Source organism: Luteibacter sp. HAY1-4A (assembly GCF_056755355.1).
In genome coordinates this window covers 1-44,384 of the sequence record NZ_JBNDHZ010000038.1, presented here as the reverse complement: position 1 = coordinate 44,384, position 44,384 = coordinate 1, and the positions used below count along the sequence as shown (strand labels likewise).

At 66.9% G+C, this 44,384-nt stretch carries 48 protein-coding genes; 29 read left to right on the top strand and 19 right to left on the bottom strand.

Features of this window, described 5'->3' with window-relative positions:
* Positions 1-47: 47 nt before the first annotated feature.
* Together ACPYOD_RS13695 and ACPYOD_RS13690 are read right to left on the bottom strand one after the other, a co-directional pair.
* Entirely contained in the window at positions 48-518 is a 471-nt protein-coding gene (locus ACPYOD_RS13695) for an organic hydroperoxide resistance protein (RefSeq protein WP_481302283.1), read from the bottom strand.
* A gap of 29 nt (positions 519-547) precedes the next feature.
* Positions 548-1,120, bottom strand: a complete 573-nt coding sequence (locus ACPYOD_RS13690; RefSeq protein ID WP_481302282.1) for a C40 family peptidase — start codon at positions 1,118-1,120, stop codon at positions 548-550.
* A 114-nt stretch (positions 1,121-1,234) separates the two neighbouring features.
* On the opposite strand from ACPYOD_RS13690, the gene ACPYOD_RS13685 reads away from it, so the two are divergent.
* The 3 genes from ACPYOD_RS13685 to hutG are packed head-to-tail and all read left to right on the top strand — an operon-like array spanning position 1,235 to position 4,721.
* Positions 1,235-2,494 carry an NAD(P)/FAD-dependent oxidoreductase gene (locus tag ACPYOD_RS13685; RefSeq protein ID WP_481302281.1) on the top strand — a complete coding sequence of 420 codons (1,260 nt, stop codon included), beginning with the start codon at positions 1,235-1,237 and terminating at the stop codon, positions 2,492-2,494.
* A 60-nt stretch (positions 2,495-2,554) separates the two neighbouring features.
* Entirely contained in the window at positions 2,555-3,916 is a 1,362-nt protein-coding gene (gene gorA / locus ACPYOD_RS13680) for a glutathione-disulfide reductase (protein WP_481302280.1), read from the top strand.
* 16 nt (positions 3,917-3,932) lie between these two features.
* Positions 3,933-4,721 carry an N-formylglutamate deformylase gene (gene hutG, locus ACPYOD_RS13675; RefSeq protein ID WP_481302279.1) on the top strand — a complete coding sequence of 263 codons (789 nt, stop codon included), beginning with the start codon at positions 3,933-3,935 and terminating at the stop codon, positions 4,719-4,721.
* A 93-nt stretch (positions 4,722-4,814) separates the two neighbouring features.
* On the opposite strand, the gene ACPYOD_RS13670 is transcribed toward hutG, so the two are convergent.
* From ACPYOD_RS13670 to asnS, 6 genes are read right to left on the bottom strand one after another with little or no spacing between them, the layout of a single operon-like run.
* On the bottom strand, positions 4,815-5,234 hold the full coding sequence (locus ACPYOD_RS13670; RefSeq protein WP_481302278.1) for a RidA family protein: 420 nt from the start codon (positions 5,232-5,234) through the stop codon (positions 4,815-4,817).
* Positions 5,224-6,675 (bottom strand): aldehyde dehydrogenase, encoded by a 1,452-nt coding sequence (locus ACPYOD_RS13665; protein WP_481302277.1) that lies wholly within the window; start codon positions 6,673-6,675, stop codon positions 5,224-5,226. The genes ACPYOD_RS13670 and ACPYOD_RS13665 overlap by 11 nt, the downstream gene beginning before the upstream one ends.
* A gap of 7 nt (positions 6,676-6,682) precedes the next feature.
* Positions 6,683-7,471: an SDR family oxidoreductase gene (locus ACPYOD_RS13660; RefSeq protein WP_481302276.1), complete on the bottom strand. Its 789-nt coding sequence runs from the start codon at positions 7,469-7,471 to the stop codon at positions 6,683-6,685.
* Between the two features lie 26 nt (positions 7,472-7,497).
* Entirely contained in the window at positions 7,498-7,830 is a 333-nt protein-coding gene (locus ACPYOD_RS13655; protein ID WP_481302275.1) for a hypothetical protein, read from the bottom strand.
* A gap of 6 nt (positions 7,831-7,836) precedes the next feature.
* The gene (locus tag ACPYOD_RS13650) at positions 7,837-8,661 is read right to left on the bottom strand and encodes a MalM family protein (RefSeq protein WP_481302274.1); all 825 of its coding nucleotides are present in this window, start codon (positions 8,659-8,661) and stop codon (positions 7,837-7,839) included.
* Between the two features lie 12 nt (positions 8,662-8,673).
* Positions 8,674-10,077 (bottom strand): asparagine--tRNA ligase, encoded by a 1,404-nt coding sequence (gene asnS, locus ACPYOD_RS13645; RefSeq protein WP_481302273.1) that lies wholly within the window; start codon positions 10,075-10,077, stop codon positions 8,674-8,676.
* Between the two features lie 121 nt (positions 10,078-10,198).
* Here asnS and ACPYOD_RS13640 point away from each other — a divergent pair, with 121 nt between their 5' ends.
* From ACPYOD_RS13640 to radA, 10 genes are all read left to right on the top strand, one after another.
* Positions 10,199-10,522, top strand: coding sequence for a HesB/IscA family protein (locus ACPYOD_RS13640; protein ID WP_481302272.1), 324 nt, complete (start codon positions 10,199-10,201; stop codon positions 10,520-10,522).
* A 245-nt stretch (positions 10,523-10,767) separates the two neighbouring features.
* Positions 10,768-11,190: a 30S ribosomal protein S6 gene (rpsF, locus tag ACPYOD_RS13635; RefSeq protein WP_481302271.1), complete on the top strand. Its 423-nt coding sequence runs from the start codon at positions 10,768-10,770 to the stop codon at positions 11,188-11,190.
* A gap of 15 nt (positions 11,191-11,205) precedes the next feature.
* On the top strand, positions 11,206-11,436 hold the full coding sequence (gene rpsR / locus ACPYOD_RS13630; protein ID WP_029214018.1) for a 30S ribosomal protein S18: 231 nt from the start codon (positions 11,206-11,208) through the stop codon (positions 11,434-11,436).
* A gap of 107 nt (positions 11,437-11,543) precedes the next feature.
* Positions 11,544-11,990 (top strand): 50S ribosomal protein L9, encoded by a 447-nt coding sequence (gene rplI, locus ACPYOD_RS13625; RefSeq protein ID WP_481302270.1) that lies wholly within the window; start codon positions 11,544-11,546, stop codon positions 11,988-11,990.
* A gap of 169 nt (positions 11,991-12,159) precedes the next feature.
* A complete protein-coding gene (locus ACPYOD_RS13620) occupies positions 12,160-13,566 on the top strand; it encodes a replicative DNA helicase (RefSeq protein ID WP_481302269.1) in 1,407 nt (468 codons plus the stop codon).
* A 54-nt stretch (positions 13,567-13,620) separates the two neighbouring features.
* Positions 13,621-15,063, top strand: a complete 1,443-nt coding sequence (locus tag ACPYOD_RS13615; RefSeq protein ID WP_481302268.1) for a flavin-containing monooxygenase — start codon at positions 13,621-13,623, stop codon at positions 15,061-15,063.
* 58 nt (positions 15,064-15,121) lie between these two features.
* Complete coding sequence (locus ACPYOD_RS13610) at positions 15,122-15,880, top strand: SGNH/GDSL hydrolase family protein (RefSeq protein ID WP_481302267.1); 759 nt, start codon at positions 15,122-15,124, stop codon at positions 15,878-15,880.
* Positions 15,881-16,036: 156 nt separating this feature from the next.
* Positions 16,037-17,005, top strand: coding sequence for a CsgG/HfaB family protein (locus ACPYOD_RS13605; RefSeq protein WP_481302266.1), 969 nt, complete (start codon positions 16,037-16,039; stop codon positions 17,003-17,005).
* A gap of 108 nt (positions 17,006-17,113) precedes the next feature.
* Positions 17,114-18,202: an alanine racemase gene (gene alr / locus ACPYOD_RS13600; protein WP_481302265.1), complete on the top strand. Its 1,089-nt coding sequence runs from the start codon at positions 17,114-17,116 to the stop codon at positions 18,200-18,202.
* 82 nt (positions 18,203-18,284) lie between these two features.
* A complete protein-coding gene (radA, locus tag ACPYOD_RS13595; RefSeq protein ID WP_481302264.1) occupies positions 18,285-19,673 on the top strand; it encodes a DNA repair protein RadA in 1,389 nt (462 codons plus the stop codon).
* Positions 19,674-19,683: 10 nt separating this feature from the next.
* On the opposite strand, the gene ACPYOD_RS13590 is transcribed toward radA, so the two are convergent.
* The 3 genes from ACPYOD_RS13590 to ACPYOD_RS13580 form a co-directional block, all read right to left on the bottom strand.
* Positions 19,684-21,156: a PhoPQ-activated protein PqaA family protein gene (locus ACPYOD_RS13590; protein ID WP_481302263.1), complete on the bottom strand. Its 1,473-nt coding sequence runs from the start codon at positions 21,154-21,156 to the stop codon at positions 19,684-19,686.
* Positions 21,157-21,407: 251 nt separating this feature from the next.
* Entirely contained in the window at positions 21,408-21,692 is a 285-nt protein-coding gene (locus ACPYOD_RS13585; protein WP_481302262.1) for an EF-hand domain-containing protein, read from the bottom strand.
* A gap of 53 nt (positions 21,693-21,745) precedes the next feature.
* Positions 21,746-22,282: a hypothetical protein gene (locus ACPYOD_RS13580; protein WP_481302261.1), complete on the bottom strand. Its 537-nt coding sequence runs from the start codon at positions 22,280-22,282 to the stop codon at positions 21,746-21,748.
* 182 nt (positions 22,283-22,464) lie between these two features.
* Here ACPYOD_RS13580 and ompR point away from each other — a divergent pair, with 182 nt between their 5' ends.
* Positions 22,465-23,184 carry an osmolarity response regulator transcription factor OmpR gene (gene ompR, locus ACPYOD_RS13575; protein WP_481302260.1) on the top strand — a complete coding sequence of 240 codons (720 nt, stop codon included), beginning with the start codon at positions 22,465-22,467 and terminating at the stop codon, positions 23,182-23,184.
* The gene (locus ACPYOD_RS13570; protein WP_481302259.1) at positions 23,181-24,446 is read left to right on the top strand and encodes an ATP-binding protein; all 1,266 of its coding nucleotides are present in this window, start codon (positions 23,181-23,183) and stop codon (positions 24,444-24,446) included. The genes ompR and ACPYOD_RS13570 overlap by 4 nt, the downstream gene beginning before the upstream one ends.
* 125 nt (positions 24,447-24,571) lie before the next feature.
* On the opposite strand, the gene ACPYOD_RS13565 is transcribed toward ACPYOD_RS13570, so the two are convergent.
* Positions 24,572-25,369 (bottom strand): cytochrome C assembly family protein, encoded by a 798-nt coding sequence (locus ACPYOD_RS13565; protein ID WP_481302258.1) that lies wholly within the window; start codon positions 25,367-25,369, stop codon positions 24,572-24,574.
* 98 nt (positions 25,370-25,467) lie between these two features.
* Between ACPYOD_RS13565 and ffh the strand changes: the two genes are divergently transcribed.
* The 5 genes from ffh to rplS all read left to right on the top strand — a co-directional run bounded on the left by ffh (position 25,468) and on the right by rplS (position 28,913).
* Positions 25,468-26,838, top strand: coding sequence for a signal recognition particle protein (gene ffh / locus ACPYOD_RS13560; RefSeq protein ID WP_481302257.1), 1,371 nt, complete (start codon positions 25,468-25,470; stop codon positions 26,836-26,838).
* Positions 26,839-26,964: 126 nt separating this feature from the next.
* Complete coding sequence (gene rpsP, locus ACPYOD_RS13555; RefSeq protein WP_166699047.1) at positions 26,965-27,216, top strand: 30S ribosomal protein S16; 252 nt, start codon at positions 26,965-26,967, stop codon at positions 27,214-27,216.
* Positions 27,216-27,731: a ribosome maturation factor RimM gene (gene rimM / locus ACPYOD_RS13550; RefSeq protein WP_481302256.1), complete on the top strand. Its 516-nt coding sequence runs from the start codon at positions 27,216-27,218 to the stop codon at positions 27,729-27,731. The genes rpsP and rimM overlap by 1 nt, the downstream gene beginning before the upstream one ends.
* Positions 27,732-27,750: 19 nt before the next feature.
* The gene (gene trmD / locus ACPYOD_RS13545) at positions 27,751-28,521 is read left to right on the top strand and encodes a tRNA (guanosine(37)-N1)-methyltransferase TrmD (RefSeq protein WP_481302255.1); all 771 of its coding nucleotides are present in this window, start codon (positions 27,751-27,753) and stop codon (positions 28,519-28,521) included.
* Positions 28,518-28,913, top strand: a complete 396-nt coding sequence (rplS, locus tag ACPYOD_RS13540) for a 50S ribosomal protein L19 (protein ID WP_029213713.1) — start codon at positions 28,518-28,520, stop codon at positions 28,911-28,913. The genes trmD and rplS overlap by 4 nt, the downstream gene beginning before the upstream one ends.
* Positions 28,914-29,063: 150 nt before the next feature.
* Here the strand turns inward: rplS and ACPYOD_RS13535 are convergent, their stop codons facing one another.
* Both ACPYOD_RS13535 and epmB read right to left on the bottom strand, forming a co-directional pair.
* On the bottom strand, positions 29,064-31,127 hold the full coding sequence (locus ACPYOD_RS13535) for an EAL domain-containing response regulator (protein WP_481302254.1): 2,064 nt from the start codon (positions 31,125-31,127) through the stop codon (positions 29,064-29,066).
* A gap of 101 nt (positions 31,128-31,228) precedes the next feature.
* Positions 31,229-32,254: an EF-P beta-lysylation protein EpmB gene (gene epmB, locus ACPYOD_RS13530; RefSeq protein WP_481302284.1), complete on the bottom strand. Its 1,026-nt coding sequence runs from the start codon at positions 32,252-32,254 to the stop codon at positions 31,229-31,231.
* A 65-nt stretch (positions 32,255-32,319) separates the two neighbouring features.
* On the opposite strand from epmB, the gene efp reads away from it, so the two are divergent.
* The 7 genes from efp (at position 32,320) to folE2 (ending at position 37,863) form a co-directional block, all read left to right on the top strand.
* Positions 32,320-32,898: an elongation factor P gene (gene efp / locus ACPYOD_RS13525; RefSeq protein ID WP_481302253.1), complete on the top strand. Its 579-nt coding sequence runs from the start codon at positions 32,320-32,322 to the stop codon at positions 32,896-32,898.
* A 98-nt stretch (positions 32,899-32,996) separates the two neighbouring features.
* The gene (locus tag ACPYOD_RS13520) at positions 32,997-34,334 is read left to right on the top strand and encodes a TRZ/ATZ family hydrolase (protein ID WP_481302252.1); all 1,338 of its coding nucleotides are present in this window, start codon (positions 32,997-32,999) and stop codon (positions 34,332-34,334) included.
* Positions 34,331-34,615 (top strand): YciI family protein, encoded by a 285-nt coding sequence (locus tag ACPYOD_RS13515; protein ID WP_481302251.1) that lies wholly within the window; start codon positions 34,331-34,333, stop codon positions 34,613-34,615. Before ACPYOD_RS13520 ends, ACPYOD_RS13515 begins: the two co-directional genes overlap by 4 nt.
* A 5-nt stretch (positions 34,616-34,620) precedes the next feature.
* A complete protein-coding gene (gene ubiG, locus ACPYOD_RS13510) occupies positions 34,621-35,328 on the top strand; it encodes a bifunctional 2-polyprenyl-6-hydroxyphenol methylase/3-demethylubiquinol 3-O-methyltransferase UbiG (RefSeq protein ID WP_481302250.1) in 708 nt (235 codons plus the stop codon).
* Positions 35,325-36,005: an HAD family hydrolase gene (locus tag ACPYOD_RS13505; protein ID WP_481302249.1), complete on the top strand. Its 681-nt coding sequence runs from the start codon at positions 35,325-35,327 to the stop codon at positions 36,003-36,005. The genes ubiG and ACPYOD_RS13505 overlap by 4 nt, the downstream gene beginning before the upstream one ends.
* Positions 36,002-36,838 (top strand): squalene/phytoene synthase family protein, encoded by an 837-nt coding sequence (locus ACPYOD_RS13500; RefSeq protein ID WP_481302248.1) that lies wholly within the window; start codon positions 36,002-36,004, stop codon positions 36,836-36,838. The genes ACPYOD_RS13505 and ACPYOD_RS13500 overlap by 4 nt, the downstream gene beginning before the upstream one ends.
* A gap of 101 nt (positions 36,839-36,939) precedes the next feature.
* The gene (folE2, locus tag ACPYOD_RS13495) at positions 36,940-37,863 is read left to right on the top strand and encodes a GTP cyclohydrolase FolE2 (protein ID WP_481302247.1); all 924 of its coding nucleotides are present in this window, start codon (positions 36,940-36,942) and stop codon (positions 37,861-37,863) included.
* 102 nt (positions 37,864-37,965) lie between these two features.
* On the opposite strand, the gene ACPYOD_RS13490 is transcribed toward folE2, so the two are convergent.
* The 3 genes from ACPYOD_RS13490 to yidD are packed head-to-tail and all read right to left on the bottom strand — an operon-like array spanning position 37,966 to position 40,293.
* A complete protein-coding gene (locus ACPYOD_RS13490; protein ID WP_481302246.1) occupies positions 37,966-38,757 on the bottom strand; it encodes a M23 family metallopeptidase in 792 nt (263 codons plus the stop codon).
* Positions 38,754-40,094 carry a dihydroorotase gene (locus tag ACPYOD_RS13485; protein ID WP_481302245.1) on the bottom strand — a complete coding sequence of 447 codons (1,341 nt, stop codon included), beginning with the start codon at positions 40,092-40,094 and terminating at the stop codon, positions 38,754-38,756. Before ACPYOD_RS13485 ends, ACPYOD_RS13490 begins: the two co-directional genes overlap by 4 nt.
* Positions 40,087-40,293 (bottom strand): membrane protein insertion efficiency factor YidD, encoded by a 207-nt coding sequence (gene yidD / locus ACPYOD_RS13480; RefSeq protein ID WP_413626715.1) that lies wholly within the window; start codon positions 40,291-40,293, stop codon positions 40,087-40,089. Before yidD ends, ACPYOD_RS13485 begins: the two co-directional genes overlap by 8 nt.
* Positions 40,294-40,496: 203 nt before the next feature.
* Between yidD and dksA the strand changes: the two genes are divergently transcribed.
* Positions 40,497-41,567 carry an RNA polymerase-binding protein DksA gene (gene dksA / locus ACPYOD_RS13475; RefSeq protein ID WP_481302244.1) on the top strand — a complete coding sequence of 357 codons (1,071 nt, stop codon included), beginning with the start codon at positions 40,497-40,499 and terminating at the stop codon, positions 41,565-41,567.
* A 167-nt stretch (positions 41,568-41,734) separates the two neighbouring features.
* On the opposite strand, the gene ACPYOD_RS13470 is transcribed toward dksA, so the two are convergent.
* Together ACPYOD_RS13470 and cysS are read right to left on the bottom strand one after the other, a co-directional pair.
* Complete coding sequence (locus ACPYOD_RS13470; RefSeq protein WP_481302243.1) at positions 41,735-42,172, bottom strand: SufE family protein; 438 nt, start codon at positions 42,170-42,172, stop codon at positions 41,735-41,737.
* Entirely contained in the window at positions 42,169-43,548 is a 1,380-nt protein-coding gene (gene cysS, locus ACPYOD_RS13465; protein WP_481302242.1) for a cysteine--tRNA ligase, read from the bottom strand. The genes ACPYOD_RS13470 and cysS overlap by 4 nt, the downstream gene beginning before the upstream one ends.
* A gap of 207 nt (positions 43,549-43,755) precedes the next feature.
* Between cysS and ACPYOD_RS13460 the strand changes: the two genes are divergently transcribed.
* Complete coding sequence (locus ACPYOD_RS13460) at positions 43,756-44,301, top strand: glycine zipper 2TM domain-containing protein (RefSeq protein WP_481302241.1); 546 nt, start codon at positions 43,756-43,758, stop codon at positions 44,299-44,301.
* Positions 44,302-44,384 lie beyond the last annotated feature (83 nt).

The window sequence follows — 44,384 nt, the reverse complement described above, 5'->3', positions numbered from 1 at the left end:
CCCCCCCCCCCCCCCCCCCCCCCCCGCTTCCCACATAGGTTCGGCGGTCAGACGACCGATTCGCCGTTCACCGAGATCTCGACGTCGATGTTGCCGCGGGTGGCGTGCGAGTAAGGGCAGACATCCTCATGCGCGGTCTTGACGATGGCCTTTGCCGTTTCGTTGTCCACGTTCGGCAAGGAAACCTCCAGCTTCGCCCGGATCGCGAAGCCCGAACCCTCACGGGGGCCGATGCTGACACTGCTGTCGACGTGAGCGCCCTTTACATCAGCCTTCTTTTGGCCAGCTACGAAACGCACAGCGCCCTCAAAGCAGGCGGCGTAACCGACCGCAAAGAGCTGTTCGGGATTGGAGCCACCGCCCTGGCCACCCATCTCCTTCGGAAGATGCAGTTGGAGGTCGATCGTCCCGTCGGGCTGTTTGTTGCTGTCCGTGCTCTGGCCGTGACCCTCGCGGCCGCCTTCGACGTGACCATGAGCCGTGTAGAGAACCTTCTGAATCTTCGAGATGTTGCTCATTTCGGATGTCCTTGGATCAGGGGAGGGAATCAGTTCAGAACGCGCCGGCCATAGGCGAAGTTCTCTTTCCAGTAGGCACCTTCGAGATCGTCCAAGCGTACCGTGCCGCCCGAGTTGGGTGCATGCACGAAACGACCCTTGCCGACGTAAACGCCTACGTGCGTGATATGGCCGTGTCCGAAGAACACAAGGTCGCCGCTGGCCAGTTCGTCTTCCCCCACCTTTGGCTTGTCGAGGGCAGCCATCTCGGCGGACGTGCGCGGAAGGCGCAGGCCGGTCGAGGTCATGTAGATGTAGTTGATGAGGCCGCTGCAATCGAAGCCGCCCTGTGGCGTGTTCCCACCCCAGCGATACGGCGTGCCGACGAGACCGATGGCCCGGAAGAGCACGTCGTTCGCGGCGTCGGCGGGCGGCGCGGCCGCCGGCGCCATCGACCAGCCCAGGTTCTTTGCGATGGGTACCGCCGACGCCGGATTGCGGCGCTGCGACGACGAAGGCTTGTGCGGAGCCCCACCGCAGGCGACCAGCATCATGGCCATGGCCGTGGCGACCAGCGGGCCGGCGACGGTCCGGAGGCGGAAGCGGTACGTGGCTGGAATCATTGGGTCGGTCCTGTCCATCTCAGGCGAAACGAGAGTATCAAATCAACAGGTTGCAAGGAATACCTGCCAAAACGCACGAATTCATCCGGCGTACGGCGGCGCTAGAATGGGCGGATGGAACGATCCCGAAGTGACGTGCTGATCCTCGGTGGAGGCGTGATAGGGCTCGCTTGCGCCCTTTACCTCCTCAAGCGAGGGGCGAGCGTTCGCGTCCTGGAACAGGGCCTCCCCGGAAGTGGCAGTTCGCACGGCAACTGCGGCACCGTCACGCCGAGCCACGCGGCGCCGCTGACCATGCCCGGCATGGTGGGCGTCGCCTTGCGCTCGCTGCTGCGCCGGGACGCGCCGCTCTACGTGAATCCCCGGCCGGATGCGGCGAGGGCCCGCTGGCTGCTGGGCTTCGCGCTGCGCTGCACCTGGCGGGACTTCGAGCGCGCCGGCCAGGCGCGCGGGGCGATCCTCGCGCGGTCGCGTGCCTTGCTCGACGACTTCGTCGCCCGTGAAGGGTTGGAGTGCGAGTTCGAGTCGACGGGCGAGCTTTACGTCTATCGCCAGGCACGCACGTTGCGCGCGGATCGTCCGCACGTCGATCTGCTGCGCAGGCTCGGCATGGAGGTCAGCGAGCTCGACGGCGACGCGGCCCTCGCCCTCGAACCGGCGCTGCGCAAAGGCGTGGCCGGTGCCTTGCTGCATCCCGGCGATGCGCGGCTGCGGCCCGACCGCTTCGTGGCCGAACTGGCGCGACGTGTCCGTGAGCTTGGTGGGGCGATCGAGACGGGCGCGCGGATCGACGAATTCGTGTTCGACGGCGCGCGGATTTCGCATGTGCGCACCACGGGCGGTGTCTTCAGCGGGGACCGCGTCGTGATGGCGCTCGGCGCATGGTCGCCCCTGGTGAGCCGCCTGCTCGACATTCGCCTGCCCATGCAACCCGGCAAGGGCTATTCGTTGACATGGGAGCGGCCGCCGCTGCGTGCGCCCCATCATTCACTGGTGCTGCGCGAGGCGGCGGTATGCGTCACGCCATGGCAGTCGGGCTATCGGCTTGGCAGCACGATGGAATTCTCGGGCTTCGACGAAGGCCTCAACGACATACGCATCGATGCCCTGCGCCGCGGTGCCGCCGCGTACCTGCACGAACCGGAGGGGCGCGGCGACGTCGTTCCATGGTGGGGCTGGCGGCCGATGAGCGTGGACGAGGTGCCGATCATCGGGCCGAGCACGCGCTGGACGAACCTCGCCTATGCGACGGCGCACGGCATGCTCGGCATCAGCATGTCCGCGGCCACGGGCGAGTTGCTGGCGGATCTGCTCTCAGGGTCGACACCGGTGCTCGATCCGCTGCCTTTCTCGCCGGCCCGCTTCACACTTTGACGCTCCTGCGGGCATCGCGCCTTCTGCTAGGGTTGCGGTTTTCACTCAAAGGAACCACGCATGACCGCGGAAACCTTCGACCTCATCGTGATCGGCGGCGGATCGGGCGGGCTGGCCGCCGCGATCAGGGCGTCGAAGCACGGTGCGAAGGTCGCGTTGCTGGAACCGAACGAACTCGGCGGCACCTGCGTCAACGTCGGCTGCGTGCCGAAGAAAGCGATGTGGTACGCGGCGCAGATGGCGGAGGCCCAGTACATCGCCGTCGACTACGGTTTCCACGACAAGCCGGGTAGCCTCGACTGGCCGCGCTTCATCGAACGCCGCGACGAGTACATCCAGCGCATCCGCGGAAAATATGCGCAAACCCTGGACACGGGCCACATCACGCTCATTCGCGAGTACGGCCGCTTCCTCGCGCCCGGCCGCGTCCAGGCCGGCGCGCGCGAACTCACCGCGCCGCACATCGTCATCGCCACCGGTTCCTCCCCACGCCGACTCGACAAACCCGGGTTCGAACTCGGCATCACCTCGGACGAGTTCTTCGATCTGCGCGCGTGTCCGCGGCGCGCGGCGATCATCGGCGGAGGCTACATCGCCGTCGAACTCGCCGGCGTGCTGCGGGCGCTCGGTTGCGACGTGGACATGTACGTGCGCGGCCGCCTGATGGGTGGCTTCGACGAGGAGATGGCCTTCGTCCTAGGCGAAGAGATGCGCAAGCACGGCATCGAGATTCACTACGGCTGCCAGATCGAGGCTGCGCACGAGAAGGACGGCGTGCTCCTGCTCGACTGCGACAGCGGCTCGCGGCCGGGACCGTACGACGTGCTCATCTTCGCGGTCGGGCGCGATTCGAACACGGCCTCGCTGGACGTCGAGCGCATCGGCCTGCGCACCGGCGAGCACGGCCACGTGGAGATCGACGACTTCCAGAACACCAACGTGCCGGGCGTGTACGCCGTGGGCGACGTGACGCCGCGCATGCAACTCACCCCCGTGGCGGTGGCGGCGGGGCGGAAGCTGGCCGACCGGCTCTTCGGCGGCAAGCCCGATGCAAAGCTCGACTACGAGAACGTTCCCAGCGTGGTGTTCTCGCATCCGCCGCTGGGCACCATCGGCATGTCGGAGCAGCAGGCGCGCGAGCGCTACGGGGCCGACGTGCACCTGTACAAGCAGTCGTTCATTCCCATGCAGCTGGCGCTCGCCCACCGACCCATGACGACGGTGTTCAAGCTCATCTGCGTGGGGGACGACTCCCGCATCGTCGGCATGCAGATGCTCGGGCCGGGGGTGGACGAAATACTCCAGGGCTTCGCCGTGGCGATCAAGATGGGCGCCACCAAGGCCGACCTGGACGCCACGCTCGCCATCCATCCCACGGTGTCGGAAGAGATGGTGCTGATGGGCGATCGGGTGCCCGGTTGAGCGCTACACTGCCGCCATGACCCCGTATACCTTGCATCGCGGCACGGCGCCGCTCCTGATCAGCCTTCCGCACAACGGCAGCGCCATTCCCGACGAACTGGCCGCCCGCATGAAGCGACCGGCGCGCCGGTCGCCGGATACCGACTGGCACGTGGCGGAGCTTTACGACTTCGCGCGCGACATGGGCGCCAGCGTCATCAAGCCCTTCGCCTCGCGCTATGTGGTGGACCTGAACCGGCCCGCCGACGGCCACGCGCTGTATCCCGGCAGGAGCGAAACCGGGCTGGTACCGACTATCCTGTTCAGCGGCGAGTCCATCTACCGGCCGGGCGCGGAGCCCGATGCCGACGAGATCGCCGATCGTGTGAAACGATGGTGGAAGCCGTACCACCGCGCCCTCGCCGACGAACTGAACCGGCTGCGCAAGGCGTTCGGGCGCGTGGTGCTCTGGGAAGGCCATTCCATCCGCAGCCACGTTCCCATGCTCTTCGAAGGGCGGTTGCCGGACTTCAACATCGGCACGGCCGACGGCGCCAGTTGCTCGCCGGCCCTGCAGGCGAAGCTGACCGCACTGCTGGAAGCCCAGACCGACTACACGCACGCGGTGAACGGCCGCTTCAAGGGTGGCTACATCACACGGAACTACGGCAGCCCGGAGCAGGGCGTCGACGCCGTGCAACTGGAGCTGTCGCAGCTCAACTACATGGACGAGGATTCGTTCGAATACCTGCCGGCGAAGGCGGCCCATGTGCAGTTGTTGATCGGCGAGATGTTGAAAGCCTGCCTGGAGCACGCGCGGTCCTAGCGCCTGTGTGGGAGCCGCTTCAGCGGCGATGGCTTCTCGCGGCAAGCTTGCCCGCTGAAGCGGGATCGCCGCTGAAGCGGCTCCCACAGTTTTTCAGGCGAAAGCCGCGACGCACTTCAGCTCGATGGCGATCGGTGTGGGAAGGGCATTCACTTCCACCGTCGTCCGGCATGCGTCGACGCCCTTGAACGCTTCCGCATAAAGGCGGTTGTACGTCGCGAAGTCATGGGCCATGTCGGTGAGGTAGACGGTGACGTCGACCAGGTCCGCGAAGCGCGCGCCGCTGGCCTCCAGCACCGTCCGCACGTTGGCGAAAACCTGTCGGCACTGGGCTTCGATGTCGTATGACAGCAGGTTGCCTTCGGCGTCCATGACGTTGCCGGGAATGGCGTTCGTGGCGGGCTCGCGCGGGCCGATACCGGAAAGGAACAGCAGCTGGCCCACACGCCGCGCATGGGGGTACGCCCCTACCGGGGCAGGCGCGCCTTCGACGCGGATGATGTCATTGGCCATGGTCGATGCAGATGTTCCTGGCTTCGGTGAAGAAACGCATGGCTTCGAAACCGCCTTCGCGGCCTACGCCGGATTGCTTCGTACCGCCGAACGGCGTGCGCAGGTCACGCAGCATCCAGCAGTTGACCCAGACGATGCCGAAGTCGAGCTTCGCCGCGAAGCGATGCGCGCGGGAGACGTCGCGCGTCCATACGGAGGCGGCCAGACCGTAGGGCGTGCCGTTGGCGATCGCCAGCGCCTCGTCTTCGTCGTCGAAGGGGATGAGGGTGACGACGGGGCCGAAGATTTCTTCCTGGTTGGTGGCGGTGTCGGCCCCCAGCCCCTCGATGACGGTGGGTTCGATGAACCATCCGTCCGCGCACCGGCCGCCGACATCCACCCGGCTACCGCCGGTGAGGATCGTGCCACCTTCGGCACGTGCCCGTTCGATGCAGCCGCTTACTTTTTCGAAATGTGCCTTGGAGACGAGGGCGCCGAGCTGGTTGGCGGTGTCCCGTGGATCGCCCACGCGCAGGGCGCGCACGCGCTCCAGGTATGCGTCGCGGAAGCGCTCGTAGATGGATCGCTGCACGAGCAACCGGGAGCCGCACAGGCAGATCTCGCCCTGGTTGGCGAAGCCCGAGCGCACGATGGTCGCCATGGACGACTCGGTGAAATCGAAATCGTCGAACACGATGGCGGGATTCTTGCCGCCGAGTTCCAGCGACACTTTCTTGAGGCGTGGCGCTGCGGCGGAGGCGATGGCCATGCCGGTGCGCGTGCTGCCGGTGAAGGAAATGGCCTTGACAGCCTCGTGCGTGACGATGGCTTCGCCGACGGCGGGACCCGTGCCGTGCACGATGTTCAGCACGCCCGGAGGAAAGCCTGCTTCCTCCGCCAGCGTGCCTAGGAGCCACGCCGTATAGGGAGTGATTTCCGACGGCTTGGCCACGACCGCGTTGCCGGCGGCGAGCGCCGGCGCGACCTTCCAGGTGAACAGGTAGAGCGGTAGGTTCCAGGGGCTGATACAGCCCACCACGCCGAGCGGAAGGCGCAGCGTGTAGTTGATGGCGCCGAACTCCATCGCGTGCGACTCACCGCTCCATTGGCTGGCAGCGGCGGCGAAGAAGCGCAGGTTGGCGATGGCGCGCGGTATGTCGAGCGAGCGGGCCAGGGCAAGCGGCTTGCCGCTGTCCTGGGATTCGGCCTCGGCGAACGACTCCAGGCGAACCTCGATGCCGTCTGCCAGCCGTTGCAGGCAACGGGCGCGTGCTTCGGACGGAAGCCGCGACCAGGCGGGCGCGGCGCGGCTGGCAGCGGCGACGGCCGCGGCCACGTCGTCCGCACTGGAATCGGGGCATTGCGCGAACGCCTGGCCTGTCGCCGGGTCGACGACATCAAGGTGCTTACCGTCCAGTGCTGCGCATTGCCGTCCATCGATGAGGTTGGAAAGGACGAGCATGGCCGCCTCAGTTCAGGGCGCGTGTGCGGCCGCCGTCGACGGCGATGCTGGTGCCGTTTACGTATCCGGCCGCGGGACTGGCGAGGAACGCCACCATGGCGGCCACTTCCGCCGGCTCGGCGAAGCGGGCGGCCGGCACGCTCGCGAGCAGACCCTTCTCCACCTCTTCCCGCGTGCGGCCGGCCTTCACGCTGGCTTCCACCAGCGCTTCCAGGCGAGGCGTGCGCGTGTACCCGGGAAGGACATTGTTCACGGTGATGCCGTCGGCCGCGACTTCGCTGGCGAGCGTCTTCGCCCATCCCGCCATGGCGGCACGCGTGGTGTTGGACACGCCGAGGTTCGGGATCGGCTCCTTCACCGAGGTGGACACGATGTTCACGATGCGCCCGTAGCGCGCCTCGCGCATGCCCGGCAGGCAGGCGTGGGCGAGCACCTGGGCAGCGACGACGTGCTGGCGATACGCGGTAAGGAAGGCCTCGGGCTCGGCATTCCACACCGGCCCGGGCGGCGGTCCGCCGCTGTTGTTCACCAGCACGTGCACGGCGTGGTCGCCGACGATCTCGGCCACGGTGGCGGCAAGGGCCGCGGTGTCGAGCATGTCCACGGCCACGTGGCGATGTTTCTGCCCGGCCTGGCTGGCCGGCAGCTCGGCGGCCAGCGCGGCCAGCGCGTCGGCGGAGCGGGAGAGCAGGGTGACGCTGGCGCCGAGTTCGGCCAGTTCGAAGGCCGTGGCGCGGCCCAGCCCTTGCGAGGCGCCGCAGACCAGCGCGTGGCGACCGGTAAGACGAAGATCCATGCAGCGCTCCCTCGAGGGTGGCGGGCTCAGCCCTGTTTCATCGCCCACCACTGTATCGCCATTGCGACGAACCAGCACGGCCAGGCGAGCCACGGCGTGAGGCGCCACACCCGCTGCCACCGGTTCAGGTCGTCGTCGTCGAACAGCGCCGGCGCGTCCGAGCGGAGCACGCGGCGCACGCGCAGCCAGTTCGCCATGCCGTTAGGCCGGCCGGTGTCGGCCTCGACGATGGTTTTCCACTGATCGGGATAGCGCTTTCGCAGCAGCGCGGTAAAACGCCACTGGGCCACGAAGTGCAGCAGGAAAAAGGCGACCGCCCCGAGGAGGAGCAGAAGGTAGAGGTAGACGGCCGTCTGCATGAAGGATCAGCTGCCCTTTTCTTTGTCTTTGCTCTTGCCGCTCTTCTCGGGATCGTTGCCGAGGAGGTCGGTGGTGACCACGCTGCGAATGGTCGAGATGACCCCTTCGCCCTGCTGGGCCTTGGAGCAGACCGCGTTGTTGATGGCTTTCTTGTAGGTGTCGTTCTGCATGCCGACGAACAGCACGCCATCCGGACCGTGGGAAATCTTGAAGCTGCCGGCGGGATTCATCTTCACCGGTGCCTCGGCCGAGAACGTGGTCGGCGATTGTTCCCAGTAGGTCTGGCCCTTCTGCTGTTGCGCGGACGAATACACCACGAGGTAGCGGGCCTTGTCGTCCACCACCTTGAACTTGCCGAAGGCGCCGGTCGTCTCGCTCGTCCAGCCGATGTATTCGCACAGTTGGATGTCTTGCGAATGCAGCGGCTGGAAGGCGTCGTCGAGCAGCACCACCGTGGGCGCGAACAGGTAGCTCGAACTCAGCCAGCGTCCGTTGAGTTCCGACTTCATCGCGATGGTGTACGGGAGTTGCGCACCCTGCGGCAGGCGGAACGCGAGGAAGTAGCTGCGGTCGCCGTTGAGGTTGGCGACCGGGCTGTCCTTGTTCAGCTCGAACCGTTGAGGCTGCCACGGCAGCATGTCCTGGTAGGACAGGTCGGCGAAGCTACCGCAGCAGGGGGTGGCCCCCTCCAGCGTTTTCCGCGCGATGTCGATCGTGTTCGTCGGATTCTCCGGCGGACGGAGGTTCGGCGGCACGATGGCACGGCAGGCGCCCAGCGCCACGATGGCGAGGACGATGAGCAGCGGACGGAGCAGGGAAGGGGGCATCATGATTTTTCGTTACTAGAACTCGGCACTCCCTGCCGCGCGGGGGTAGGGGATGGCGTCGCGGATGTTCGACAGGCCGCACACGTAGACCAGCAGGCGCTCGAAGCCCAGGCCGAAGCCGGCATGCGGCACCGTGCCGTAACGGCGCAGGTCGCGGTACCAGTCGTAGGTGGCCTTGTCGAGGTGGAACTGGTCCATGCGGCGGTCGAGGTAATCCAGGCGCTCTTCGCGCTGGGCACCGCCGATGATTTCGCCGATGCCGGGCGCGAGGACGTCCATGGCGGCGACCGTTTTTCCGTCGTCGTTGAGGCGCATGTAGAACGCCTTGATCTGTTCGGGATAGTTCATGACGACCACGGGGCGCCCGATATGTTCCTCGGCGAGATAGCGCTCGTGCTCGGTCTGCAGGTCGACGCCCCAGGCCACGGCGTGCTCGAATTTCTTGCCGGACTTCTGCAGGATCGACACGGCCTCCGTGTAGTCGATGCGCTCGAACGGCTTGGCGATGAACGCCTCCAGGCGCGAGATGGCGTCCGGCTGCACGCGCTCGGCGAAGAACGCCATGTCGTCGGGGCGCTCGTCCAGCACGGCCTTGAAGATGCCCTTGAGGAACAGTTCTGCCAGGTCGGCGTTGTCGTTCAGGTCGGCGAAGGCCACCTCGGGCTCCACCATCCAGAATTCGGCGAGGTGCCGCGTGGTGTTGGAGTTCTCGGCACGGAACGTCGGGCCGAAGGTGTACACCTTGCTCATCGCCAGGGCGTAGCCCTCGACGTTGAGCTGGCCGGACACGGTGAGGAAGGCCTCGCGCCCGAAGAAGTCCTTGCGGAAGTCGATGCCGCCCTTGTCGTCGCGGGGGAGGTTGGCCAGGTCGAGCGTGGACAGGCGGAACATGTCGCCCGCGCCTTCGGCGTCGGACGTGGTGATGATGGGCGTGTTGATCCAGAAGAAGCCCTGTTCGGTCAGGATCCGGTGGATCGCCGTCATCATCGTGTGGCGCACGCGTGTCACCGCACCGAACAGGTTGGTGCGCGGACGCAGGTGGGCCACCTCGCGCAGGAACTCCATCGAGTGCTGCTTGGGCTGGATGGGATAGGTGAGCGGGTTCTCGACGAAGCCGGTGACCTCGATCCGCGTGGCCTGGATCTCGTACGCCTGGCCCTTGCCCTGCGACGGCACGAGCTTGCCGGTGGCGATGACGGCGGCGCCGGCGGACAGGCGCTTCACGTCCGTCTCATAATTGGCGAGATCGGAGGTGGCCACCACCTGGATGGGGGCGAAGCAGGAGCCGTCGCTCACGTTCACGAACGAGAGCCCACCCTTGGACTCGCGCAGGGTGCGAACCCAGCCGCGGACCGTGACCTCGTGTTCGCCTGCGGCCGTGCCGCCGGCGAGGGCCTGCTTGACGCTTACCACCGTCATCGATTGAAACTCCGGAAAGGGCGCCGCATGTCAGCGCGTAAGAAGCACGACCCTGCATGATAATGTAAGGTCCGCGTGAACGGCACCGTTCATCGGTATACCACGGCCAGAAAACGTTTTCATGATACAGATCACTCCTGCTGCATCCGACCGCATGCGCGCCTTCCTGGCCCGTTCTCCCGAGGCCGCGGGCGTCCGTTTCGCCGTGAAGCGCATGGGCTGCTCGGGCTTCGGCTACGTGGTGGACCTGGCCGGCGAGATCGCCGCCGACGACCGCGTGCTCGACATCGACGGCATCCGCGTGGTGGTGGACCCCAAGAGCCTGCCCCTGGTGGACGGCACGCTCATCGACTTCCAGCGCCAGGGGCTGAACGCCTCCTTCGTCTTCCACAACCCCAACGCCACGGGCGAATGCGGTTGCGGCGAGAGCTTTACCGTCTCTTAGCAGGTGTGTGGGGCCAGCTTTGTGTGGGAGCCGCTTCAGCGGCGATGGGTGCTCGCGATGAGCTCGCCCGCTGCCGCGGGATCGCCGGCATAGCCGGCTCCCACAGGACGCCCGCCTATTGCCCTAACCCCCGGTTTCTCCTTACAATGCACGGCTGGCCCTTCCAAAGGAGGGTCTTCTTGCCTCACCGCCCAAGCGCGGGAGGCTGCCATCCCCGTCAAGGGGTGCATCCACAAGGAGCCACCATGCGTCATTATGAAGTCGTGTTCCTGGTCCATCCGGACCAGAGCGAACAGGTGCCCGCCATGATCGAACGTTACAAGACGCTGATCGAAGGCGACAACGGCAAGATCCACCGCCTCGAAGACTGGGGCCGCCGCCAGCTGGCCTACCCGATCGAGAACCTCGCCAAGGCTCACTACGTGATGCTGAACATCGAGGTTTCGCAGAACGCCCTGAACGAGCTCGAGACGGGCTTCCGTTTCAACGACGCCGTCCTGCGCCACCTCGTGATCCGTCGCGACGAAGCCGATACCGAGCAGTCCTTCATCCTGAAGAGCAAGGAAAAGGACGAGCAGAAGGGTTCGCGTCGCCGTGACGACGACGGCGACGGCGACGACCGCCGTGGCGGTCGCGACAACGACAACGATCGCGACAGCGACGACTAATCGGGGATCACAGCCATGTCCAAATTTTTCCGCCGCCGCAAGTTCTGCCGCTTCACCGCCGAAGGCGTGAAGGAGATCGATTACAAGGATCTCAACACCCTCCGCCAGTACGTCACGGAGAACGGCAAGATCGTCCCGAGCCGCATCACCGGCACGAAGGCCCGCTACCAGCGCCAGCTGGCGACCGCGATCAAGCGCGCTCGCTTCCTCTCGCTGCTGCCGTACACCGACAACCACGACGTCTGATCGTCGCGCGCCCTTCCCGTTCGCGGGCGGGGCGCCCGGTGAAAGACACTCGGACAACCAGATTTGGCTGCGCGGGGCCCATCCCGTGCTAACGAAAGGAACATCCCATGGAACTCATCCTCCTCGAGAAGGTGAAGAACCTCGGCAATCTCGGCGACAAGGTCAACGTCAAGCCGGGCTACGGCCGTAACTTCCTCCTCCCGACCGGCAAGGCCGCTCGTGCCACCGCCGACAACATCGCCGCGTTCGAAGCGCGCCGCGCCGACTACGAAGCCAAGGCCAAGGAGCAGCTCTCCGGTGCCGAAGGCCGTGCGGCCAAGCTCGAAGGCGCCGAGGTCACGATCGAAGTGAACGCTTCGCCGGAAGGCAAGCTGTTCGGTTCGGTCACGCCGCGCGACGTCGCCGAAGCCCTGACCGCCAAGGGTCTGGAAGTCGACAAGAGCGAAGTGATCCAGGCCGAAGGCCCGTTCCGCAACACCGGCGAGTACGAGGTCGTCATCGTCCTCCACGCCGACGTGCAGCAGACGGTCAAGGTCAAGGTCGTCGGCGCGTAAGCTCCGCACCACCTGCAATACCGGACGGGCGCCGCAAGGCGCCCGTCTTCGTTTCTACGCACAACTTATCCACAGACTTATCCTCTCAACGGGTGAGACTTGGCCGCGTATGATCACCCTTACGACCTGCCGTCCTGGTCCGGGTGCCGTCCGCAACACGAGGTAGTCCATGTCCTTCAATCCCGAGCGAGGCGAGCGCAAGCGCCGGCGCGAGCCTTCCGCCATCGACGCGCTGCGCATTCCGCCGCATTCCATCGAGGCCGAGCAGGCCGTGCTGGGCGGCCTCATGCTTTCGCCGGATTCATTGGACAAGGTGGCCGACAAGCTCACCGATGACGACTTCTATCGCCGCGACCACCGCCTCATCTGGCGCGCCATCAACGAACTGGCGAACAAGGGCATGCCTTGCGACGCCATCACTCTCGGCGACTGGTTCATCGCCAACGAGATGGCCGAGATGGTCGGTGGCGCCACGTACCTGATGGAGCTGGCGAATTCCACGCCCAGCGCCGCGAACATCGCGGCGTATGGCGACATCGTTCGCGAGAAGTCGGTGATGCGTCAGCTGATCGACGCGGGTACCTCCATCACGGAGGACGGCTTCCGCCCCGAAGGCAAGAGCGTGCAGGAGGTGATGGAACTCGCCGAGCAGCGGGTGTTCCGCATCGCGGAGTCCGGCGCGCGCGGCAAGAAGGACATCGTGTCGGTGCGCGAGGCCACCGCCGAAGCGTTCCGCATGCTGACCGAGCGCTACGAGAAGCGCGGCCAGCTCACCGGTCTCTCCACCGGCTTCACCGACCTGGACGAACTCACGTCCGGCCTGCAGCCCTCCGACCTGATCATCGTCGCCGCGCGTCCGTCGATGGGCAAGACGGCGTTTGCCCTCAATCTCGCCGAGGCCGCCGCCATGCGCGGCAAGAAGGCCGTGGCGGTGTTCTCCATGGAAATGTCGGCGTCGCAGCTGGCCTTCCGACTCATTTCCTCCCTTGGCCGGGTGCATGCGCAGCACCTGCGCAACGGCGATCTCGCGGAAGAGGACTGGCCGCGCGTCACCTCCGCCATCACCATGCTTTCCGACGCGAAGATCTTCATCGACGACACGCCTGCGATGTCGCCCGTGGAAATGCGCTCGCGTGCGCGACGCCTGCAGCGCGAGCATGGCCTGGGCATGATCGTGATCGACTACCTGCAGCTCATGCAGGTGCCGGGCAACTCGGAAAACCGCGCCACGGAAATCTCGGAGATTTCCCGCGGCCTGAAGGCGCTGGCGAAGGAACTCAACGTGCCGGTCATCGCGCTGTCGCAGCTGAACCGCTCGCTGGAGCAGCGCGCCGACAAGCGGCCGATGATGTCCGACCTGCGCGAATCCGGCGCTATCGAGCAGGACGCGGACGTAATCATGTTCATCTACCGCGATGAGTACTACAACAAGGAATCGGCGGACAAAGGCCTCGCCGAGATCATCATCGGCAAGCAGCGTAACGGCCCCACGGACACCGTGAAGCTGGCCTTCCTCGGCCACTACACGAAGTTCGAGAACTGGGCGCCCGATTCATACGTTGGCAGCTTCGACTAAAGCTCCTTGTGGGAGCCGCTTCAGCGGCGATAAGCCTCGAGACGGAGGTGCACCATGGACGACCACTACGACGTGCTCATCATCGGTGCCGGCCTGTCCGGCATCGGCATGGCATGCCGCCTCGCGTTGGCCTGTCCCAAGAAGCGCGTAGGTATCGTCGAGCGGCGCAAGGCCATCGGCGGTACGTGGGACCTGTTCCGCTATCCAGGCGTGCGCTCGGACTCCGACATGTTCACCTTCGGCTTCGGGTTCCGCCCCTGGAACGAGCTGAAGGTATTGGCCGACGGCCCCTCCATCCGCCAATACGTCGTCGACACCGCCCGCGAATTCCACATCGAGGACAAGATCCTCTTCGGACTGCGTGTGCTCGGTGCCAGCTGGTCATCCGCCGAGCGCCGCTGGACCCTTCGCGCGCGCCACGACGACGGCTCGGATCGCGTCTTCACCTGCACCTTCCTCGTCGGCGCCACCGGTTACTACGATTACGACCGCGGTCATGTGCCCGACTTTCCCGGCCTTGCCGATTTCACCGGCCGCTTCCTGCATCCGCAGCATTGGCCGGCCGACCTCGACTGGCGCGGCAAGCGCGTGGTGGTGATCGGTAGCGGCGCGACGGCGATCACCCTCGTGCCTGCATTGGCCGAAACGGCCGCGCATGTGACGATGCTGCAACGTTCACCCGGCTACGTCTTCTCGGTGCCGTCGCGCGACGCCATATCGGCCGCGCTCCTGCGGCTGCTTCCCGCCAGGCTCGTCTATGCGCTCGCACGGCGACGAAACATCTTCCTGCAACGAACGCTGTACAAGGCCGCGATGCGTTGGCCCGGCCGCGTGCGTGCCATCCTGCTCGGGGCCGTACGGCGGCAGCTGGGCAACGCGCCGATCGACGATTTCACGCCGTCGTACGCGCCATGGGCTCAACGTCTCTGCATCGTGCCCGACGCCGACCTGTTCAAGACGCTGCGCGCGGGCAGGGCATCCGTGGTGACGGACGAAGTGGCTGGGTTCGAGGGAGGGAGCATCCGCCTGGCATCGGGACGGTCGCTGGAAGCCGACATCGTCATCAGTGCGACGGGCTTCAACCTCCAGGCCCTCGGTGGCATGCGTATCGAGGTGGACGGGGTGCCGCGCGAGCCTGGCACCGTGCTGACCTACAAGGGCGTGCTCCTCGACGGCATCCCGAACCTGGCCGTGTTGTTCGGCTACATCAATGCGTCCTGGACCTTGAAGGTGGATCTCGCCGCGCAGTACGTGTGCCGCCTGCTGCTGCATATGGATGCCCGCGGCGCCACCGTGGCGACCCCTCACGCACCCGCGAACGAAGCCATGGAGGTCTGCATCCTCGACGCCATGCGCGCGGGCTATGTGGCGCGTGGCGAAGCGACCATGCCGAGGCAGGGGAAGAGCGGACCGTGGCGGGTGAGCCATCGCTACGAGTGGGATCGTCGGGTCCTCCTCGAGGAACCTGTCGGCGACGACACGCTGGAGCTGTCGTAGCGGAGCGTCTCTTCCCGCCTTGCTATGCTCGGGGCTCGTCCCAGTGAGGAGAGTGCCGATGTTCCGTTCCCACCTTGTCCTGGCCGCAGGCCTTCTTGCGACAACCGCGGTCATGGCGGCGCCACAGATCACGGTGCCCGAACATCCCACGGCGGATCAGCGCGCCGACATCGAACACCAGCTCAACGACTGGCCGAACCTCGCCCGCTACGCGAAGGACAATGCCGCACTCGGTGCCCCCAAGGCGGGCCAGCCGCGAGTGGTTTTCATGGGCGATTCCATCACGGATGCCTGGGGCCGTTCGCTGGGCACGTTCTTTCCCGGTCACGATTACATCAATCGCGGCATCAGCGGTCAGACCACGCCGCAGATGCTCGTGAGGTTCCGGGCCGACGTCGTGGCGCTCAAGCCGGCAGCGGTGGTCATCCTGGCGGGTACGAACGACATCGCGGGCAACACGGGTCCCGTCACGCTCGAGTCGATCGAGGACAACCTCGCATCCATGGCCGACCTGGCGAGGGCGCACGGCATACGCGTGGTCATCGCATCAGTCATGCCGGTGAGCGACTACGTGTCGAAGGACCAGACCGTGCGGCGTCCTCCGGAGAAGATCCGCGCGCTCAACGACTGGATCAAGGCGTACACGGCGCGCGAGCATCTCGGCTTCCTCGATTACTACACGGCCATGGTCGACGCGAGTGGCCAGTTGAAGCGGGAACTCAGCTACGACGGGCTGCACCCCAATGCCGCCGGCTATGCGGTGATGGCACCGTTGGCGGAGAAGGCCATCGCGCAGGCGCTGCGCGACCCTCGCTGACGCGACGGCGCAGCCTCCGGGAAGGGATTTCCCGACGACATCCTAAAGACGGTTCGGTTGATGGTCACTAGCATCACGCCCCCGTGATGCCTTCGCGTGGGTGCGCCCGACCGCGTGCAAGGCGGACCACCGGGCGCATCAAGGACCGAATCGATCATGGAAACCACTCAGAGGCGCGCCGCCACGGCGTCGCTCGCGCTCGCCTGCGCCATCACCGTGTCGGGCTGCACCGCAGGCAATCCGCTCGTTACCCGCTCGCAGAAGGAGCACGAGGCGAAGGTATCCGCCATTCCCAAGTGTTCGCGAAAGCTCGGCACGCTCTCCGTCATCGAGCCCGAGGGCGGCGTGCACTGGTGGACCCAGCAACAACTCCCCTCGCCGACGAAGCTCATCAAGGTCTTCGTCAGCAAGTCCGGCTGCTTCACGCTGCTCGATCGTGGCATGGGCATGGGTGCGGCGATGCGCGAGCGCGAATTGGCCGCGGGCGGCGAACTGCGCGGGGGCGCCAATGTCGGCAAGGGCCAGGTGAAGGCGGCCGATTACGTACTCGTGCCCGATCTCGTCTCCCGCAACAGCGATGCCGGTGGTGGCTCGCTCAGCGCGCTGGCCGGCGGCCTCATCGGCGGTGGCGCCGGGAAGCTGGTCAGTGCCATCAACATCCATTCCAAGACCGCGGATGTCACGCTCACCGTCACCGACGTCCGCTCGTCGGAGCAGGTCGCCCTGGCGGAAGGACATGGCGAGAAGAACGATATCGGCCTCGGTGCGCGAGGTGTGTTCAACGGATCGCAAGGCGGCCTCGGCGGCGGTGTCGGCGGCTACGCGAACACCACCATCGGGCAGGTCATCACCATGGCCTACCTCGACGCCTACACCAAGCTGGTGGGTGAGATGGGTGGCATGCCGGGCAACGCCTCCGCGGCCAATACCCGGCAGTCGGGCACGATCCGCGTCGCCACGCGCATGTTCGAGAACGCGACCATGAAGGGCAAGGTGGTACGCCTGCTCGATGTCGGCATGACGGTTTATCCCACCGGCGAGAAGGCGGGGCTCAATTGGCAGGTGGAAGACGAGCACGGCAATCGTGGCTGGGTGTCCTCCGTGAACTTCGATCTCGCCAGATAGCCCTGCCGGCGGCGGGAGATCCTCCCGCCGCCACATCCGCGCCCGACGGTCGCCAGCCCGGTGCGGCTAGACTGGGCGGTCTTTCGCCGCCGCGTCGCCTTCGAAGCCATGAGCCGTACCACCGTCGCCACCATCCACCTCGGCGCCCTGCGCCACAACCTCGCCCGTGTCCGCGCCCTGGCCGGCCCGGCAAAGGTCATGGCGGTGGTCAAGGCCGATGCCTATGGCCATGGGCTGGAACGCGTGGCGCGGGCGCTGGACGGCAACGCCGAAGCTTTCGCCGTTGCCTCCATCGCCGACGGGCTGCGGCTCCGTGCCGCCGGCCACAAGCAGCGAATCGTCGTATTGTCGGGGCCCGACACACCATCGGACCTCGTGGAAATGCAGCGCCTGCGGCTGGACGCGCTGATCCATCACGATGCGCAGCTGCCCTGGCTGGCGCGGGCCGATCCGGCGCGCGGCCCGCTGCGGGTGTGGATCAAGGTGGACACCGGCATGCATCGCCTGGGGTTCGCGCCGGAGCGCGCACGCGAGGTCCACGCCAGCCTGCGGGCGATGCCGGCCATCGACGGCGAGATCGGGCTCATGACCCATTTCGCGTCCTCGGAGGAATTCGAAGGAAGCGACACCGCGTTGCAGATCGCCCGGTTCCGCGATGCGACGGAAGGGCTGCCGGGACCCCGCGCGCTGTCCAACTCCGCCGCCGTGCTCGGCTGGCCCGATGCGCGTGGCGACTGGGTGCGCACCGGCGGCCTGTTGTATGGCCTGTCGGTGGTGGAAGGGCGGTCGGGTGCCGATTTCGGCTTTCGCCCGGCCATGTCGCTCGCGACGCGGCTGGTGGCGATCAACCGCCTCGCCAGGGGCGAGCGCGTCGGCTACAACGGCACGTACGAGTGTCCCGAGGACATGGCGGTCGGCGTGGCGGCCATCGGCTACGGCGACGGTTATCCCCGCAGCGCGGCGGCCGGCACGCCGGTGCTCGTGAACGGCCGGATGGCCCCACTGGTCGGCCGCGTGTCCATGGATCTCATTACCCTGGACCTGCGCGGCGTGCCCGACGCGCGCGTCGGCGACAAGGTCACGCTGTGGGGCGAAGGGCTTCCGGTGGAGACGGTCGCCGCCTCCGCCGGCACGATCTCCTACGACCTCACATGCGGCATGACCCGCCGCGTGCTGTTCGTCGAGGACGAGGCCTGACGCGGTACCCTTCGCGGCCGCGTATCGCTCCGTGCGACGCATCCGCGCTATACATGCCGCTTCGCCAGAGGATTCCGGAACGATGGCCAAGGCCAAGACCGCCTACGTCTGCACCCAGTGCGGCGCCGAACACAGCAAATGGCAAGGCCAGTGCGCCGAATGCGGCGAGTGGAACGTGCTGTCCGAATTCGTCGTGCAACCGGCGAAGCCAAACGCCGTGTCCACCGGCACGCGTCGTGGCGGCTACGCCGGCGAAGCGGCCGGGGCGCCGCGCATCACGCCGCTCACGGAAGTGCTGCTGACGGCCGAGGCACGCACGAACACCGGCATCGGCGAACTCGACCGCGTGCTCGGCGGCGGCCTGGTCGACGGATCCGTGGTGTTGATCGGTGGCGATCCCGGGATCGGAAAATCCACGCTCTTGTTGCAGATGCTCGGTACGCTCGGTGCCAGCCTGCCCAGCCTCTACGTCACGGGCGAAGAATCCCTGGGGCAGGTGGCCGGCCGCGCGCAGCGCCTCGATCTTCCGCTGGGGCCGCTGCATGCGCTGGCGGAAACGTGCATCGAGCGCATCCTCGAGCAGGCCGCCACGGCACGTCCTCGCGTGCTCGTCATCGATTCGATCCAGACCATCTGGACGGAACTGCTCACCGCCGCACCCGGTTCGGTGAGCCAGGTGCGCGAATCCGCGGCGAAGCTCACCCGTTTCGCCAAGGAAACGGGCACCTCGGTATTCCTCGTGGGCCACGTGACGAAGGAGGGCGGCATCGCCGGTCCTCGCGTCCTCGAACACATGGTCGACGCGGTGCTGTATTTCGAGGGCGAGTCCGGCAGCCGTTTCCGCGTCCTGCGCGCATTCAAGAACCGCTTCGGCGCGGTGAACGAACTGGGTGTGTTCGCCATGTCGGAGAAGGGCCTGCGCGAGGTGCCCAACCCATCGGCCATCTTCCTCTCGGCGCACTCGGGCCCCACCCCGGGAAGCGCCGTGATGGTCACGCGCGAAGGTACGCGTCCGCTGCTGGTAGAGGTGCAGGCCCTGGTGGACCAGTCGTCCCTGGGCAACCCGCGGCGCGTCGTGCTTGGCCTGGAACAGAACCGCCTGGCGATGCTGCTCGCGGTGCTGCACCGGCATGGTGGCGTGGCGGCCTACGACCAGGACGTATTCGTCAACGTCGTCGGCGGCATCCGCGTGCAGGAAACCGCGTCGGACGTGCCCGTGCTCATGGCCGTGCTGTCGAGCCTGCGCGACCGTCCGCTCCCCGAGAAGACCATCGCCTTCGGCGAGGTGGGCCTCTCGGGCGAAATCCGGCCCGTGCCGAACGGCGAGGAACGGCTGAAGGAAGCCGCGACCCATGGCTTTCGCCGCGCGGTCGTTCCCGCGGCGAACGCGCCGAAGCGCGGCCGCGTGGGCGAGATGGAAGTCATCGGCGTCGAACGCCTTTCGCAGGCGATCGACGCCAGCAGGGAGTGACCCCCAGGCGTTACCGGGCCGCCTTGCCGTCGGACTCATCCGGTAGCGTCGCGCAGGCCGGCCCGGTAGTGGCCGGAGGTGCGTCGGGATACGTATCCGGCCACACCACGACGGGTGTGGTGGCGACGAGGCCGTCGGCAAAACGGGCCTCGACGAAAGTCGCCGACCAGCCTGATGGGGTCGCCTGCAGCGGAGCGACGACACTGCGCCCCGGAGTGAGCGTGGTGGCCGCATAACGCACCCCGCAGGCGAAGCGGAAGTCTCGATCGTGAGGGTTCACCGCCGTCCATTGCGACACCTGCAGCGGCTGTTCGTTGAACGTAACCCGCAGCCGTGGACTGCCGGCACGGCGTTCGACATGGTGCCTGACCGAGGGCAGGCGCGATCCCTCCATGACTCGCTTGATGAAGGGCACGAGGGCATCCGGCAACACCTTCACCGTGCCGCCATGGTCGCTGTTGGGCAGCATGCGGAGAACGGTCGGGGACGGAAGGCGCGAAAGGTAACGGCCCGCGCTGTCGGGCAGAAAAAAGTCGTCGCCGCTCGCACTCACGAGGTATTTGGGCACGCCAAGGCGCCGCCGTCCCTGACGGGTTTCCAGGTAGGCGAGAGGATCTTCGAGCCGCATGAGGTTGGCGAAGGCGGGCGAGTCGCGTTCACGAAGCACGCCCGCCGCGAGGTAGTCGTGAAAGGCCACCGGCCACGCGCCGCCGTAAGTCTTCCTGGTGCGTTCGATCAATGCGCTCGTATCCGGCACGTCGATGGCGATCGGAGCGATGGCCGCGACGCGGTCGTCGGCAAGGGCAGCCAGCCATGTGGCCCATCCGCGCTTGGAGGCGCCGGTGACGATGAAACGATCGATGTGCCGGTCTTGCAGTTCGCGCTCGGCGAGGTCCATCGCCCGCACGACGGCAGCCGCCATCGGAAGGTGCACCGAGGCGAAAGGCGCCGACGTACCTCCTTCCAGCGCCTTCTTCCAGCTGTGTGCCATGATCTGGTCTTCCGTCCGTGCGACACCGTCGCTTCCACGGAGGTACTGGTTGGGCACGTCCGCGATCTCGACGACGATCGCGCCCGTCTGCTCCGCGAGCGCGATCAATGCCGGCTCGCTCAAATTCGTCGGCGGGCGGAGCTGGCCGTCGGGCCCCGCATGCCGGGTGCCGTCGTTCACGACGAGGATCGCGGTACGTGGAGCGGTGGGCGTGGGAGTCACTATGCGGACGCCGTGAAGCCATGGCGAGGGCTCGCTGGCTGGCCAGTCCTGCGAATGCAGCTCGAAGCGGGCGATCTGAGTCGTTCCCTTCGTGTACGCATCGATACGCTCGTAACGCAGGGGCTGCCGACGCACATCGGCCACATGGCGATCGAGGGCGGTCGCCCATGCGTCTGTGGAGATTTCGGCGCGCAGGGGCGACGATGCACCGGCGATGGGGGGCGTGGCAAGCAGAAGGATATAAAAGAGCGGGCGACGTACGTACCTCATGCGGTCTTCCTTTTCCTGGGATATCGCGCCCCACTCTGTCGGGACAACGCGACCCATGCAATCGGACGATGTCCGATCGCCTGATGGGTAACGCCGGAAGCGGTGTTTCACAAGGTGCGTACAGGATCGGTTCCGCCACGGACCGGTAGCAGGAGGGCGCGACCGGCCGTGTCGCGATCCGGCGAGGGTGAGATAAACCGCAGCGATGTCAGCGCGAGTGCGCGTGCACGCCGATCAGTACGACCCTCGGCTCAACGGCCGAGGCGTTGGCGTGCGAGTTCGGCGGCCTGCCGGAGTTCGCTTGGAGACAATCTTCCGTCGTGGTCGGTGTCGATCTTGTCGAAATTCTTGGCGACCCGCGGCAGGCTGGTTTCCGCTTCCTGGCGATCGATAACGCCGTCTCCGTTGCTATCCGCGGTTTTCAGGCGTGCCTGCATGTCCTGTTTGATTTGCGCCGAGCGGTCGTTCTGCGCCCAGCAGGCGGCGGAAGTGAAAAGAAGCGTCGTGGTGAGCAGGCAGGAAGCGAGTCTGGACATGGTTACCTCTGAGGCGAATGGAAGGCCATCCATGGCCTGCGTGGGGTGGGAGATCAATGACCGCGGCAGGCGATCGCCTCGCCTGCGGCGTTGGTGCAGGTGCCGGTGTGGGTAACCACGCCGTTCTGGACGCTGGTCGAGCCGCTGTAGCTGTTTCCGTTCTTGCCGGTGGCGCTGGTGCTGCGGCTGCCGTTGACGTTGCCCCCGGCATCGCGGGCGATGCTTCCGCTGGTGGTCGCGGAGCCACCATTGGGGCCGTTGATCGAGGCACTCCCCTGCCGGCCGGCGCTTCCGTCGGCGTTGCGATAGAAGCTGCCTTGCCGCTGCGCGGTACCGCCGTTGGCACCGGCGGCATACGCGCCGCTACGGCCGGCGACATTCCCCTGGCCATCGCTGGAGACACGATGCCCCCGGACATATGCGCCGCGCTCGCCCCGTGCGGCCGCTCCGGTGACGGCAGTGCGTGCCCCGTCCGCGGTGTGGAGGACGGCGCGGCCGCGGACGCGGCCTTGTGCCGAGGCGTCGGGGATCGCGGCGACCGCTGCGCCGGTCATCGCCAACGCCGCCAGTAGCAGGGTCGTTCTTTTCATGGATGTTTCCTCCGGGTCGGCGCGAGGGTTCCTCGCGGTAGGTCCAAGCTAACGGCCGCCGCCGGCCAAGGTATGTCGCGATAGCCACCGTTTGTTTCGACGGACCGCGTTCGAAACATTTGCTTACAAACGGCTCGGGCGGGACGTTGCAAGCGCTCGCGGCCAGCCGTGATAGTGGCGCCATGGACGACACCCTTGCCCGCATCCTCCTGGTCGACGACGACGCCCGCCTGCGCGACTTGCTGCTGCGCTATCTGCAGGCGCAGGGCTTCGAGGTGAAAGGCGTGGGCGACGGCGCGCAGATGCGGCAAGCGCTGGATCGAGGGCACTTCGACCTGATCGTGCTGGACCTGATGCTGCCGGGAGAAGATGGCCTCGATATCTGCCGCCGCCTCCGTGGCCAGGGTGACAACACGCCGATCGTGATGCTCACCGCCAAGGGCGACGAGATCGACCGCATCGTGGGCCTGGAGATCGGCGCCGACGACTACCTGCCCAAACCCGTCAATCCGCGCGAATTGCTGGCGCGGATCCGATCGGTGCTGCGGCGCGCCCGCCCCGCACCCGGTGCGCCGGAGCCTGACGGTGGCGAGATCCGGTTCGGTCCGTTCCGACTGGATCTGGGGCGCCGCGAATTGAGCCGGAACGGCGCGCCGCTGCATCTGACCTCGGGCGAATTCGCGGTGCTGACGGTGCTGCTGCGCCACCCGCGGCAGTCGCTCAGCCGCGACCGACTGATGAGTCTGGCGCGTGGACGCGAGCACGAGGCTTTCGAGCGCAGCATGGATGTCACCATTGCCCGCCTGCGCCGGCTGTTGGAGGACGATGTGCGCAATCCACGCATCCTCCAGACCGTGTGGGGCGTGGGTTACGTCTATGTGCCGCCGGATGAAAACGCATGATGCGCTTTCCGTTACCGCGCAGTGTGTTCGGGCAACTCGCGCTGGTGATCGGGTTGGTGCTGCTGGGTGCGGCGGTGTTGGCCGTGGCGATGGGACGGCAGTTGACCACCCGCCCGGCTGCCGGGCAATTGCTGAAAGCGATGGACGGCTTTGCCGATGTCGCCGAGGAACTGGCACGCACCCAGCCTCACGAACGCGTGGTGGCCCATTTGCGGGACGCCGGGCTGGCGGTGAGCGAGCTGCCGCCGCCGCCGCGCGACCTCCGCGCCGTGCCATTCATGCGCGAGTTGCTCGAACAGGCGCCGCAACAGCTCGCGCGCGGGCGCGAGGTGCGCCCGGGGCGTGTCGGAATGGCGAACGTGATTTGGCTGAAGCTCAATACGCAGCCGGCATTGTGGGTATCGTTCGCTTTCGATCAGCGCGCCAGTCGCGTGTTGCGCTTTTCGGTACTGATGTTGTTCGTGGGCGCGGTGCTGGTCTGGCTCGCGGCGGGTTACTACGCGCGCCGTCTGGTGGTGCCGTTGCGACGCCTGGCGCGATCCGCTCCGGCGATCGTGCGCGGCGAATCGCCACCGCCAGGTGCGCTGGCGGGGCCGCGGGAAGTGGAGGAACTGGCGCGTGCCCTGACCGATTCGAGCAGGGAGGTGCGCGAGGCCGCCGAGGAACGGGCGCTGATGCTTGCCGGCATCTCGCACGATCTGCGCACGCCGCTGACAAGGCTGCAGTATGCGGTGGAGCTCGTGCCCGGTGTCGATCCGGAACTGCTCGCCGGCATGCATCGCGATATCGCCGACGTCGACGCCATCCTGTCGCAGTTCATCGCATATGCGCGCGACGGCCGCGACGAAGGCAGCGAACCCCTCGACCTGGCCGTGCTGTGCCGCCATGCGGTCAGCGCCTGCGAGCACGAGTGGCAGGTGGAAGCACCCGCCTATGCGTCCATGACGGGTAAGCCGATGGCGTTGCAGCGTGCTGTGGGGAACTTGCTCGTGAACGCGCAACGGCACGGTGCGCCGCCATACTCGCTGCGGCTTTCGCGGCAGGGCGATGCCTGGCGGATCGAGGTCGCCGACCATGGCCCCGGTCTATCCGCGCAGGCAGCCGAGCGCGCACGCCAGCCTTTCGTTCACGGCGAGGGTGGCGGCACGGGCCTGGGGCTGGCAATCGTCGAGCGCGTCGCGCGCCAGCACCACGGTGAACTGCGCTTGTTGCCGCTGCATCCTCATGGTCTGGTGGCCACGCTCGTGTTGCGCGGAAGTTGATCGTTCCATGTTATCGATCGGACTACACGGAATCGATCGGACTGCACGGAGCGGGTGAATGCGTTTATCGCCGGGCTCGTCGCCTTATAGGCAGCGGCGCATGGCAGCCAGCACGACGGCTCGCGCTACGGCGTCCTGTGCAGGATCAGTTCCAGGACGGCTTTCGTGCCGAAGAAGGCCAGCAGCAGCACGCCCATGCCGATCAGCGTGAGGTAAACCGCGCGGATGCCGCGCCAGCCGTATTGCCAGCGGCCCCAGAGCAGTACGCCGAAGACGATCCACGCGATGATCGACAGCACCGTCTTGTGCACGAGGTGCTGGCCGAACAGGTCGCCCACGAACAGTGCGCCGGTCACGAGGGTGAGCGTAAGCAGCACGAAGCCGACCGCGATGAGGCGGAACAGCAATACCTCGGTCAGCGTGAGCGGGGGCAGGGCGCGCAGCCAGTGACCGAAGCGGCTGCGGCGCAGCGCGCGTTCCTGGATGGCGAGGAGGATGGCCAGTGCGGCGGCGATCGAGAGGATGCCGAAGGCGAACACCGCGATGGTCACGTGCAGTTCGATCTGCCAGGTCATCGACTGCGGCGCCGTGCGGGGTGCCAGCCAGGCGTCCACCGCAAGGAATAGGGCCGACAGGGGAAAGATGAGGATGCCCAGGCCGGCGACGGGGCGGGACAGGTTCACCACCAGCGTGAGTGCCGAGGCGATCCACGCCACGAGCGAGAGCGCGGCGAAGAAGTGCAGGTCGAGCGTGCCGCGATGGGCGGTGAGGAGGAGGGCGCCATGCGCCATTGCCGCGAAGGTCGCGAGCGTCATGCCCCAGCGCGCCAGGGGCTGCCCACCCGTTGCGAGCGGTCGGGCGAGGACGCCGGCGGCGGACAGGTAGAGGACGACGGCGACCAGGGAAAGGGCAGTGACGATCATGGAGGCGCAGTGTGGCATAGAGCGGCGCGATTGTAGGGGCCGCCGGGCTGTAGGGTTCGGCTATAATCCGTGGTTTATCGCATCTTGACCGAATCCCCATGTTCGAATCGCTCAGCCAGCGTCTGTCCGACACCGTCAACCGCCTGCGTGGCCGCGGCCGGCTGACGGAGGAAAACATCCGCGAAACCTTGCGCGAGGTGCGCATCGCCCTGCTCGAGGCCGACGTGGCGCTGCCGGTGGTGAAGGCACTGGTCGAGCGCGTGAAGGTGCGTGCCGTGGGCCAGGAAGTGCTGAAGAGCCTTTCTCCCGGCCAGGCCCTGGTCAAGGTCGTCAGCGACGAACTGACCACCCTCATGGGCGCGGCCAACAGCGAGTTGAACCTGGCCGCGCAGCCCCCGGCCGTGGTCCTCATGGCCGGCCTGCAGGGCGCGGGCAAGACCACTACCGTCGGCAAGCTTGCCCGCTTCCTCAAGGAGCGCAAGAAGAAGCGCGTGATGGTGGTCAGCTGCGACGTCTATCGTCCGGCGGCCATCGAGCAGTTGCGCACCCTGGCCAGCCAGGTGGAGGTTTCCTTCTTCCCCTCCGAAGCCGGGCAGAATCCGGTCGACATCGCGAAGGCCGCCGTGGCGGCGGCCCGCCGCGAGGTCATCGACGTCCTGCTGGTGGATACCGCCGGCCGCCTGCACGTCGACGAAGCCATGATGGACGAGATCAAGGCGCTGCACGGCGCCCTCGATCCCATCGAAACGTTGTTCGTGGTCGACTCCATGACCGGTCAGGACGCCGCGAACGTCGCCAAGGCGTTTGCCGACGCCCTGCCGCTCACCGGTGTGGTCCTGACCAAGACCGATGGCGATGCCCGTGGCGGCGCCGCCTTGTCGGTGCGCTACGTCACCGGCCGCCCCATCAAGTTCCTCGGCGCCGGCGAGAAGTCCGACGCCCTCGAGCCGTTCCACCCCGATCGCGTGGCCCAGCGCATCCTCGGCATGGGCGACGTGCTGTCGCTGGTCGAGGAGGTCGAGCGCAAGGTCGACCAGGAAAAGGCGCAGAAGCTGGCCGAGAAGGTCATCAAGGGCAAGCGCTTCGATCTCAACGACATGCGCGACCAGCTCGAACAGATGAGCAACATGGGTGGCCTGGCGGGCCTCATGGACAAGCTTCCCGGCATGTCCAGCATCCCCGACAGCGTCAAGTCCAAGGTCAACGACAACGAACTGAAGCGCATGGTGGCCATCATCGGCTCCATGACGAAGAAGGAGCGCCGCCACCCGGACCTCCTGAACGGCTCGCGCAAGGCCCGCGTGGCGCGCGGCTCGGGCACCCAGCCCGCCGACGTGAACCGCCTGCTCAAGCAGTACATGCAGATGGAAAAGATGATGTCCAAGCTGTCCAAGGGCGGCAGCAAGGGCCTTCTCCGCCAGATGCGCGGTGCCATGAAGGGTATGGGCGGCATGATGCCGCCGCGCTGACAGGCAACACACGGAAGGGTCTGAACCCCTTCCCTTTTTCGAAATTTTCGCTAAAATGTCCGGCTTTACCGCGCCCGCTTCTCGCGCGCGCCTTGCCGGTCTGCGGCATTCTGGAGCTCGTAACTTATGGTCAAGATTCGTCTTTCGCGCGGTGGCGCCAAGGGCCGTCCGTTTTATCACGTTGTGGTGACCGACCAGCGCGCGCCGCGCGATGGTCGCAACATCGAGCGCGTGGGCTACTACAACCCGGTTGCTTCGGGCGCCGACAAGCGCCTCGAGCTCGACGTCGCCAAGGTCCAGGCCTGGGTGGCGAAGGGCGCGCAGCTGACCGACAAGGTCCGTGCCCTCGTGAAGGAAGCCGGCAAGCTGGCGGCTTGATGTCCACGGAGTCCGGGAAGCGCGTCCGCGTAGGGCGCATTGTCGGGCTCCACGGCGTGCAGGGACAGGTCAAGCTCGAAAGCTGGACCGAACCCCGCATCCAGATCTTCCGCTACCAGCCATGGCTGCTGACCGCGCCGGGCGTGGAGCAGGAGATGAACGGAGTCCGCGGGCGCGCGCAGGGAAAAGGCATCGTCGCCACCCTGCCGGGCATCGAGGATCGCGACCAGGCGGCCGCGCTGGTCGGTTGCGAAATCACGGTTTCGCGCGACACGCTGCCGCCGCCCGCACCGGGCGAGTTCTACTGGACCGACCTCGAAGGCCTTGAGGTCGTCACCACGGAAAACGCAAGCCTGGGGCGGGTGAGCCATCTCTTCTCCACCGGCGCCAACGACGTCATGGTGGTGAAGGAAGGCGACAGGGAGCGGTTGGTTCCGTTCGTCCAGGGCCCCTACGTGCATTCGGTCGATTTCGACGCGGGACGCATCGTGGTGGACTGGGACCCCGAGTTCTAGAACGCGAAGCCTGAAGATCATGCGCATCGACGTGGTTTCGCTGTTTCCCGATTTCGTCCGCCAGTCGGCCGCGATCGGGGTGGTCGGAAGGGCGCAGCAGCGCGAATTGTTGCAGGTGGAAACCTGGAACCCTCGCGACTTCGCCACCGACAACTACCGCACTGTGGACGGCCGCCCCTTCGGAGGCGGACCCGGCATGGTGATGCTGATCGACCCCCTGCGGGCCGCCCTGGCGGCCATCCGGGAGGCGGCAGCGGAGCCGGTGCATGTGATTTACCTCAGCCCGCAAGGTGCGCGGCTGACGCAGAAGCGGGTGGAAGCGCTGGCGAAGATGCCGCGAATCGCCCTGATCTGCGGACGTTACGAGGGTGTGGACGAACGCCTGCTCGAGCACGAGGTCGACGAGGAGCTCTCAATCGGCGATTATGTGCTGTCTGGCGGGGAACTCGGCGCAGCGGTGATCATCGATGCGGTGGGTCGTCTACAGGAAGGCGCGTTGAACGACGCGCAATCCGCCCAGCAGGACTCCTTCTCGGATGGCCTTCTGGATTGCCCGCATTACACCCGTCCCGTGCATCACGATGCGTGGGGCGGCGTGCCGGAGGTGCTGCTTTCCGGCGATCACGCGGCCATTCGCCGCTGGCGTCGAAAGCAGTCGCTAGGTCGTACCTGGCTGCGCCGGCCGGATCTGCTAACGCAGCGTGTGCTCGACGACGAGTCGAGGGCATTGCTGGACGAATTCCGCCGTGATTACGAACGGCTAAACGCTACAACGACAGGTGCGCCATGAACAAACTCCTCCAACAGTTCGAAGCCGAGCAGATCACCCGCCAGCTGCCGGATTTCGGTCCTGGCGATACCGTGATCGTCAATGTGAAGGTGAAGGAAGGTAACCGCGAACGCGTCCAGGCGTTCGAGGGCATCGTCATCGCCAAGCGCAGCCGCGGCCTGCATTCCGCCTTCACCGTGCGCAAGATCTCGCACGGCACCGGCGTGGAGCGCGTGTTCCAGTCGCACAGCCGCGCCATCGACTCGGTTGAAGTGAAGCGCAAGGGCAAGGTCCGCGGCGCGAAGCTGTACTACCTGCGTGGTCTGGAAGGCAAGGCTGCCCGCATCAAGGAAGACGTGGCCGCCGCCGCTGCCGCCAAGGCCGCGAAGAAGGCCGCTGCCGCCGCCGAGTAACCGGCTGCCGCAGGGCAAACAAAAAGCCCGCGAGCGATCGCGGGCTTTTTTGCTGTGCGGGAGCCGCTTCAGCGGCGATGGGTGCTTGCAGCCAGCTTGCCCGCTGCCGCGGGATCGCCGGCATAGCCGGCTCCCACAACAGCCGTCGACCTACACCGGCATGTATTCCTCGGCCAGCACCTTGGCCGGCTCCTGCAGGAAATTGCCCTGGATGAAGTCCACGCCGCAGGCGAACAGCAGCGACGTGCTCACGGCGTCCTCGACCCATTCGGCTACCGTCTGCTTGCCGGAGGCGTGGCCTTCCTTGCAGATCTCCGCGATCTTCTTCTGGTTTTCCGGATGCTGCGGCAGGTCGGTCATGAAGCTGCGGTCGATCTTCAGGAAGTCGACCTCGATGTGGTTCAGCAGCTGGAACGAATTGAGGCCTGAGCCGAACTGCTCGATGGCGAAGCCACCGCCCGCCTTGCGCCAGCCGGCGACGAACTCCTGCGTGGGGCGCAGGCTCGTGAGCACCTTGGACTCCGGCATCTCGATGACCAGCTTGCTGCGGCGAAGATTGGCACTTTCCAGGCGACGCACGAGCCAAGGCAGAAGATCGGGGTCCTCCAGCGACTGCAAGGTCATCTTCACGAAGTAAGTGGTGGTCAGCCCATCGTTCTCGCGATGCGCGAGCGCGTCGATGGCGTGCCCCAGCACCCAGCGGTCGATGGCCGGCAGCAGGCCGTTGCGTTCGGCCACGGGGAAGAAGTACGAGGGCAGCACGTCGCCCTTGGGGCCGCGCATGCGCACGAGGATCTCGTAGTACTCGCCGGCCGCGTCCTGCAGGCTGATGATCTGCTGGTGGTACAGGCGTAAGCCGTCCTGCGCCAGCGCCTCGCGAACGAGGTCCAGCCAGTACTGCTCGCGCTCCGCATCCGCCTTCTCGCGGGCACTCGGGTCGTGCAGTTCCACGCGATTGCCGCCCTGGTTCTGCGCGGCGCGCAACGCGGCGCTGGCCTGTTCGAGTACTTGCTCGGTGTTGGCGTTCTTCTCGGCCAGCAAGGTGCCGCCGATGGTGACCGTGACGGTGAGCGAGCGCGAGCCGGCGTCGAAGATGGTTTCCGCGATGGTCGTGCGGAGCCGTTCGGTGAGTGCCGCGTGTTCCAGGTCGCCGCGAGGCGACAGGATGAGACCGAGGGTGTGGTCGCCGACGACGCCCGCAATGTCGTCCTCGTCGATCGATTCACCGACTTTCGCGGCGAGCGCCGCGAGCAGGTGGTCGGCGTTGCCGATGCCGGCGCTCGCGACGATGTCCTTCCAGTTGTCCGGCTCCAGCAGGATCACGGCCTGACCCGCGCGGCCGGCCGCCGCGGCGGCCACTGCCTCGTCGATGTGTTCGAGGGTGCGCGCGCGGTTGAAAAGGCCGGTAACGGGATCGCGTTGCAGCTGGGCCACCAGTGCGGCGTCCACCGTCTGCTGGCGGAATACGATCTGCAGGCAGGACTCGCCTTCGAAGGTGGCATGCGCGAATTCCACCATGGCCTTGAACGTGCCGCCGTCGTCGCGGCGTGCAAGCAGTTCCATGGCCGGCGGGGCCTTCTCGCCCTTCGACAGCCCGCGCAGCGTGTTCTTGAACACGTCGGCGTGCGTGCCGGCAATGAGATCGAGGATGGGCAGGCCGATGATGTCGTCGAATTCGGCGAAGCCGAACGCTTCGAGGTACGCCTGGTTGACGCGCACGTGCATGCCTTCATGCACATAGGCGATGGCATCGCGGGAGGAATCGAGCAGCGCGTCGCAGCGGCGCTCCGTCTCACGCAACGAAGTTTCCAGACGGCGCACCTGACGGCGCGTGGAAAGCGCCTCGAATTCGCGCTGGACCACCATCAGTATCTGGTCGGGGCGTTTGCGCATGGCGATGCCGCGCGAGCCGCTGGCCATCAGGTCGGCCACCGCTTCGTCCTGCAGGCTGTCCACGACGGCGATGAGGGCAAGGTCGCGCCCGCTGGCGTCGAGCTGGCGCATCACCGCGGTGGCATCGATGCCGGGGACCGACGGGTTCATCAGCACCAGGTCCGGCACGTTCTCGTCGAGGCAGGCCTTGATCTCGTCGGGGTTGGTGGCGCGCGCCGGGCGCACCGCTATGCCGCCGTTGCGCAATACGTTGATCAAAAGCTCGGCGTCTTCCACCGAGTTCTCGATGAAGAGGATCCTGATGACGTTGTCGTGTTTCATGCCGTTCCGAATGCCGCTTGTCTATCCCCGCGAACCGGCTGGCCGGTCCGTTCCCCCATAGCGCGGTCCGGACAGGTCATGCTGACCGGATGCCGTCCATACTAACGCGCGAAATCGGCAATGGGTCGCTTCGCCGGATCGCCCTGGAGCTCGCGCACCAGCCGGGGCACCAGGAAGCCGGGCAATCGGGCCCGCAGGGCTTCCATCAGCCACAGGGCCCGGTCGTCGTCGACCTCGTAATGGGCGGCGCCCTGCACTTTGTCGAGCTGGTGCAGGTAGTAGGGCAGCACGCCCGCCGCGAAGGCACGCTCGCCGAGCGCGGCCAGGGCCTTCACATCGTCGTTCACGCCGCGCAGCAGCACGGCCTGGTTGAGCAGGGTGGCGCCGGCCGCCCGCAGGCGCGCGCAGGCCGCGTCGACCCCATCGTCGAATTCGTTGGCATGGTTGGCGTGCAGCACCACCACCTTCTGCAAGGGCAGGGCGGCAAGCCACGCCGTGAAGGCGTCGTCGATGCGTTCGGGCAGCACCACGGGAAGGCGCGTATGGATGCGCAGCCGGATCACGTGGGGCAGCTCGGCGAGGCCGCGGGTCAGTTCTTCGAGCTTGTGCGTGGCCAGCGAGAGCGGGTCGCCACCGGACAGGATGATCTCGCGGATCGAGGTGTCGGCCTGGACGTGGGCCAGGGCGTCGCGCCATTGCGCGGCGGCGGCGATTTCCTCGGCGTATGGGAAATGGCGGCGGAAGCAGTAGCGGCAGTTGACGGCACAGCTGCCGCTGGCGATCAGGAGGGCCCGGCCCTCGTACTTGTGCAACACCCCGTGGCCGGCGCGGGCAGCCATGTCGCCCACGGCGTCTACGGCATAGCCGGGGCGGACCTCGTGCTCTGCCGCACGCGGCAGCACCTGGAGCAGCAACGGGTCGTCGGGATCGCCCTGGCGCATGCGCGCTACGAAACCGCGCGGAACCCGCAGCGGGAAGCCCGCGTCGTCGGCCTGCAGGAGGTCGGCACGATGGTCCAGGCCGACGGCGGCCAGGAGTTCACGGGCGTCGGTGATCGATTCCCGCCAGAGTTCACGCCAGTCCCGGGAGGGCGGCGATAGGCGGGAGGAGGGGCTTGCGGTTATCATCATGGACCTTGGATCGGGCCCGGAGGCCCGTGACAACCTCTATTTTAGCTCTGGAGCAGATTCGCATGGCGACCCTTGGCCTCAATGACGTCAAAACGGGCAAGAAGATCCTTCACAACGGCGATCCGTGGGTCATCACCGAGGCCGACTTCATCAAGCCGGGCAAGGGCCAGGCGTTCACCCGCATCCGCATCCGCAACCTGAAGGACGGCCGCACCACCGAGCAGACGCTGAAGTCCAGCGACTCCTTCGAGGAAGCCGACGCCGTCGATACCGATGCCAGCTTCTCCTACGTGGAAGGCACCGGCAACGATCGCGAGTGGGTCTTCATGCATTCCGAAACCTTCGAGCAGTACCGCGCCAGCCTGGCCGCCATGGGCGACGCCTGGAAGTGGCTGAAGGGCGACGAGGAATGCGTCATCACCCTCTTCAACGGCAACATCATCGCGGTGCAGGCGCCGAAGTTCGTCGAACTGAAGATCGTCGAGACCGATCCGGGCGTCCGCGGCGACACCTCGGGCGGCGGCGGCAAGCCGGCCACGCTCGAAACGGGCGCCGTGGTGCGCGTGCCGCTCTTCGTCAACCAGGACGAAGTGATCAAGGTCGACACCCGCACCGGCGAGTACGACAGCCGCGTCAAGTAAGGCCAGCAGTTCGCCCTCTATCGCGGCACGGCAGCCCTTCCCGGGGCTCCGTGCCGCTCTTGTATCGAGGCTCCCGACGTCCCCACCGAGAGGCCCAGATGAGCGCCAGCCCCACTGAAATCGATCTCCTCGTGGAGGCCCGCTGGGTCGTCCCCGTCGAGCCCCACGCCGTGGTCCTCGACGATCACGCCGTGGCCGTGCAGGGCGGCGAGATCGTCGCCGTGCTGCCGATCGCCGAAGCGCGCAGCGCCTACGCGCCCCGCGAACGCGTCGTGCTCGACGAACATGCGCTGATCCCCGGATTGGTGAACGCGCACACGCACAACCCCATGACCCTGCTGCGCGGCCTGGCCGACGACCTGCCGCTGATGACCTGGCTGCAGGACCACATCTGGCCGGCGGAAGGCCGTGTGATGGGGCCCGACTTCATCCGCGACGGCGTGGAACTGGCCGTGGCGGAAATGATCCGCGGCGGTACCACGTGCGCCAACGAAAACTACTTCTTTCCCGACGTCATCGCCGCGACCTACCGCGCCATGGGCTTCCGTGCCGTGATCGGCCTGCCGGTGATCGACTTCCCGACGGCCTGGGCGAAAACGTCGGACGAATACTTCAGCCGCGCGCTCGAAGTACACGACAGCCTGCGCGGCGAGCCGTTGCTCACCACGGCTTTCGTGCCGCACGCACCGTATACGGTGTCGGACGAAAACTTCGAACGCATCCGCATGCTGGCCGACCAGCTCGACATTCCCGTGCACCTGCACACGCACGAGACCGCGCATGAAGTGGACGAAGCCGTGGCGAAGGACGGCATCCGTCCTTTCCAGCGCCTGCAGAAACTCGGGCTCGTCAACGACCGGCTCGTGGCCGTGCACATGACCCAGCTCACCGATGCGGAAATCGCGGCATGCGCGAAGGCCGGCGTGTCGGTCGTGCATTGCCCCGAGTCGAACCTCAAGCTGGCGTCGGGCTTCTGCCCGGCCGAGAAGCTGCGCGCGGCCGGCGTAAACGTGTGCATCGGTACCGACGGGTGCGCGTCCAACAACGACCTCGACATGTTCGGTGAGATGCGCACGGCGGCCCTGCTCGCCAAGGCCGTGGCCGGCGACGCGGCCGCGTTCGACGCGGCCTATGCGTTGCGTGCCGCCACGCTCAACGGCGCGACCGCGATCGGTCTCGGCGAGCGCGTGGGCTCGATCGAGCCCGGCAAGCGCGCCGATCTCGTCGCCGTGCGTCTCGACGCACTGGAAACGCAGCCGCTCTACCATGTGGCGTCGCAGCTGGTGTATGCCACGGGCCGGCACCAGGTCAGCGACGTGTGGATCGACGGGCGGCGCAAGCTTACGGACGGCCAGCTCGTCGACATCGACACCGCCGCCATTCGCGCGAAGGCGCGCGCCTGGCGGGAACGCATCGCCGCGGAGGACGCAGCATGAACGAACCCTTGCATCTCTACCTTGTGCTTGCCATGCGCACTCCCGACTTCCAGGCGGAAGCCGGCGCATCGCACCAGGCCTTCCTCCAGGACCTGATCGAGCAGGATCTGCTCGAACTCACGGGCCCCTTCACCGACGGCAGCGGCGGTGCCTACATCCTTCGCGCGCCCGACCTCGCCACCGCCACGCAGATCGTGCACAGCGATCCGCTGCATATCACGGGCTCGTCGACGCTCACCGTCCACGAGTGGCGCGTGCGCCGCTTCGGCACGGGGGAGTGAACGCCATGCAGAACCAGGCCAATGTCAGCGCCGAAGAAATCGCCCGTTTCGAGAAGCTCGCCGCGCGCTGGTGGGACCCGGACGGCGACTCGCGTCCGTTGCACGACCTGAATCCGGTACGCGCCGCATACATCGCCGGCCACGCCAACCTGCGCGGCGCGAAGGTGGTGGACGTGGGATGCGGCGGCGGCCTGCTGAGCGAAGCGCTGGCCCGGGCGGGCGCGAACGTCACGGCGATCGACCTCGGCGAGAAGCTGATCCAGATCGCGAAGCTGCACCTTTTCGAATCGAACCTCCAGGTCGACTACCGCGTGCAGTCCTCGACCGAATTGGCGGAGGCCGAGCCGGCCTCGTTCGACGTCGTCTGCTGCATGGAAATGATCGAGCACGTGCCCGACCCGCTGGCCCTGGTCCGCGACCTGTCGGCCATGCTCAAGCCCGGCGGCCAGCTGTTCCTCTCTACGCTCAATCGCACGCCCGCCGCCTTCGGCGCGGCCATCGTGGGCGCGGAGTACCTCATGCGCCTGCTGCCGCGCGGCACGCACCACTACGCGCAATTCCTGAAGCCGTCCGAGGTCGCGGCGATGCTGCGCCGGTTCGGACTGGAACTCGAAGACCTCCAGGGTCTCGCGTACAACCCGCTGACGCGCAACGCATCGCTCTCGCCGAACACGTCGGTGAACTACGTGCTCTCGGCGAGAAAGCCGGCATGAGCATCCTGCCGTTCAAGCCGGAAGGCGCGTTCTTCGATCTCGACGGCACGTTGCTCGACAGCGCGCGGGACCTCTACGCGGCGCTGCGCGTGCTGTGCGCGGAGCAGGGCGTCGACGCACCGGCGTTCGAACGCGTGCGCCCGGTCGTCTCGCGCGGATCGCGCGCCATCATCGGCAGCGGATTTCCCGGTGCGAACGAAGAAGAGATCCTGAAGCTCGTGCCGCGCTACCTCGCCATCTACGAGGCGGGCATGGCCGCGGGCACCGTGCCCTTCGACGGTATCGACGCCATGCTCGCAGGGCTCGATGCGGCGGGCATCCGCTGGGGCATCGTCACCAACAAGCCGGGCTTCCTCACCGACGCCCTGTTGCCGCAGGCGGTGCCGCATTGGAAGCCGGCCGCGGTGGTTTCCGGCGACACGCTGCCGGTGAAGAAACCCGACCCGGCACCCGTATTGCACGCCTCGGCGCTGGCAGGTTGCGATCCGTCGCGGTCGGTGTTCGTGGGCGACGACCGCCGCGACATCCTCGCCGGCAACGCGGCGGGCATGTTCACCGTGGCGGTCCGCTGGGGTTACCTGGATGGCGGCGATCCCGACAGCTGGGGTGCCGATGCGGTCCTCGACACGGCCGACGAACTCGCCGCCCTGTTGGGCGTGGGCGAGGTCCCGGCGTGACCGACGGCGCGACCCAGGGCTTCGTGGACAAGTGGCTGGCGGTACAGCCGCAGCAGCGGATCGCGCTCGGCTTCGTCGACGAGCGGGTGCGCGACGAGCGCGTCGCGCTGGCGGCGCTGGAACAGGAAATCGTGGCTTCCGCCTATGGCATCCGCGAGCCGCAGGTGGCCGCAGCCAAGCTTCAATGGTGGGCGGAGGAGCTCTCCGGCGCCGCGGCGAGCGGCGGCGGGCATCCGTTGACCCAGGTGCTGTTCGCGAGCGAGCGAGCACGTGCCATTCCCGGTGGCCTGTGGATAGCGCCGGTTCTTGCGGCGATGGCCCAGCTGGAGCACGGCACCGCCTCCGATTTCGCCGCCCAGGTAGTCGCTGCCCGCGGGCTCCATGGCGCCCTGGCCGAACTGGAAAACGCGTGGTGGTTCGGTGAGTCGTCGCCCACGGAATCCGCGGCGCGCATCGCGACCCTTTCGCACCTCGTCTTCGCGCTGTCGCGCCTGGAACTGGACGCCGAGCGTGAGCGGCTGCCGCTGCCGATGGCCCGGCTGGCCCGGCACGCGTTGGCGCGCGGGCAGCTGAAGGACGATTCCCCATTTCGCCGCGCAGCGCTGCGTGAGCAGCTGGGGGAACTGGCAGCGGGCCTCCGGGACGCGTTGGCCCTCGGCGAGCCGCTCAGCACCTTCCGGGGGCTGGAGGGCCGTACCGCGCTGTCCACGGCCGCTGGCGCCGCCCGGGCCGCGGAACCCTTTGCCGAGCTGCATCGCCGCCAATCGCGTTCCGGGCCCATGACGGCGATCCGCGCATGGCTTGCGGCCCGCCACGCAGGACGATTTGGCTGAACGCACCGTTTCCCGGCACTAAGCATTGAGCCCCTTCCACCGATGCCCCATGTCGGTCACGGTAAGCCGGTCAATGGCACGTCCCTTAAGGATCCTCTTCGATGTACATCCACGATTCTCCCACCCGCCTTCTGCCCGATGTCGCTTCCCAGGAACACGCCCTGGCCATCGGTACCCTCGACTGGGTGGGCATGGATGGCATGGAAATGCCCGTCGCGTTCGACGCGGGTGACGGCGATGTCCGCTCCACCGGTGCCCGTGTCGGGGCCTTCGTGAACCTCACGAAGCCCGAAGCCCGGGGCATCCATATGTCGCGGCTCTACCTGCTGGTCTCCGAGGCGCTGTCGGCCGGGCCGCTTACCGGCTCTGGCATTCGGGCCCTCCTCGAATCGTTCCTGACATCGCACGAAGGGCTGTCCGACCACGCGCGCCTCACCGTCGGCTTCGAGCATCTCGTGCGGCGCCGCTCACTGCGCAGCGACAACAGCGGTTGGCGCGCCTATCCGATCACGATCGATGCCACCCTCACCGGCGGCGAGTTCCGCATCGAGATCACCACCGACGTGGTCTATTCGTCCACTTGCCCGGCATCGGCGGCACTGTCCCGCCAGCTGATCCAGGACAACTTCGCAAAGACCTTCTCGGCCGACCAGCCGCTGGATCGCGAGACGATCCTGGCGTGGCTGGGCACGGAGCAGGGCATCGTCGCCACGCCGCACGCCCAGCGCAGTACCGCCACCATCCGTGTGCGGCCCGCGGGTGAGGGAGTGTTCCCGCTGATCGGCATGATCGACAACGTGGAAGCCGCCCTCGGCACGCCCGTGCAGACGGCAGTGAAGCGCGCCGACGAGCAGGCATTCGCCCTTGCTAACGGGCAGAACCTGATGTTCTGCGAGGATGCTGCGCGGCGTATTCAGAAGGCGTTGTCGAACGATCCGAACATCGCCGACTTCCACCTGCGCGTGGCGCACCACGAAAGCCTGCATCCGCACGACGCGGTGGCGTTCGCGTCGAAGGTCCGCTGAACGGATCCTTGTGGGAGCCGGCTATGCCGGCGATCCCGCGGCAGCGGGCAACCTTGCCGCAAGCACCCATCGCCGCTGAAGCGGCTCCCACACCACGCTTTCTTACCGGATGCCCGGCAGCAGCAGCGGATCCAGGCGTACGCCGAACCAGTTGAAGCCCCAGTGCACGTGCGGACCGGTGGCGCGGCCGGTTTTGCCCGCCGCGCCGATCACCTGGCCCTGGCGAACGCGCTGGCCCACCTTCACGTCGATCCGCGACAGGTGCAGGAAGTTCGACGACAGGCCGAAGCCGTGGTCGAGCAGAAGCGTGCCGCCGGTGAGGTAAAGGTCGGGCTTGGCGAAGGTGACCACGCCGTCGGCCGGCGCCTTGACCGGCGTGCCTTCCGGCACCGCGATGTCCATGCCCGAATGCGGTGCCTTCGGATCGCCGTTGTAGATGCGCTGGTTGCCGAAACGTCCGCTGATGCGTCCCGTCACCGGCCAGACGAACCCCTTCGCGAAATCCTCCCGCGCATCGTCGCGCTCGCGGGCTGTCACCACTTCGGCCTGTTCGCGCGCGATGCGGGCGGCGATGTCCGGCGGGGGATTCACCGTTTTCGGCGGCACACCTTCCACACGCTCGATCGGCCAGTCGCGCGGCGTGACCGCGATGCGGCGGTGATCGTTGCCGATGGCGACGTCGACAGGTCCCTGCTCGTCACGTCCGACCCCGAAGACGAACACGCCGTCGGCACCCACGCGCACGGGCTTGCCCGCCACGGTCACGCTCTGGCCGGAGGACGCCTGGCCGACGACCAGCGCGCCTTGGGAGACGGTTGCGGGCAAGGAGACCGTGGCGGCCCCTGCGGGAGCGGACAGCATGAGCGCGGCAAGCGCGCTTGAGAATGCTCTCATCGAGCGAAGGCCAACCGCTGGCCGCGCACCGTATCGTCCACGCGCTCGCCATCGAACACGCGCTGCCCGTTGACGAACGTGGACGCGATGCTGCTGCGGAACGTGGTGCCTTCGAACGGCGACCAGCCGCACTTGGAAAGCACCTCTTCGCGGGTGACCGTGTGCGGGCGCTTCGGGTCCACCAGTACGAGGTCGGCGGCGTAGCCCTCGCGGAGGAATCCGCGGTTCGCCACGTCGAACAGCTTCGCCGGCGCGTGGCACACGGTCTCGACCACGCGCTCCAGCGTGAGCTTGCCCTCGAACACACGCTCGAGCGCCGCCTGCAGGGCGAACTGCACGAGGGGCAGGCCAGAGGGTGCCTTGTCGTATTTCTGTGCTTTCTCTTCCAACAGGTGCGGTGCGTGGTCGGTGGCGAGAACGTCGAGGCGGCCTTCGGCCAGGGCCTTCGTGATGGCTTCGCGGTCGGCCTCGTCCTTGATCGCGGGATTGCACTTGATGAGGAAACCCTTCTCGTCGTAATCGGCCTTGCCGCCGAAATGAAGGAAATGCACGCAGGTTTCCGCCGTGATCCGCTTGCCCTCGATGGGGCCCGGTTCGAACAGGGCGAGTTCGTCGGCGGTGGAGATGTGCAGGACGTGGAGCCGGGTGTTGTGCTTCTTCGCCAGCGATATGGCGAGGCGCGTCGACTTGATGCAGGCCTCGCGCGAGCGGATGTGGGGGTGCTCCCAGGCGGGAATGTCCTCGCCGTATTTCTCGTGCGCCTTCGCGAGGTTCGCGTCGATCATCGGGGTGTCTTCGCAGTGCGTGATGATCGGCGTGGGGGCGTCGCGAAAGATGAGGTCGAGCGTTTCCGGGTTGTCCACCAGCATGTTGCCCGTGGACGCGCCCATGAACACCTTGATGCCCGGCGCGCTTTTCGGATCGAGCGCGCGGATGGCCTCGAGGTTGTCGTTGCTCGCGCCCATGTAGAAGGCGTAGTTCACGACGGACTTCGTCGCCGCGATGTCGTATTTGGCCTCCAGCGACGCGCTGTCGAGCGCGGGAGGCTTCGTGTTGGGCATTTCCATGAAGCTGGTGATGCCGCCGGCTGCGCAGGCACGCGACTCGTGCGCGATGTCGGCTTTCTGCGTGAGGCCGGGCTCGCGGAAGTGCACCTGGTCGTCGATCATGCCCGGCAGCAGCCAGAGGCCCGTGGCGTCGATAACCTGTTCGTCACGGTTTTTTTCCAGGCCCTGCGAGATCGTTTCGATTTTTCCGTCGCGAATGCGGACGTCTGCGGTGAAGCGGCGCCCTTCGTTGATCAGTTCGGCGTTCTTGATGAGCCACGCATCAGTCATGGGTATGAGCTCCTTGGGCGCCGCAGCGGCGCAGGACGAAGTGTTCCGGCACGGGGTCGAGGCCGCCTTCGCACAGCGGTTGGCAGCGCAGGATGCGCCATGCGCCAAGAATGCCGCCGCGCGCCGGACCGAAGCGCGCTATGGCAACCCGTGCATAATCGGAACAGGATGGATGGAAGCGGCAGCGTGCCCCCAGCATCGGGCTAAGCCACCGTTTGTAGAGGGATAGCAGGAATAGGAGGAGGCGGGTCACTGTGTGTCCGGTATCGACCGGCGTAGGCCAGCCGACAGTATCCCAGAAGACGAGGGCCTGTTCGCGAATAGTGTAAACAGGCCCTAGGTTGCTGGGGTAACGCATCTGGGCTATAACACCCCGCCGCCACGGCCACCGAGGTGAAGGAAATGGCGAAAAACGCTCGTAGTTCCGCAACCGCCAAGGGAGCCGCCAAGAAGGGCGGAGCCGGCGACGTGAAGAAGGCCAAGACGGTAGCGGCCGCGAAGACGACCAAGGCGCCGGTCAAGACGGCGGTGAAGTCGCCGACGAAGACGACTGCCAAGGTCGCTTCGAAGAAGGCTGCCCCGGCGCCGGTGAAAAAGGCCGCCGTGAAGACGGCAGCGAAAGCGCCCGCGAAGGCGGCTCCTGCCAAGAAGGTGCCGGTAAAGGCGCCTGTGGCCAAGGCCGCCGCGCCCAAGTCCGCACCCAAGGCGGCCGCGAAGCCCGTGGCGAAGGCGGCGAGCAAGCCTGCTCCGGCCGTGGCGAAGAAGACGGCGCCTGCCGCCGTGAAGAAGGCACCCGCGGCGCCGGTAAAGGCCGCACCCGCGCCGGCCCCCGCGCCGGCAGCAAAGAAAACCGCAACGGCCGCACCTGCCGCCGCGTCCCCCAAGGGGCGCACGGCCTCGGCCGTTGCCGCCGCATCACCACGGACAGCGTCCGCGGTGGGTGGCACCAACTCATCCAGAAACGAGAAGTCCGCGCAAGCCAGCATGAACAGCACTGCCTCCAATACCGCCGACAACGGCATCACGCGCGAAGACGGCCGCTATGCGCTGCCTGCTTCCACTGTCATCGACCTCCCCAAGGGCTACCGGCCGAGCGACGACGAGGAGTACATGAATCCTCGCCACCTCGCCTATTTCCGCAACAAGCTGAAGGAATGGCGCGAGCAGCTGGTGGAGGAATCCCGCCAGACCATGGACAACCTCCGTGAGGAAGTCCGCGACGTGGGCGACGAAGCCGAGCGCGCCACGCGCGAGACCGAGAACTCGCTCGAACTGCGCACCCGCGACCGCTACCGCAAGCTCATTTCCAAGATCGACAAGGCCCTGCGCCGCATCGAGGAAGGCCGTTACGGCTACTGCGAGGAAACCGACGAGGAAATCGGCGTCGATCGTCTCGATGCCCGCCCCATCGCCACGCTTTCCCTGGATGCCCAGGAGCGTCGCGAGCACCTGCAGAAGCAGATGGGCGACTGAACCACCTTTTACGGCATCCGGAAACGAAAAGCCCCGCATCGCGGGGCTTTTCTTTCGTGGCGTCTGGTGATGCCTGTGGGAGCCGCTTCAGCGGCGATCCCGCGGTAGCGGGCACGCTCGCCGCAAGCACCCATCGCCGCTGAAGCGGCTCCCACACAGGGGGAGGGCTATATCGTGGCCAGCGCTTCCGCAGCGTACGCCTTCAGCCTTGCCAGCATGGCCGCCAGGCCGTTCGAACGGGTGGGGGACAGGTGCTTGGCCAGGCCGATCTCCTGGATGAACGTGGGTTCGGTATCCACGATCTCCCGGGCGGACCGGTCCGAATACACGCGCAGCACGAGGGCGATCAGCCCTGACACGATGGCGGAATCGCTCGCCGCGTCGAAGTGCATTTGCGAGGCATCGCCCGACGGGATCAGCCACACCATCGACTGGCAGCCGTGCACACGGTTTTCTTCCGTCTTGCGCTCGTCCGGGAACGGGGGCAACTGGCGGCCCAGATCGATCAGGTACTGGTAGCGCTCGGTCCAGTCGCCGAAGAACGCGAATTCCTCGGCAATCGCGGCCTGGGCCTCCACGGCGCTGGTTTCCACGGGGGTGTTCATGCCTTCACCACGCTCCAGCGCGTGCCCTGTGCGCTGTCTTCGATCGCGATGCCCAATTCCTTGAGCTGGTCGCGAATGGCGTCGGACCGTGCGAAATCCTTCGCCGCACGAGCCGCCCGGCGTTCCTCCAGCAGGGCCTCGATGGCTCCGGCATCGATCGCGTCGCCGGGATTGCCCTGGCGGAACCAGGCTTCAGGGTCCTGCTGCAGCAGGCCGAGGAGGGCGCCGCCGCCGAGCAGGGCCGCCTTGGCGGGAGCGCGTGCGTCGCCCGTGGCGCGACGAGCGGCATCCGCCAGCTGCGACAGCTCGGCCAGGGCCTGCGGAGTGTTGAGGTCGTCGCACAAAGCGGCTTCCACGGCGCCCGGTATGACCGGTTCGCCCGCATCCACGTCCGCCATGTCGCGCAGGGCGCCGTACCAGCCGTCCAGCGTGCGCACGGCCTGGGTCATCGCGGCGTCGGACCAGTCCAGCGGCTGGCGGTAATGGCCGCGCAACAGCATCAGGCGCAGTGCCTCGCCAGGATGCTTCCGCAGCAGTTCATGCAGCTGGAGCACGTTGCCCAGCGACTTCGACATCTTCCGGCCATCGAAGGTCAGCATGCCGTTGTGCAGCCAGTAACGGGCGAACGTCCGCCCGCCATGGGCGCAGACGCTCTGCGCGATCTCGTTCTCGTGGTGCGGAAACGTGAGGTCCACGCCGCCGGCGTGGATGTCGATCGTCTCGCCAAGGTGGGCTTCGCTCATGGCCGAGCACTCGATGTGCCAGCCGGGCCGGCCGCGGCCCCAGGGGCTGTCCCAACCGGGTTGCTTGGCGTCGGACGGCTTCCAGAGGACGAAATCCCCCGGGCTTTTCTTGTAGGGCGCCACTTCCACGCGGGCGCCAGCGAGGAGCTCGTCCGGGTCGCGGCCGGAAAGCGCGCCGTAGGCGGGGAACGATTCGACGTGGAACAGGACGTGGCCCTCTGCCTCGTAGGCATGCCCGCCGGCGATGAGCCGCTCGATCATGGCCACGATCTGGGGGATGTGCGCCGTGGCGTGCGGTTCCACGTCCGGCGGGGCGACGCCGAGACGGGCGATGTCTTGGCGGTAGGCCTCGGCATAGCGTTCGGTGATCTGGGCGATGGGCACGCCGGCTTCGGCCGCGGCCGCATTGATCTTGTCGTCCACGTCCGTGATGTTGCGGGCGAAGACCAGCTTCGGGTAATGCCGCCGGATGAGCCGGGCGAGTACGTCGAACACGACGGCCGGGCGCGCGTTGCCGATATGGATGTAGTTGTAGACCGTGGGCCCGCAGAGGTACATCGTCACCCGTTCCGGATCGGTCGGGATAAACGCCTCCGTGCGGCGCGACATGGTGTTGTAGAGCGAGATCGGCATCGGCTGTCCGTGGGTATTGCGGGGGTACGAGCGTCCAGTTCGGGATAGTACCAAGGGCGGCCGGGGAATCGGCCTACGCGCGGGCGCGGATTTGGTTGACACGAGCGTGAATCTTACGCCCGAAGGTTCTAAGCGTGGATTCAGCGTGAACTTGATGAAATGCATGCCAGTAGGCGCTCTCGTGCGCCTCGCTGGAGGTTTTCCTACATGTCTCGCCTGCTCATCCCCGCGCTCATCCTCGCGGTTTTCGCTACCGGCGCCCAAGCCCAGGATCGTTACGGTCCGCCGCCGGGTCCGGGCCCCGACGACAACACCCATTACGGGTGGGCTGACGTGCTGCGCGTTGATCCGGTCTACGGCGTCTCCCGCGTCGAGACGCCGCGCCAGGAGTGCTACGACCAGCCCGTGGTCCGCCAGGAGTCCAGCGGCAACAGCACCGCGGGCACCATCCTCGGTGCCGTCGTGGGTGGCGTGCTGGGCAACACCGTCGGCAAGGGCGACGGCCGCAAGGCCGCCACCGTGGCCGGCGCGGTCGCCGGCGGTGCCGTGGGCAACAACCTCTCCCACCGGGGCGACCGCACTTACGAGGGCACCGAAACCCGGTGCCGCGACGTGAGCTCGGTGTCCGAACAGCGCCGCATAGCGGGCTACGACGTGGAATATCGCTATCGCGGCGAGGTCTACGTCTCGCGGCTCAACTACGATCCGGGCGAGCGTCTGCGCGTCCGCGTGAGCGTGTCGCCGGCCGACTGATACTTGTGGGAGCCGCGTAAGCGGCGCTGGGGTGTGGCGGGCAGGTTTGCCCCCGCCCCCGCCTAGCCCCCGGAGCGGGGGCC

Coding starts and splice junctions, on each gene's coding strand:
- rpsF (WP_481302271.1), top strand. CDS start 10,768: ATGCGTCATTATGAAGTCGTGTTCCTGGTCCATCCGGACCAGAGCGAA.
- cysS (WP_481302242.1), bottom strand. CDS start 43,548: ATGCCGATCTCGCTCTACAACACCATGTCGCGCCGCACGGAGGCGTTT.
- ACPYOD_RS13690 (WP_481302282.1), bottom strand. CDS start 1,120: ATGATTCCAGCCACGTACCGCTTCCGCCTCCGGACCGTCGCCGGCCCG.
- rplI (WP_481302270.1), top strand. CDS start 11,544: ATGGAACTCATCCTCCTCGAGAAGGTGAAGAACCTCGGCAATCTCGGC.
- ACPYOD_RS13565 (WP_481302258.1), bottom strand. CDS start 25,369: ATGATCGTCACTGCCCTTTCCCTGGTCGCCGTCGTCCTCTACCTGTCC.
- ffh (WP_481302257.1), top strand. CDS start 25,468: ATGTTCGAATCGCTCAGCCAGCGTCTGTCCGACACCGTCAACCGCCTG.
- ACPYOD_RS13580 (WP_481302261.1), bottom strand. CDS start 22,282: ATGAAAAGAACGACCCTGCTACTGGCGGCGTTGGCGATGACCGGCGCA.
- ACPYOD_RS13470 (WP_481302243.1), bottom strand. CDS start 42,172: ATGAACACCCCCGTGGAAACCAGCGCCGTGGAGGCCCAGGCCGCGATT.
- ACPYOD_RS13695 (WP_481302283.1), bottom strand. CDS start 518: ATGAGCAACATCTCGAAGATTCAGAAGGTTCTCTACACGGCTCATGGT.
- ACPYOD_RS13640 (WP_481302272.1), top strand. CDS start 10,199: ATGATACAGATCACTCCTGCTGCATCCGACCGCATGCGCGCCTTCCTG.
- ACPYOD_RS13620 (WP_481302269.1), top strand. CDS start 12,160: ATGTCCTTCAATCCCGAGCGAGGCGAGCGCAAGCGCCGGCGCGAGCCT.
- alr (WP_481302265.1), top strand. CDS start 17,114: ATGAGCCGTACCACCGTCGCCACCATCCACCTCGGCGCCCTGCGCCAC.
- ACPYOD_RS13650 (WP_481302274.1), bottom strand. CDS start 8,661: ATGATGCCCCCTTCCCTGCTCCGTCCGCTGCTCATCGTCCTCGCCATC.
- ACPYOD_RS13655 (WP_481302275.1), bottom strand. CDS start 7,830: ATGCAGACGGCCGTCTACCTCTACCTTCTGCTCCTCCTCGGGGCGGTC.
- ompR (WP_481302260.1), top strand. CDS start 22,465: ATGGACGACACCCTTGCCCGCATCCTCCTGGTCGACGACGACGCCCGC.
- ACPYOD_RS13535 (WP_481302254.1), bottom strand. CDS start 31,127: ATGAAACACGACAACGTCATCAGGATCCTCTTCATCGAGAACTCGGTG.
- ACPYOD_RS13660 (WP_481302276.1), bottom strand. CDS start 7,471: ATGGATCTTCGTCTTACCGGTCGCCACGCGCTGGTCTGCGGCGCCTCG.
- rimM (WP_481302256.1), top strand. CDS start 27,216: ATGTCCACGGAGTCCGGGAAGCGCGTCCGCGTAGGGCGCATTGTCGGG.
- ACPYOD_RS13585 (WP_481302262.1), bottom strand. CDS start 21,692: ATGTCCAGACTCGCTTCCTGCCTGCTCACCACGACGCTTCTTTTCACT.
- radA (WP_481302264.1), top strand. CDS start 18,285: ATGGCCAAGGCCAAGACCGCCTACGTCTGCACCCAGTGCGGCGCCGAA.
- rpsR (WP_029214018.1), top strand. CDS start 11,206: ATGTCCAAATTTTTCCGCCGCCGCAAGTTCTGCCGCTTCACCGCCGAA.
- ACPYOD_RS13615 (WP_481302268.1), top strand. CDS start 13,621: ATGGACGACCACTACGACGTGCTCATCATCGGTGCCGGCCTGTCCGGC.
- ACPYOD_RS13685 (WP_481302281.1), top strand. CDS start 1,235: ATGGAACGATCCCGAAGTGACGTGCTGATCCTCGGTGGAGGCGTGATA.
- ACPYOD_RS13515 (WP_481302251.1), top strand. CDS start 34,331: ATGAACGAACCCTTGCATCTCTACCTTGTGCTTGCCATGCGCACTCCC.
- trmD (WP_481302255.1), top strand. CDS start 27,751: ATGCGCATCGACGTGGTTTCGCTGTTTCCCGATTTCGTCCGCCAGTCG.
- yidD (WP_413626715.1), bottom strand. CDS start 40,293: ATGCTGGGGGCACGCTGCCGCTTCCATCCATCCTGTTCCGATTATGCA.
- ACPYOD_RS13485 (WP_481302245.1), bottom strand. CDS start 40,094: ATGACTGATGCGTGGCTCATCAAGAACGCCGAACTGATCAACGAAGGG.
- ACPYOD_RS13590 (WP_481302263.1), bottom strand. CDS start 21,156: ATGAGGTACGTACGTCGCCCGCTCTTTTATATCCTTCTGCTTGCCACG.
- ACPYOD_RS13490 (WP_481302246.1), bottom strand. CDS start 38,757: ATGAGAGCATTCTCAAGCGCGCTTGCCGCGCTCATGCTGTCCGCTCCC.
- rplS (WP_029213713.1), top strand. CDS start 28,518: ATGAACAAACTCCTCCAACAGTTCGAAGCCGAGCAGATCACCCGCCAG.
- ACPYOD_RS13670 (WP_481302278.1), bottom strand. CDS start 5,234: ATGGCCAATGACATCATCCGCGTCGAAGGCGCGCCTGCCCCGGTAGGG.
- ACPYOD_RS13610 (WP_481302267.1), top strand. CDS start 15,122: ATGTTCCGTTCCCACCTTGTCCTGGCCGCAGGCCTTCTTGCGACAACC.
- rpsP (WP_166699047.1), top strand. CDS start 26,965: ATGGTCAAGATTCGTCTTTCGCGCGGTGGCGCCAAGGGCCGTCCGTTT.
- efp (WP_481302253.1), top strand. CDS start 32,320: ATGGCGACCCTTGGCCTCAATGACGTCAAAACGGGCAAGAAGATCCTT.
- ACPYOD_RS13520 (WP_481302252.1), top strand. CDS start 32,997: ATGAGCGCCAGCCCCACTGAAATCGATCTCCTCGTGGAGGCCCGCTGG.
- ACPYOD_RS13605 (WP_481302266.1), top strand. CDS start 16,037: ATGGAAACCACTCAGAGGCGCGCCGCCACGGCGTCGCTCGCGCTCGCC.
- folE2 (WP_481302247.1), top strand. CDS start 36,940: ATGTACATCCACGATTCTCCCACCCGCCTTCTGCCCGATGTCGCTTCC.
- hutG (WP_481302279.1), top strand. CDS start 3,933: ATGACCCCGTATACCTTGCATCGCGGCACGGCGCCGCTCCTGATCAGC.
- ACPYOD_RS13505 (WP_481302249.1), top strand. CDS start 35,325: ATGAGCATCCTGCCGTTCAAGCCGGAAGGCGCGTTCTTCGATCTCGAC.
- dksA (WP_481302244.1), top strand. CDS start 40,497: ATGGCGAAAAACGCTCGTAGTTCCGCAACCGCCAAGGGAGCCGCCAAG.
- gorA (WP_481302280.1), top strand. CDS start 2,555: ATGACCGCGGAAACCTTCGACCTCATCGTGATCGGCGGCGGATCGGGC.
- asnS (WP_481302273.1), bottom strand. CDS start 10,077: ATGACGGTGGTAAGCGTCAAGCAGGCCCTCGCCGGCGGCACGGCCGCA.
- ACPYOD_RS13665 (WP_481302277.1), bottom strand. CDS start 6,675: ATGCTCGTCCTTTCCAACCTCATCGATGGACGGCAATGCGCAGCACTG.
- ACPYOD_RS13570 (WP_481302259.1), top strand. CDS start 23,181: ATGATGCGCTTTCCGTTACCGCGCAGTGTGTTCGGGCAACTCGCGCTG.
- ubiG (WP_481302250.1), top strand. CDS start 34,621: ATGCAGAACCAGGCCAATGTCAGCGCCGAAGAAATCGCCCGTTTCGAG.
- epmB (WP_481302284.1), bottom strand. CDS start 32,254: ATGATAACCGCAAGCCCCTCCTCCCGCCTATCGCCGCCCTCCCGGGAC.
- ACPYOD_RS13460 (WP_481302241.1), top strand. CDS start 43,756: ATGTCTCGCCTGCTCATCCCCGCGCTCATCCTCGCGGTTTTCGCTACC.